The sequence below is a fragment of the Coprococcus sp. AM11-30B genome (genome assembly GCF_027674365.1).
In the GTDB taxonomy this organism is placed as follows: Bacteria; Bacillota; Clostridia; order Lachnospirales; family Lachnospiraceae; genus Allocoprococcus; species Allocoprococcus comes.
In genome coordinates this window covers 115,603-173,273 of record NZ_JAQDVB010000004.1, presented here as the reverse complement: position 1 = coordinate 173,273, position 57,671 = coordinate 115,603, and the positions used below count along the sequence as shown (strand labels likewise).

Genomic DNA, 57,671 nt, shown 5'->3' with positions numbered 1-57,671 from the left:
GCGCACAAGAAGAAAGAATATAACAGAAATGAAGAGAACGAAGACAGACTGCAGAAAGGCAAAAAGGGCAAAAACAATAACGCTCAGCCGAAAATGGTAAAACCACAGCCAAAGAAAGAGGTTGTGGAGGAGCAGATCAAGCAGATCACAATTCCGGAAGTACTTACAATCCAGGAACTTGCAGATGCAATGAAGATCCAGCCATCCGTAATCGTTAAGAAACTCTTCATGCAGGGCAAGATTGTAACAGTCAACCAGGAAATTGATTACGAGACAGCTGAAGAAATCGCTCTGGAATTCGATGTGCTCTGTGAAAAAGAAGAAGTAGTCGATGTGATCGAAGAACTTCTGAAAGAAGACGAAGAAGACGAAAAGAAAATGAAGAAACGTCCGCCGGTAGTCTGCGTTATGGGACACGTTGACCACGGTAAAACCTCTCTTCTTGACAAGATCCGTGATACTCATGTCATCGCAGGAGAAGCAGGTGGAATCACACAGCATATCGGTGCTTCAGTTGTGGAAATCAACGGTGAGAAAATCACCTTCCTCGATACACCGGGACATGAAGCATTTACCGCAATGCGTATGCGTGGTGCAAATTCTACCGATATTGCAATCCTGGTTGTTGCAGCAGATGACGGTGTCATGCCGCAGACTGTAGAAGCGATCAACCATGCAAAGGCAGCAGGGATCGAGATCGTAGTTGCGATCAACAAGATTGACAAGCCAAGTGCCAATATCGACCGTGTAAAACAGGAACTGACCGAATATGAACTGATTCCGGAAGACTGGGGCGGAAGCACCATCTGTGTACCGGTATCTGCTCATACAGGAGAAGGAATCAAAGAGCTTCTGGAAATGGTTCTTCTTACCGCAGAAGTGATGGAACTGAAAGCAAATCCGAACCGCCGCGCAAGAGGTCTTGTAATTGAGGCTGAGCTTGACAAAGGAAAAGGACCGGTTGCAACCGTTCTTGTACAGAAGGGTACACTCCGTGTCGGAGATCCGATCGCAGCAGGTTCTGCATATGGTAAAGTACGTGCCATGATGGATGACCAGGGACGCCGTGTAAAAGAAGCAGGTCCTTCTATGCCGGTTGAGATCCTCGGTCTTAATGATGTGCCGAATGCAGGTGAAGTATTTGTTGGCTGCAAGAATGATAAAGATGCAAGAAGCTTTGCAGAGACATTCATCAGTCAGAACAAGATCAAGAAACTGGAAGAAACCAAGTCCAAGATGTCTCTGGATGATTTGTTCAACCAGATCCAGGAAGGCAACTTAAAAGAACTTGGAATCGTTGTAAAAGCAGACGTACAGGGATCTGTAGAAGCGATCAAGCAGAGCCTTGTTAAACTTTCCAATGAAGAGGTCGTTGTCAAGATCATCCATGGTGGTGTTGGTGCGATCAATGAATCTGACGTTACGCTTGCAGCAGCATCCAATGCGATCATTATCGGATTCAATGTACGTCCGGACGCAACTGCAAAGGAAACGGCAGAACGTGAAGGCGTTGATGTGAGACTGTACCGTGTCATCTACAATGCGATCGAAGACGTTGAAGCAGCCATGAAGGGTATGCTTGAGCCTGTATTTGAAGAAAAGGTACTTGGCCATGCCGAAGTACGTCAGACATTCAAGGCTTCCGGAGTCGGAACAATTGCAGGATCTTATGTCCTTGACGGTACATTTGAACGTGACTGCCAGGCAAGAATCGTTCGTGACGGCGTTGTGATCTATGATGGAAAGCTTGCTTCATTAAAGCGTTTCAAAGATGATGTGAAGGAAGTTAAAGCCGGATATGAATGTGGTTTCGTATTTGAACGTTTCAACGATGTCAAAGAAGGAGACCAGGTAGAAGCATTCAAGATGGTGGAAGTTCCTAGATAAAGAAGGGTAGAAAATGAGAAAAAACAGCATTAAGAATACAAGAGTAAACGCAGAGGTACAGCGTGAACTGAGTACTATTCTGCGTGGAGGAATCAAGGATCCGCGTGTTGCACCGATGACTTCGGTTGTAGCGGTAGAGGTTGCTCCGGATCTTAAAACCTGCAAAGCATATATCAGTGTCCTGGGCGATGAAAAAGCCCAGGCTGATACCCTGAAGGGATTACAGAGCGCAGAAGGCTATATCCGCCGTGAACTTGCTCATACACTGAATATGCGTAACACACCGGAGATCAAGTTCGTACTGGATCAGTCCATTGAATATGGTGTCCGGATGTCAAAGAAAATTGATGATGTAACAAGAGATTTACGGGAAGAGGATGATTAGTATGTTATTAGATGCAATTTCTAAAGCCGGGACGATCGCACTTGGCGGACATGTCCGCCCGGATGGGGACTGTGCAGGTTCCTGCATGGGATTGTATAACTATGTCAGAGAGAATTTTCCTGAAAAAGAGATCGATGTTTATCTGGAAGAGCTTCCGAATACACTGAAGTTCATGAAAAATACAGATAAGATCCGGCATGAAGTGACGGAAGAAAAAACCTATGATCTGTTTATCGCACTGGATTGCGGGGATATGGGAAGACTTGGATTTTCGGCAGTCCTTTTCAAAAAAGCGGCAGTAAGATTCTGTGTAGATCATCATGTGAGCAACCAGAGTTTTGCAGATCAGAACTATATCATGCCAGATGCAAGCTCGACAAGTGAGCTGATCTACGATCTGCTGGATTATGGGAAGATGTCTGTGGAGACTGCCGAGTGCCTTTACACAGGAATGGTGCATGATACCGGTGTGTTCCGTTATTCCTGTACCCATCCGTCGACCATGCGCGCAGCAGCAGCACTGATGGAAAAAGGAATCGATTTTACAAAAATAATTACAGAGACTTTTGATGAAAAGACCTATGCACAGAACCAGGTTCTGGGGCGTGCATTGTTGGAAAGCTTTCTTTTTATGGACGGAAGATGTATTGTATCTTATGTTACAAAAGAAGAGATGGATTTCTACCAGGTAAAAGCGAAACATCTGGATGGAATCGTAAGCCAGCTGAAACTCACAAAAGGGATCGATGTTGCAATTTTTATGTATGAGCTTGAACATGGAACCTTTAAGGTAAGTCTGCGATCCAGTGAAAAGATAGATGTAAGTGTAGTTGCAAGCTATTTTGGCGGCGGCGGACACGCAAGGGCAGCCGGATTCTCCATGACTGCCACACCACATGATATCATCAACAATCTGGCAAGAAGACTGGAACTTCAGTTTAACAGTGGGAGCGAAGCGGAATGATACATGGCGTACTGAATGTATATAAAGAAAAAGGCTATACGTCCCATGATGTGGTCGCAAAGCTGCGCGGGATCGTAAAGCAGAAAAAGATCGGGCATACCGGAACCCTTGATCCGGATGCCGAAGGAGTACTTCCGGTCTGCTTTGGGAAAGCAACAAAGCTTTGTGACCTGCTGACAGATAAAGATAAAACCTATCAGGCGGTTCTTCTTCTCGGTCAGGTGACGGATACACAGGATACTTCCGGTCAGGTTCTGGAAAAACACAGCACAGAAGATCTGACCAATGAAAAAGTGGAAAATGTGATCCGCAGCTTTGAGGGAGAATACGATCAGATTCCGCCGATGTATTCGGCACTCAAAGTTAACGGGAAAAAGCTTTATGAGCTTGCCAGAGAGGGCAAAGAAGTAGAGCGGAAAGCACGAAGAATCACGATTCATGAGATCCGGATCCTGGAGATCAATCTTCCGGAGGTAAAATTGGAAGTGACCTGTTCAAAGGGAACGTATATCCGTACACTGTGTCATGATATCGGTCAGAAGCTTGGCTGTGGCGGATGCATGAAAGAGCTTTTGAGAACACGTGTAGAGCGGTTTGGACTTGAAGACAGTATCCGGCTCGGTGAAATTGCACAGCTTCAGAAAGAAGGAATTCTGGAGGAGAAGATCATCGCGATAGATGAAATGTTTCCAACGTATGCACAGGTCGTACTGCCACCGAAAACGGCCGCGGCAGTACGGAACGGGAATAGTTTCAGAAAAAGAGATATTTCACAGGAAACAGCATTAAAGGAGTATGAGAACGATGAGAGAGTCCGCGTGTACGATGAATCGCATCAGTTTATTGCGATTTACTGTTACTGCAGGAAAGACGATCTCTTCAAGATTGTAAAAATGTTTTTTGATGGAAATGAAAAAAAGTAATTAAAGAGGAAAGAACATGGACTATATCAGAGGGCTGGAAGCCTATCAGGATTCCAGAGAGGCAGCAATCACACTCGGCAAATTTGATGGAGTTCACAGAGGACATCAGAAGCTGATCAAAAAAGTATGTCAGCTGAAGGCGAAAAAAGGTGTTCGTTCTGTTGTGTTTGCATTTGATATGAATCCGCTTTATGAAAAGCTTGGAAAATCAAGAGAAGGGATCATGTCCAATGAGGAGCGCAGATGTCTTCTGGACGGGAAAGTAGATGTACTGCTGGAATGCCCGTTTTCCGAAGATGTCACAAGTATGTCGGCAGAGGATTTCATCCGGAAGATCCTGATTGAGAAAATTCATGCCCGGTATATTGTGATCGGAACGGATTTCCACTTTGGGCATGACAAGCGTGGTGATGCAAAAATGCTTGCAGAATATGCCGATGTGTATGGATATGAACTTTTTGTGATTGAAAAAGAGATGTACGGAAAACGGGAGATCAGTAGCAGCTATGTCAGGGAAGAGCTTCGGAAGGGAAATATGGAAGCTGTGAATGATATGCTGGGGTATGCATATACTGTACGGGGAAAAGTAGAGCATGGCAGGCAGCTGGGCAGAAAACTGGGATTTCCGACACTTAATGTACATCCGTCAAGGGATAAACTTCTTCCACCGAACGGAGTTTATCTGGATAGTGTGAGGATTGATGGAATCTGGTACAACGGAATCGGTAATGTCGGGTTTAAGCCAACGGTATCCGATGAGAAGAGGATGCTGATCGAGAGCAATCTGCTGGATTACAGTGGTGATGCCTACGGAAAAGAGGTAGAGATCCAGCTTTATCATTTTAAGAGACCGGAGCAGAAGTTTGAATCGATAGAAATGATGAAGGCTCAGATCGATCAGGATATTGCTTACGCAAAAGAATTTTTCCGTTATCATCATAAGAAATAACAGAGCCGGTGAAAAAGCTCCGGAAATGCGGTTATTTACAGGCAGCCTGTGAACAGGAATATGAAAACCTGCCAGATGCGGGAAAGATAAAATCCTTCTTGACAGGATTCGGGGCATATGGTACACTAGGCAAGTATGAAAAACCGATGTTCGGCAGATGGAATCTCCAACCACTGCTTAATATCAGGCAATTAACAGTATATTTAGGAGGTAGTGACAAATGATCACAAAAGAAATGAAAGAACAGATTATCAAAGAATACGGAAGAACAGAAGGAGATACAGGATCTCCGGAAGTACAGGTAGCTCTTCTTACAGCAAGAATCAATGATCTTACAGATCACTTCAAAGCTAATCCGAAGGATCACCACTCAAGAAGAGGACTTCTTAAGATGGTTGGACAGAGAAGAGGACTTCTTGCATACCTTAAGAAGAATGACATTGAAAGATATCGTTCACTGATCGAAAGATTAGGTTTAAGAAAGTAAGACGTATTTTACAGGGAGCGAAAGGCATCAGCTGGATGTCTTCGCTCCCTGTTTGTTTACGCAAACAATGAGCCGAACCGGTACAACATGCATCATCCATGCCAATCAGCATAGTGATTGACATGGGAGTGACCAATAACCGTGTTTTGCCACATTTTAAAGTTAGTTATATAGAATCTTGCAAGAGATGTAAGGATATGATATAATACAAAAGATTGTGGGTAGAGATTGCGTCCGAGACCACTGAAAAGTATATTTTGAGAAGTGTATTTTTCAGTAGTTTCGGAGATTTTACCCGTCAGATAAACAGATAAAAAAGGAGAACATTTATGTACAAAAAGTTTGAAATGGAACTTGCAGGCCGTACACTCCGCGTAGATGTTGGAAGAGTTGCCAAACAGGCGAACGGCGCAGTACTTATGCATTATGGTGATACAGTTGTGCTTTCAACAGCAACTGCATCCGACAAACCAAGAGAAGGAATTGACTTCTTCCCGCTCAGCGTTGAATACAATGAGAAGCTTTATGCAGTAGGAAAGATCCCGGGAGGATTTAACAAGAGAGAAGGAAAGGCATCAGAAAATGCTGTTCTTACCTGCCGTGTGATCGACCGTCCGATGAGACCGCTTTTCCCGAAGGATTACAGAAATGATGTAACTTTGGAGAACCTGGTTCTCTCTGTTGAACAGGACTGCTCACCAGAGCTTACCGCTATGCTTGGATCAGCGATTGCAACTGCTATTTCTGATATCCCGTTCGATGGTCCGACAGCTTCTACCCAGGTAGGACTTGTTGACGGAGAACTGGTATTCAATCCAACCGCAGAGCAGAAAGAAAAGTCCGACCTTGCACTGACTGTTGCATCTACAAGAGAAAAGGTAATCATGATTGAAGCCGGAGCAAATGAAGTACCGGAAGCTAAGATGCTCGAAGCCATCTTCGCGGCGCATGAAGTGAATCAGAAAGTCATCGCATTCATCGACCAGATCGTTGCAGAATGTGGAAAACCAAAACATGATTATGTAAGCTTTGCAGTACCGGAAGAACTCTTTGAAGCGATTCAGAAGATCGTAACACCGGAAGAGATGGAAGTTGCAGTATTCACAGATGACAAGCAGACAAGAGAAGAAAATATCCGTAAGATCACAGAAAAGCTGGAAGAAGCTTTTGCTGATAACGAAGAATGGCTTGCCAAACTTGGTGAAGCTGTATATCAGTACCAGAAGAAGGTTGTCCGCAAGATGATCCTCAAAGACCACAAGCGTCCGGACGGTCGTGCAATCGAAGAAATCCGTCCACTTGCCGCAGAAATTGACCTGATCCCGAGAGTACATGGTTCTGCTATGTTTACACGTGGACAGACACAGATCTGTACCATCACCACACTGGCTCCGCTTTCAGAAGCACAGAAGGTAGACGGACTGGATGAATCTGAGACATCCAAGAGATATATGCATCACTATAACTTCCCGTCATACTCTGTAGGTGAGACAAGACCTTCCAGAGGACCGGGACGTCGTGAGATCGGACATGGAGCCCTTGCTGAGAGAGCACTGGTACCGGTACTTCCGTCAGAGGAAGAATTCCCGTATGCGATCCGTACCGTATCTGAGACATTTGAATCTAACGGTTCTACTTCTCAGGCAAGTGTATGTGCATCTTCTATGTCACTTATGGCAGCAGGTGTACCAATCAAATCTGCAGTTGCAGGTATCTCATGTGGTCTGGTAACAGGTGCTACTGACGATGATTATCTGGTACTTACAGATATCCAGGGACTGGAAGATTTCTTCGGAGATATGGACTTCAAGGTAGCAGGTACACATAAAGGTATCACAGCGATCCAGATGGATATTAAGATCCACGGACTGACAAGACCGATCATCGAAGAAGCAATTGCACGTACAAGAAAAGCAAGAGTTTACATTCTGGATGAAGTTATGGCTAAGACAATCGCTGAGCCAAGAGCACAGGTTGGCAAGTATGCACCGAAGATCATTCAGATGAATATTGATCCGGCTAAGATCGGTGAAGTTGTAGGTCAGAGAGGAAAGACCATCAACGCAATCATCGAAAAGACAGGCGTTAAGATTGATATCACAGATGAAGGAAGTGTATCTATCTGTGGCGTAGATGCAGACAGCATGGAACAGGCAAGAAAGATGATCGCTACCATCGTAACAGACTTCGAGGCAGGAATGGTTCTTGAAGGTGATGTTGTAAGCATCAAAGAATTCGGCGCATTCATCGAATTTGCACCGGGCAAAGAAGGAATGGTACACATTTCCAAAATCGCTAAGCAGAGAATCGATCATGTAGAAGATGTTCTTTCTATCGGAGATCACGTCAAAGTGGTTTGCCTTGGAAAAGACAAGATGGGACGTTTGAGCTTCAGCATCAAAGATGTTGCAGAATAAAGTTTTATAAAATCAGAAGGACTTTACCAGTATCGGTAGAGTCCTTTTTTAGTTCTATTTTTCTCCTGCCTTCCATATACATTCTTTAAAGAGAGGTGGACAAGATGAGAAGAGAAAAGAAAGATCAAATTCTGGCGGTGCTTCCGGAGAAAATCCGAGGGATCCTGTTGAATCATGGACTGGATTTTGAGAAGATCCAGGAGATCCGGCTTCGGGAAGAGCAGCCGCTTGCAGTGAAAAAAGAGGGAAAGGAAGAACTTTTTACCCATCGGGTGACAAAAGAAGAACTGCGTGAAACGATGGAATATGTATCCAATTATTCCCTGTATGCTTATGAAAATGAACTGCGCCAGGGGTTTCTGACGATTGAAGGAGGGCATCGGGTCGGAATTTCCGGGAAAATTATTTCGGAAAAGGAACAGATCCGGAATTTTCAGTATATTACATCGATCAATATCCGAATCTGCCATGAGATTACAGGTTGTGCGAATAAGCTGTTTCCTGTGATCCTTGAAAAAGGAAGACTTTGCCATACCATGATCATTTCCCCACCAGGTGGAGGAAAGACTACACTTTTGCGGGATCTGGTGCGGCAGATTTCGGATGGGAACCGCTGGGTGGAAGGAAGAAATGTGGGTGTGGTGGATGAACGTTCAGAGATTGGAGGATGCTATCGTGGCGTGCCACAGAACCAGCTTGGGATGCGGACAGATATTCTGGACAACTGCCCGAAAGCAGAAGGAATGATGATGCTGGTGCGGTCCATGGCGCCGGAGGTGATCGCGGCAGATGAGATCGGGACAGCGAAGGATGTAGAGGCGATCGAGTACGCCATGCACTGTGGGGCAACCATGCTGACGACGGTGCATGGTTCCGGTATGGATGAGATCCGTGAAAAGCCACTGGTCAGCAATCTGGTAAAGGAAAGATGCTTTGCCAGATATGTTGTGATGAAATCTGGGAAACATGTAGGAGAAATTGAAGGGATTTATAACGAACGGGGAGAAAAACTGTGTATCTGAAAATGGTCGGATGCCTGGGAATTGTGGCGGCGACATCCGGCTATGGATACAGCAGGGGAATGGAATATCAGAGACAGATCACGGATACCGGAGAGCTGCAAAGAGTGATAAGGCAGCTTGCGGGAGAAATGGAGTATACTTATGCACCACTCGCCCAGGTATGCGCTTCTGTTTCCCGAAGATGCAGTCAGAACTACAGGATCTGGTTGGAACATCTGGCAAAAGAATTGGAGATGCCGTCAAGAAGTCTTGCAATAATCTGGGAGAGGTGCTGCGAAAGTGATCTTGAATGTCTGCTCCTTGGCAGGGAGGAAAGGGTACGTCTGCATGAGCTTGGGAGGCAGCTTGGCAGCCTGGATAAGAAGCAGGAAACGCAGATTTTCTTGCAGTATGCAGAATTTCTGGAAGAAAAAAGAGGCGGTCTTTTAAAAGAAATTCAGGAAAAACGGAGGCTTTGCAATCTGCTGGGTGTTACAGCAGGGCTTTTCCTGACAATTTTGATTCTGTAAATAGGAGCGAAACATGAGTGTAAATCTGATATTTAAAATTGCGGCAGTCGGGATTCTGGTTTCTGTCCTGGGACAGGTGCTGAAACACAGCGGAAGAGAAGAACAGGCATTTCTCACAAGCCTTGCAGGACTGCTCCTGGTTTTATTCTGGATCCTTCCTTATATTTCAGATCTGTTTGACGATATCAGACGGCTCTTTGCTCTGTAAAGGAGGGAAAAGATGAGTATCCTTAAGGCAGCCTGCATCGGGATTGCAGGAACTTTCCTGGCATTACAATTTCAAAATACCAGAAAAGAGTATGGGATCTATCTGGGGATTGCGGTCAGCATTTTCCTTTTTCTCGGAATGAGCCGGAATCTGTCGGTGATCCGGGAAACTTTGGAATTGGTTGGCAGCTTTGTAAAGATCGATGCGGTATATCTGACGGCAATGCTGAAAATCCTGGGTGTGACCTATCTGGCGGAATTTGCGGCAGCAATCTGCAAGGATGCCGGTTATCAGACGATCGCCGGGCAGATTGAGGTCTTTGCAAGGCTCAGTATACTTGCAATAGGAATGCCGATATTAAAAGCACTGCTTCTTGCAATCCGCGAACTTGGATAGTAAAAGGGAAGAAAAATGAAACATTATTTTCAAAAATATGGCATAGCATACATGATCGGACTTGTAATCTTCGTACTGATACTGCCGGTACAGGTATTTGCGGCAGGGGAAGATTCCTCTTCGGAAAACAGCCGGACAGAAGATAATATGACAGAAACGGATCTGGAAAAAACGCAGGAGGAAACAGAGCAGAAAATCTGGGAGCTGACAGAGGTAAAGGATCTGGATACGGCAATCCGGAAACTGTTCCCGGAAGAAAAACTGCATTTTCAGGATCTTGTTGAGTCTGTGATCCGGCAGGATGAAAACCTGTCTGCCGGACAGATCAGAAACTTTGTGACGGATCAGTTTTTCTATGTGCTGAAGGTCAATAAACCGGTGCTTGCATCTATCATTTTTCTGGTGCTGATCGCAGCGGTTTTTTCCAACTTTTCGGAAGTGTTTCAGAACTGTCAGATCTCACAGACCGCCTTTTTTCTGGTATACCTGTCTGTGATTACAGTCGGCATACGGAATTTTCAGGCAGCAGCCGTAGAGGTACAGCATGGACTCGAAAATCTGATCCTCTTTATGCGAGTACTCTGTCCTGTCTACTTTGTCTGTATGGCAGTCGCAGTGGGAAGTATTTCTGCGATCGCATTTTATAATCTGGCGCTTTTCCTGATTTTTCTTGTGGAACTTGTGATTTTGAAATGGATCGTTCCGTTGATCCAGATCGCACTTCTGATGGAAATCTTGAACAATCTGACGGAGGAGGAATTTCTTTCTAAGGCAGCGGAACTTTTGCGACTTGTAATCGGATGGAGTCTGAAAAGTCTGCTTGCCCTGGTGACGGGGATCGGGTTTATCGAGCGGATAATCAGTCCGGCGGCAGATCAGGTGAAAAGGAGTGTCTGGACAAAGGGCGTGGGAATGATTCCTGGAATCGGTGATGTAGTCAGCGGGACAAGCGAAGTCGTGCTTGGAAGTGCGGTCCTTTTAAAAAATGGAGTTGGAATTGCAGGGGCACTGCTTGTAACGGGAGTTGTGATGATCCCGGTCATCAATATGGGAATTCTGACGCTTCTTTACAAAGGAACGGCGGCACTTATCCAGCCGGTGTCTGATAAACGGATTGTGGAGGCCATCAGTTTTACCGGGGAAGGTTATCATATGCTGCTAAAGACGGTGCTTGCGACGGCGGTCCTGTTTCTGGTGACACTTGCAGTTGCGGCATCGGCAGCTTCGTAGGAGGGATAAAATGATACAGCTGGTTTACAGGTGGATGCAGAATCTCGCCGTTTATATGCTTCTTGTAACCGCATTTTTGCAGGCACTTCCAGAGAATAGCTACCGGAAATATGTCCGTTTTTTCTGCGGACTTCTTCTGACAGTTCTGCTTGCCCAGCCGGTTCTGGACCTTATGGGGGAAGCCGGACAGGTAACGGAGCTGTATCGGACGGCGGAGTATGAGCAGATGATAAAAGAGATGGAGTATGCGGCGGATTTGCTCGAAAAGGGCGGTGAATGAAGATGTTTGAAATCCGTAAAATAAAAAAAGATAAGTGGCTGATCATATTACTTGTCGGACTGCTTCTGGTTGTGATCGCGATGCCTGTTTCCGATATAAAATCAGACCAGACACAGGATGAACAGCAGAGGCAGAAGGCGGAAAATGCATCGGGGGATACTTATACAGATGCACTGGAAACACGGCTGGAAAATGCACTTGCAAAAGTAGAAGGAGTTGGAAATGTAAAGGTGATGATCACTTTGGCTTCTTCCTCGGAAAAGGTAGTGGAAAAGGACCAGGAGATGACAAGTGAGGTGCAGGAAGGGGAGAACGGAGGAAAAAATACCAGTTCTTCAGAGACGGCAGTTTATGCAAACGGAAATGGAGAAGAAACGCCATATGTGAAACAGGAATTAAGTCCCCGGATAGAAGGTGTTCTCGTAATTGCAGATGGCGGAGATAATGCCATCGTGATTGAAAATATCACAGAGGCTGTGCAGGCATTATTCGGAGTAGACACGCATAAGATAAAAGTAATGAAGCATAACTAAAAAAGAATCTTATAGGAGGAAGGCTAGTGAAAAAAGTATTTAAGAAAAATCAGATTGTAATTGCGGTTCTTGCGGTGATGATCGCTGCGGCAGGATATCTGAACTATTCCGGAAAAATTTTTGGCTCGAAAAACAAAACAGCAGAGACGGGAAGCGAGATGGCAAATAAGGAACTTCTGGATATTTCGGATCAGGACACAGGAAGTGACAGCTCCCTCCAGACAGCGGATAACGATCAGGTGGACGGAAATCCGGGAGAGGCGGTGCTGACAAATGGATCGGTCAGTGCGCTTGTAGCACAGGCAAAAGTGAACCGGGAGCAGGTGCGGGCAAAAAACAAAGAAACCTTGCAGGCGATCATTGATAATGCAGATATCGCAGAAGACCAGAAAGCAGATGCAGTTGCGCAGATGGTGGAGATGACACAGCGCGCCGAACAGGAGGTCGCAATTGAGACTCTGCTTGCCAGCAAAGGCTTTCAGGATGCGGTGGTAAGTCTTACCGAAGAATCCGCAGATGTGGTCGTTGATGTGGCGGATCTGTCGGATGCAAAACGGGCACAGATCGAGGATATTGTCACACGCAAAGCAGAGGTAAATGCTGCAAATGTGGTGATCACACCGATCCATGAAAGTACAAATACGAGTGAATCAGGGGATTGATATTATAGCAAAAATACCATATAATAAGAGTTTGAGTGACATTGAGAAAATAGTAGGAGTAGAATAACATGGCAGATTTTACGAATGAGATAAAGAAAAGAAGAACATTTGCGATCATTTCCCATCCGGATGCAGGTAAGACTACCCTGACAGAGAAGTTTCTGTTATATGGTGGGGCAATCAATCAGGCAGGTTCTGTAAAAGGAAAGGCAACAGCGAAACATGCGGTTTCAGACTGGATGGAGATTGAAAAAGAAAGAGGTATTTCGGTAACATCTTCTGTCCTGCAGTTCCAGTATGACGGTTATTGCATCAATATTCTGGATACACCGGGACATCAGGATTTCTCGGAAGATACTTATCGTACTCTTATGGCGGCCGATTCGGCGGTTATGGTGATCGATGGATCAAAAGGTGTGGAGGCACAGACAAGAAAGCTGTTCAAAGTCTGCGTCATGCGTCATATTCCGATTTTTACATTTATCAATAAAATGGACCGTGAAGCGATGGATACCTTTGAATTACTGGATGATATTGAAAAGGAACTGGGGATCGCTACCTGTCCGATCAACTGGCCGATCGGTTCCGGAAAAGAATTCCGCGGCGTATTTGACCGGAACAGCAGAGAGCTGGAGATTTTCTCAGATACCAAGAAAGGAACCTCGATCGGGGAAGTTGAGAAGGTTTCCATCGACAGTGAGGAAGCAAAGAGCATCGTAAGTGAAGCACAGTTCGCACAGCTGGAAGAAGAGATTGAGCTTCTGGACGGAGCAAGTGCGGAATTTGACCAGGAGATGGTCAGCAAAGGAGAACTCTCTCCGGTATTTTTCGGATCAGCTCTGACCAACTTCGGTGTGGAGACCTTTCTTCAGCATTTCCTTAAAATGACGACTTCGCCGCTTCCGAGAATGTCCGACAAAGGATTGATCGATCCGATGAAAGAAGAAGATTTCTCCGCATTTGTGTTTAAGATCCAGGCAAATATGAATAAGGCACACCGGGACAGAATCGCATTTATGCGTATCTGTTCCGGTGAGTTCAAGGCAGGCATGGATGTCTTCCATATCCAGGGAGGCAGGAAAGTCCGTCTGTCACAGCCACAGCAGATGATGGCGAGTGAACGCCACATGATCGATACCGCTTATGGTGGAGACATCATCGGTGTATTTGATCCTGGTATCTTCTCCATTGGAGATACACTGACCAATTCAGCGGAAAAATTTGCATACGAAGGAATTCCGACTTTCGCACCGGAACATTTTGCCAGAGTACGCCAGGTGGATACGATGAAGAGAAAGCAGTTCATCAAGGGAATCAACGAGATCGCACAGGAAGGCGCGATCCAGATTTTCCAGGAATTCAACACCGGTATGGAAGAGATCATCGTCGGTGTAGTCGGTGTCCTGCAATTTGATGTATTAAAATACCGTCTGGAAAATGAATATAACGTGGAGATCCGTCTGGAACCACTTCCATACGAACATATCCGTTGGATCGAGAATGAAGAAATCAATATGGACAAGCTGGTCGGCACATCCGATATGAAGAAGATCAAGGACCTGAAAGACAGACCGCTTCTTCTGTTTGTCAACAGCTGGAGCATCCGTATGGTGCTGGAACGAAACGAAGGACTGAAACTTTCCGAATTCGGACGTTCCTAAAAAACTTTCCAATAAGGATCTTTTATGTTACAATGAACGCATAGCGACGAGCGCAGGGAAGGGAAGAAAGTGATCGGCTGCTCGCAGACGAATCACTTTCAGCCCAGACCTATGTGAGTGCAACGAACATCGAGGAACCGAAAGGTTCCGAGATGAGCGCGAGGAGCGGAAGAACCGCAGACAGGAGGACTTATAATGAGTAAAGAAGAGAGAAATACCTATAAGATAGAATCAGATGAGAACCTCGGAGAAGTACAGATTGCTGATGAAGTAGTTGCAATTATCGCAGGACTTGCAGCAATGGAGGTAGAGGGGGTATCTTCCATGGCAGGAAATGCAACCAGAGAACTGATCGCAAAGCTTGGAATGAAGAGCCTTTCCAAAGGAGTAAAGGTAGACGTGCTGGAAGGTATCGTTACCGTATCCCTTGCCCTGAACCTCAAATATGGTAGCAGTATCAAAGATACTACTTTAAAGGTACAGGAAAAAGTAAAGGCAGCAATCGAGAATATGACAGGTCTTACCGTTGCAGACGTAAACATCCGTGTTGCAGGTGTGGACATGCCGGAAGAAGAATAATTGGAGAGAGAACATGCGAAGAAGTAAAGTCAGAGAACATATATTTAAAATGCTCTTCAGCATCGGATTTGATGCGGCTGATGCAGACGAACAGATCGAACTGTATCTGGAACAGGTAGAAGAAGCAAGTGAGGAAGAACGCGGATATATGCGCAAAAAGGTCAAAGATATCGCAGCACATGAAGAAGAAATCGATGCGATGATCAATGAACATACAACCGGTTGGAAAACCGGACGTATGAATAAAGTGGATCTTTCTGTTCTTCGTCTTGCCGTATATGAGATGAAGTGGGATGACGAAGTGCCGGTCAAAGTAGCGATCAATGAAGCAGTTGAGCTGGCAAAGAATTTTTCAGGAGATGAGGGACCGGCATTTGTCAACGGTGTACTCGGAAAGCTTGCATAAGAATCAGAAATCATGCGAAATGTATATACTGTAAAACAGGTCAATGCGTACATTAAGAATATGTTTACGCAAGACTTTATGTTGAATCGAATTTATATCAAAGGGGAAGTGTCAAACTGTAAGTACCATACTTCAGGACATCTGTACTTTTCACTGAAAGATGAGTCCGGAACGATTGCCTGTGTTATGTTTGCCGGGCAGCGCAGCGGGCTTTCTTTTCGTATGCAGGAAGGGCAGCAGGTAATCGTGCTTGGAAGCGTCAGCGTCTATGAAAGAGATGGCAGATATCAGGTTTATGCAAAGGAGATCGTACTGGATGGTGCGGGACTTCTCTATGAAAAATTTATAAAGCTCAAAAAAGAGCTGGAAGAAATGGGAATGTTTGCGCCGGAATATAAAAAGCCGATTCCAAAATATGTGCGGACAGTTGGTGTTGTAACGGCACCAACCGGAGCGGCAGTGCGCGATATTATCAACATTACCAGGCGGAGAAATCCATATGTGCAGATTCTTCTGTATCCGGCACTGGTACAGGGGGATGGCGCGTCTGAAAGTGTGGTACGGGGAATCCGTGCACTGGAGGAAGCAAAGGTTGATGTGATGATCGTTGGCAGAGGCGGGGGGTCTATTGAAGATCTGTGGGCATTTAACGAGGAAAATGTAGCGCGCGCAGTTTTTGAATGCAGTGTACCGGTTATTTCGGCAGTAGGACATGAGACGGACACGACGATCATAGATTATGTAGCGGATCTTCGTGCACCGACGCCTTCTGCTGCGGCAGAGCTTGCAATCTGTAATTACCGGGAACTTCTGGAAACGATCCGGACAGAACGGGAAAGGATGCACCGAAGTATGAGGAGAAAGCTGGAGGTTGCATCACTTCATACAGCGCGGTATGCAGAAAAATTCCGTTACTTAAGTCCGTCAGGGAAACTTAAGTCCATGCACCAGCAGCTTGCAGACTATGAGGAGCAGATTCCAAAAGCCATGCATCAGCGGTTGGAACAGGAACAGGAGAGGACCCGGAAAGTGCAGGAGATGCTGCCGCTTCTGATGGAGCGGAATCTGCGGGAAAGCCGTCAGCAGCTTGCAATCCGGATCGAACGGATGAAGGGACTTTCTCCGCTTGCCAAGCTGAACCAGGGCTTTTCCTATGTACAGGGATCGGAAGGGACCGTAAAGAAAGTAGCGGATGTAAAAAAAGGAGACTGGCTTCGGATTTATGTGACAGACGGGCAGATCGAGGCACAGGTAACAGATACCAAGAAGGAGTAGGAAAATGGCAGATAAGAAAAACGAGATTGCAGAAGAAATGCCGGAAGAATCTCTGGAAGAGCTTTTTGCAAAGCTGGATCAGGTGGCAAAAGAGCTGGAATCGGGAGATACTTCGCTGGAAGAGTCCTTCGGACTGTATCAGAAGGGCATGGAAATGCTGAAGTTTTGTAATGAGAAGATTGATACAGTAGAGAAAAAAGTGCAGGTGCTGGAAGAGAATGGAGAAATACATGACTTTTAAAGAAGAAATGAAAGAAAGAACAGAAGTGATTGAAAAGCTTCTTGTAAAATATCTGCCGAAAGCAGAAGGTTACCAGAGCCAGATCATGGAGGCGATGGAGTACAGTGTGATGGCAGGCGGAAAGAGACTCCGCCCAATGCTGATGCAGGAGACATACCGCCTTTTCGGAGGAGAAGGAAAAGAAATCGAGCCGTTTATGGCAGCAATGGAGATGATCCATACTTATTCCCTGGTGCACGATGATCTGCCGGCAATGGACAATGACGAGTACCGTAGAGGAAGAAAGACAACGCATATTGTATACGGGGAAGCAATGGGAATTCTTGCCGGGGATGCACTTCTGAACTATGCGTTTGAGACGGCGGTAAAGGCATTTGAAATCGCACCTGAAAAGAGTCTTCTGATTGGAAAAGCTTTAAAAATCCTTGCAGAAAAAGCCGGTATTTACGGGATGATAGGCGGTCAGGTCGTGGATGTGGCTTCCTGCGGTGTGGGACTTGATGAAGGCATGCTGAACTTTATCTATGAACTGAAAACAGGAGCGCTGATCGAAAGTTCGATGATGATCGGGGCACTTCTTGCAGGTGCAGAGGATGCAGAGCTTGAGAAAGTGCAGAAGATCGCATCGGATGTGGGGATTGCTTTCCAGATCCAGGATGACATCCTGGATGTGACAAGTACTACAGAAGAGCTTGGCAAACCGGTCCACAGCGATGAAAAAAATGAAAAAACAACCTATGTTACATTAAAAGGTCTGGAAAAAGCAACCAGAGATGTGGAAGTTATTTCACAGGAAGCACTGGAGCTGCTTTCCGGGTTGGACAGAGAAAATACGTATCTGACACAGCTGATACAGGAACTGATACACAGGAAAAAATAAGCGGGGTGGATGAAGTGTATCTGGAGCAGATTCACGAAGCGAATGATATCAAAAAATTAAATGAACAGGAACTGGCAGGGCTTGCAGAAGAAATCCGTACCTTTCTTGTTGAGAAGATCAGCAAGACAGGAGGGCATCTTGCGTCCAATCTGGGTGTGGTAGAGCTTACCATGGCAATGCATCTCAGTTTTCAGCTTCCGGAGGATAAGATGATCTGGGATGTAGGGCATCAGTCTTATACGCATAAAATTCTGACCGGAAGGAAAGAAGGATTTGATGATCTGAGAAAATATGGTGGGATGAGCGGTTTCCCGAAACGAAAAGAAAGTGACTGTGATGCCTTTGATACCGGTCATAGCTCCACTTCAATTTCGGCCGGACTTGGCTATGCCAGAGGAAGGGATATCCTGGGGCAGGATTATTCCGTGATCTCTGTTATCGGTGACGGATCCCTGACCGGAGGAATGGCATATGAAGCACTGAATAATGCTGCGGAGATGAAAACGAATTTCATCATCGTGCTTAACGATAACCATATGTCTATTTCCAAAAATGTCGGTGGAATGTCCAGTTATCTCGGAGAGCTGCGCACTGCCCGGGCCTATACCGACCTGAAGGATACCGTGGAAAATGTACTTGGCAGTATTCCGTTTGGCGGTGAAAAGATGGTGCGGCATATTAAGCGCACCAAGAGCAGCATCAAGCAGCTTTTGGTTCCGGGAATGTTCTTTGAAGATATGGGAATCAAGTATTTAGGACCGGTGGACGGGCATGACCTGAAGGCGCTGTGCCGTGCGTTTACCGAGGCAAAAAGGGTAAAAGGACCGGTGCTTGTCCATGTCCTGACGAAAAAGGGGAAAGGGTATCTCCCGGCAGAAGAAAACCCTTCCCGTTTCCATGGAACAGGTCCGTTTGATATCCAGACAGGAGAGCCGATTTCCAAAAGTGGAAAGGATTCCTGTACAGATGTGTTTTCCAAGGTTATGCTGGATCTGGCAAAAAAAGATGACAGACTGGTAGCGATCACGGCAGCAATGGAAGACGGAACCGGTCTGGCAGCATTTCACAGATACTATCCGGACCGCTTTTTTGATGTGGGGATCGCAGAGGGGCATGGCGTGACCTTTGCGGCAGGACTTGCCGCGGCAGGACTGCATCCGGTATTTGCTGTGTATTCTTCGTTTTTGCAGAGAGGGTTTGACCAGATGATCCATGATGTCTGTCTGCAGAAGCTTCCGGTCGTATTTGCCGTGGACAGGGCAGGACTTGTGGGAAGCGACGGGGAGACCCATCAGGGGATCTTTGATCTTTCTTATCTGTCGATGATCCCGAATATGACCGTCCTTTCTCCGAAAAATAAATGGGAGCTGGCGGATATGGTGCGGTTTGCGGTAAGACTTGGAGCACCGGCAGCAGTGCGCTATCCAAGAGGCAGCGCATTTGGCGGATTCCGTGAATACAGAGCGCCGATCGAGTATGGAAAGAGTGAGCCGGTCTATGAAGAAGAGGATATTGCGATCATCAGTGTCGGACATATGTTTGAGCAGGCAGTTCAGGTGCGGAAGCGTTTGAAAGAGATTGGATATAACTGTACCCTGATCAATGCCCGGTTTGTAAAGCCGGTGGATGAGGAGATGCTCCGGAAACTGACAGTGGAACACCGGCTGATCGTGACACTGGAAGAGAATATCCGTAGAGGCGGATTCGGAGAATCTGTGACTGCTTATCTGGCAGGTCTTGAGACAGACGCAGAGGTCCTGAATCTGGCACTGCCGGATGATTATATCGAACACGGAAGTGTAGACGTACTTCGCAGTGAGGTGATGCTGGATATTGAATCCTGCGTGGCCAGGATTATCACTGCATATATAGCAGAAGAAAGCAGGAGGGATTGATAGAGAATGAAAGAACGGTTGGATGTATTACTTGTAAAGAGAAATCTGGCATCCTCCAGAGAAAAGGCAAAAGCGATCATCATGTCCGGTAATGTATTCGTGGATGGACAGAGAGAGGACAAAGCGGGAACTTTCTTTCCGGAAGAGGTTCAGATCGAAGTCCGTGGACATGCACTTCCGTATGTCAGCCGCGGAGGACTCAAGCTGGAAAAGGCAATGAAAAATTTTGATGTATCCATGGAAGGAAAGGTATGTACCGATGTGGGATCTTCGACAGGAGGCTTTACAGACTGCATGCTGCAAAATGGAGCAGTCAAGGTGTTTGCCATCGATGTGGGACATGGTCAGCTGGACTGGAAATTACGTCAGGATGAAAGAGTGATCTGCATGGAAAAGACCAACATCCGTTATGTACAGCCGGAAGACCTGGGAGAACCAATTGATTTTTCATCGATCGATGTTTCTTTTATTTCGCTGACGAAGGTACTTCTCCCAATCCGCAATTACCTGAAAGAGAACGGCGAGATCGTTGCACTGATCAAGCCACAGTTTGAAGCCGGACGTGAGAAGGTTGGGAAAAAAGGTGTGGTAAGGGAAAAGAGTACCCATATCGAGGTCATTGAAAAAGTAACCGATTATGCAGTATCGATCGGCTTTGAAGTAGCAGCACTTGAATTTTCACCGATCAAAGGACCGGAAGGGAATATCGAGTATCTGGTACATCTGAAAAAATGCCCGGAGGAAGAGGCAAAGATTGTGGAGAGCGTAGACATTCGGGGGACTGTCGATGCTGCTTTTGACACACTTGCGAAAAAGGATCCGGCTGAGGAGAAGAAATAAAAAGACATGGAAAAGTTTTACATCATCACGAATGATATGAAGGATGCAAACCGGAAGATCACCGTGAAAATAAAAAAATGCATTGAATCCTACGGGAAGAAATGTTATCTGGAAGAGCGGCCGGAAGAAGGGAATTTTTCGAAGATCAAGATTCCAAAGGATATTGATTGTGTGTTGACGGTAGGCGGAGATGGAACCTTTATCCAGGCATCCAGACGTCTGTTCGGACGGGATCTTCCGATGCTTGGAATCAATATGGGCACCCTTGGCTATCTGACCGAGGTAGAGGTGCAGAATGTAGAAGAGGCTGTAAAACAGCTTGTAGAGGGCAATTATACGATTGAAGAGCGGATGATGCTGTATGGATCCGCTGCATATCGCAATGTAAGAGATGTGGCACTCAATGATATTGTCATGACGAGATCCGGCAGCATGAAGATCGTTCATTTTAATCTCTATGTTAACGGAGAGTTTTTGAACTCCTATGATGCGGACGGACTGATCGTGTCCACACCGACGGGTTCTACTGCGTACAATCTGTCTGCAGGAGGACCGATTGTGGAGCCGACAGCGTCATTGATCGTTGTGACACCGATCTGCTCGCATGCACTCAATTCCCGCAGTATTGTTTTCGCAGACAAAGATGAGATCGTGATCGAGATTGGTGCAAAACGGGAAAATCAGATCGAGGAAGCAGTGATTGCATATGATGGTGCGGATGAAGTCCCGCTTCATACCGGTGACCGGATTCGGATCAAAAAGGCGTGGGAGACAGCGAAAATCGTAAAACTCAGCAAAGTGAGCTTTCTGGAAACATTACGTGAAAAGATGAAAGGAAACTAGAAGATGAAAGTAAATCGACATGCCAAAATTGTAGAATTGATCAACAAATATCAGATTGAGACACAGGATGAGCTTGCCGAGTATCTGAATGAAGCGGGATTTAAAGTGACGCAGGCAACGGTATCCAGAGACATCCGCGACTTAAAGCTCACCAAGATTCCGGCAGAAAACGGCAGGCAGAAATATGCGGTACTCCAGAGTGCACAGAATGGAATGACTGAAAAATATGTGCGCATTTTGCGGGATGGATTCAGCTCTATGGATATGGCTCAGAATATTCTGGTACTGAAAACGGTATCCGGTATGGCGATGGCAGTGGCTGCGGCACTGGATGCGATGAACTGGAATGAGATCGTTGGCTGTATTGCCGGGGATGATACGATCATGTGCGCTGTGCGGACCGTAGATGATACGATTCTACTGATGGAAAAGATCAAGAAACTACTGGAACAATAGACAGGAGAAAGAATGTTACAAAATTTGCATGTAAAAAATCTGGCGCTAATCGATGAGGCGGAAGTGGATTTCTCTGGTGGACTCAATATCCTGACCGGGGAAACCGGTGCCGGAAAATCAATTATCCTGGGGAGTGTCAGTCTTGCCCTGGGCGGAAGATATTCAGCAGATATGCTTCGTAAGGGAGCCGATAAGGGACTTGTAGAACTGACCTTTTATGTGGAAAATCCGGAAACGGTACGGAAGCTGGAAGAGATGGATCTTTCGCCGGACGGAGGGCAGATCATTATCACCAGACGGTTTAACGGAAACCGAAGTGTGAGCCGGATCAATGGAGAGACTGTGACACTGGGGCGGCTAAAGGAAGCAGCCCAGGTTCTGATCGATATTCACGGGCAGCATGAGCATCAGTCACTGTTATATAAAAAAAATCATCTGGCAATTCTGGATGCATTTGCAAAAGAAGCCGGAGAATGGAAGAAAAAAGTGGCGGATTCATACAGGGAATACCGCCGGCTGGAAAAAGAACTTAAGGAAGCCGATAAAGACGAGGCTGAGAGAGCCAAAGAGATTTCTTTTCTTGAATTTGAGATTGATGAGATTGAAAATGCAGGAATCACTGCGGCAGAATGCCAGTCGGTAGAAGAAGATTACCGGCGGATGATGCAGGGGAAAAGAATCGCAGAGAATCTGGAAGAGGCGTATCTGTATACAGCAGGAGAAGGCGGTATAAGTGCGGCAGAAGCGATCGGACGGGCAGTACGTGCGGCAGCTGTGGCGGCAGAACATGATGACAAATCGGGAGAACTGTATGAACAGCTGGTCGAAGTGGAGAATCTGATCGGGGATTCCGGGCGCGAGCTTCGCTGTTATCTGGACAGTCTTTCCTTTGAACCGGAACAGTTCTATGAGACGGAGAGCCGGCTGAACCAGATCAATCATCTGAAGGTCAAATACGGAGATTCGGCAGAGGCAATCCTGCAGCATAAGGCGGATGACGAGGAGCGCCTCCTGATTTTAAAAAATTATGATGAATATTTAAATGAATTAAAGGGAAAACTGAAAAAATCAGAGGAACGTCTGCAAAAAGAATGCGAGGGTCTGTCGAAGATCCGTAAAAAAGAGGCAAAGCTTTTGCAGGCAAAGATCGCAGAAGGACTTCAGGATCTGAATTTCCTGGATGTCTGCTTTGAAATTCGGTTTTCAAAAACCTCCGGGTACACAGTAGAAGGAACGGATGAGGTGGAATTTATGATCTCCATGAATCCGGGTGAACCGACAAGACCGCTTGCAACTGTGGCATCCGGCGGTGAACTTTCCCGCATCATGCTTGCGATCAAGGCAGTCATGGCGGATAAAGATGAGATCGAGACACTGATCTTTGATGAGATCGATGTGGGGATCAGCGGTCGTACCGCACAGAAGGTTTCCGAGAAGATGTGCCTAATCGGCAGGAAACATCAGGTGATCTGCATTACGCATCTGGCACAGATCGCTGCAATGGCAGATACTCATTACCTGATTGAAAAACGGGTGGAAGATCAGATGACAAAGACCAAGATCCGGCAGCTTGACGGGGAAGAATCTGTGCAGGAGCTGGGAAGGATCCTTGGAGGCGCAAAGATTACGGATGCGGTGCTGGAAAACGCACGGGAGATGAAAATTCTGGCATCCGGTTTGAAAAAATAAGATTGAGCACATACTAGAGGCAGGAGAAAAAATCCTGCCTTATTTTTTGCGGAATTTTAGGGAGGAAAAAGGGGTGTGCAATGTCGGTTAGAAGTTATCGGAAAATGTTAAGTGTGTTATTAGCGGTAATCGTGGTTATAGGAGGCGGCTATTGCTACAGGGAATGGCGGGCTGAGAAAGCGGAGAGGGAGGCTTCGGTCAGTGAACTTTCGGGAAACCTTCTGATTCCGGGAGGGATGCCGGTTGGGATCTATATGGAGACGGATGGCGTGATGGTGCTGGGGACGCAGGAAATTAAGGGAAAAGATGGGATCGGTGTGAATCCGGCGAAGCATCTGGTGAAGGAGGGAGATTATATTGTCGGAGTTGATTCTGACAGTATTTATAATAAATCTGAGCTTATCGAACGGGTTAAAAAATTATCGAATAAGTCCGTTGTCTTACACATTCGTCGAAAAAAAGTGTATATTGATGTACAACTTCATCCGACAAAAGATGAAGGCGGGGCATATAAACTTGGAATCTGGGTGCGTGATAACGCGCAGGGACTCGGCACAATCACTTTTCTGAATGCAGATAGTGAATACGGTGCGTTGGGACATGGAATACATGATGTAGATACCGGCAAACTGATCGAAATGTCAACGGGAAGATTATATGATACCAGCATTCAGAATATTAAAAAAGGTGAGAACGGAAATCCCGGAGGGATGGAAGGGATCATTGTCTACAATCATTACAATATTTTAGGTTCGATTACTACAAACACAGAGACAGGGATTTATGGGAAATTAGACAGGATTGAGAGAATATTTGACAGCAAAGAAGCTTATCCGGCTGTGGCAAAGGAAGAAATTCAGGTCGGAAAGGCGTATATCCGCTGTGCGGTAAGCGGAAAGACAGAAGATTATACAGTCAGAATCACAAAAGTTGACCTGGATGCCAGGGAGGTGAATAAGGGGATTGAAATTCAGGTTACTGACAAACGGTTACTTAAACTGACCGGTGGGATTGTGCAGGGAATGAGTGGAAGCCCCATTATGCAGAATGGAAAGATTATAGGCGCAGTAACACATGTTTTCGTACAGGATGCGACAAAAGGATACGGAATATTTATCGAAAACATGCTGGAAAATCTGAAAAAAGATTGAAATATGCGAACCTTGTCAGATTTCTGCGACACCATTTGCTTGTATTCGCAGAATACAGAAGGTTATAATAGGTTCCATTCCAGTGCAAATTGTCACTTTAAGGAGGGGAAAGGCTTTATGGAAAAACTGAATGTAGCGATTGCTGACGATAACGAAAGAATGTTGAATTTACTAGGAGAAATTGTAGAAAGTGATAAAGATCTCAAACTGGTGGGAAAAGCCAGGAACGGAGAAGATATTTATCACATTATAAGAGATAAACAGCCTGACGTTGTACTTCTTGACCTAATTATGCCGAAAATGGATGGAATCAGTGTGATGGAAATGATAGGCGCAGATAAAACAGTAAAGAAACAGCCGAATTTTATTATTGTAACTGCGATTGGACAGGAGAGGATCACGGAAGATGCCTTCGAAAAAGGAGCAGCCTACTACATCCTGAAACCATTTCGCAATGAAACAATCCTTCAGCGGATCAAAAGCTCCGGACATGCGGAAAAGAGTGTAGCGCCTTACACAGATTATACCGTATATGCGGAACCTTCTGAGGAGGACCTGGAAACACAGGTGACAGAACTGCTCCATGAAATCGGAATCCCGGCACATATAAAAGGGTATCATTATTTGAGGGATTCCATTCTGATGGCGGTTGACGATATGGAAGTTTTAAATGCGATCACAAAGATCCTGTATCCGACAGTCGCGAAAAAGAACCAGACCACATCGAGCCGTGTTGAACGGGCGATCCGCCATGCGATCGAGGTTGCATGGAGCAGGGGAAAGCTGGATACCTTAGAAGCTCTTTTCGGTTACACAGTAAGTAACGGGAAAGGAAAACCGACCAATTCTGAATTTATTGCTCTGGTCGCAGACACGATCAGACTGAAATCAAAGCGCAGATAATTCTTTTCAAACGGATGAAATTGCGGTATAATTATAAATAAGCCGCGAGAGTAAGGAGGGTGTTAAATGAAAAAAGTATTATTTGTGTCATCTGAATCAGTTCCGTTTATCAAAACAGGAGGATTAGCCGATGTAGTGGGATCACTACCAAAATATTTTGATAAGAACAAATACGATGTACGTGTTATGCTTCCAAAGTATATGTGCATGAAAGACGAATGGAAAGATAAACTTTCTTACAGACTTCATTTCTATATGGATCTGAACTGGAGACAGCAGTATGTAGGGCTTCTTGAACTTCAGTACGAAGGAATCACTTTTTATTTCATAGACAATGAATATTATTTTAATGGTTCGCAGCCATATGGTGATATTGCATACGATATTGAGAAGTTTGCATTCTTTTCAAAAGCAGCCTTAAGTGCACTGCCACTTCTGGATTTCAGACCGGATATCATTCACTGTCATGACTGGCAGACCGGGCTTGTTCCGATTTATCTGGATAATTTCCGCTATAACAATGAGTTTTTCCGTGGAATCAAGACTGTGATCACCATACATAACCTCAAATTCCAGGGTATCTGGGATAAGAAGACGGTTATGGATATCACCGGACTTCCGGCATACTATTTCTCACCGGATAAGCTGGAAGCATATGACGATGCCAACTATCTGAAAGGCGGAATTGTCTACGCTGACCGTGTGACAACGGTAAGTAGCAGTTACGCGGAAGAGATCAAGACACCGTTTTACGGGGAGAAGCTGGAAGGACTGATGCAGGCAAGATCAAACTGCCTGTCAGGAATTGTCAATGGTATTGATTACGGTGATTTTAATCCGGCAACAGATACCAACATTGCAAGAACTTACTCTGTCGAAAACTTCCGCAAGGAGAAAGTGAAAAATAAAATGGCGCTGCAGGAAGAACTCGGACTGGAGAGAGATCCGCACCGTATGATGATCGGTATCGTATCCAGACTGACCGACCAGAAGGGGTTTGACCTGATCGACTGTGTGATGGATGAACTTTGCCAGGATGCGGTTCAGATCGTCGTACTCGGTACCGGAGATGAGAGATACGAGAACATGTTCCGTCATTTCGCATGGAAGTATCCGGATAAGGTATCTGCACAGATCTATTATTCAGAGCCGATGTCTCACAAGATCTATGCATCCTGTGATGCATTCTTGATGCCGTCATTATTTGAACCATGTGGACTGAGCCAGCTGATGAGTCTGAGATATGGTACGGTGCCGATCGTAAGAGAGACAGGCGGACTCAAAGATACTGTAGAAGCTTACAATGAGTACGAGAAGACCGGAACCGGATTCAGTTTCACCAATTACAATGCGCATGAGATGCTTGCAACTGTAAGATATGCAGAACAGATTTACTATGACAAGAAGCGTGACTGGAACAAGATTGTAGAGCGTGGTATGGAAAAAGACTTCTCATGGAAGAATTCAGCCAAGCTTTACGAAGAACTTTACGAAAATATGTAAAATGCATTCTGGTAATTTACCGGAAAATATGGTATCATGAAATGAAAATTTTACAGAGGAGAAACATTCATTATGAGGATTATAGACAAAATTAAAGCAGACGGAGTACATATTTCCTTTGAAGTGTTTCCACCGAAGACGGATGCGGGCTTTGAATCCGTGTTAAAAGCAACGGATGGGATCGCAGAACTTACCCCGTCATTTATCAGTGTTACCTATGGAGCCGGTGGTGGAACCAGTAAGAATACGGTTAAGATTGCAAGTCATATCAAGAATGACCTGAAGATTCCGGCACTTGCACATCTGACCTGTGTGTCCTCAACCAAGGAAGAGGTACATAAGGTTATCGGACAGCTTCAGAAAGAAGGGATTGAGAATATCCTTGCACTCAGAGGAGATATCCCGCAGGATGGACAGTTCCCGCTTCCGGGACAGTATTCTCATGCCTGTGAACTGATCGAAGACATCAAAAAAATGGGAGACTTCTGCATCGGAGCTGCATGCTATCCGGAAGGACATGTAGAGATGGAACACAAGAAAGATGATATCCGTTATCTCAAAGAAAAGGTAGATTGTGGAGTGGATTTTATTACCACACAGATGTTTTTCAATAATGATATTTTCTATAATTTTCTGTATCGTATCCGTGAACAGGGAATCATGATACCGGTGCTTCCGGGAATCATGCCGATCACAACGAAAAAGCAGCTCGCAAGAAGCTGTGCCCTTTCAGGAACTGCTGTTCCGCAGAGATTCCGTGCGATCGTAGACTATTTTGGAGATGATCCGGCAGCGATGAAGCAGGCGGGAATTGTATATGCGACCGACCAGATCATTGACCTGATCGCAAATGGAGTCCGCAATATCCACGTATATTCGATGAATAAACCGGAAGTAGCTGCTGCAATCATGCAGAACCTTTCAGAAATCGTAAAATAAAGGAACATAAGAAAGATGACAGATGCCAGAACGAAAGAAGCAATTCGTTATCTGGGATATGGAAGACATGCGGTAGATGAACAGACGCTTGCGCTGATCGATGTTTCCTTCGGGGAGCTCGATCAGACTACGCAGGCAAAATCCGTCTATCGCATTTTTGACTGTAAAGTTACAGGAGAAGACCAGGTGACGATCGGAAAAATGAATATTAAAAGCAGAAGTCTCGGAAAGAATCTCAGAGGTTGCAAAGAGGCAGTTGTATTTGGCGCAACACTCGGTACCAGTGTCGATATACTGATGAAACGTTATTCACTGACAGATATGGCGAAATCTGTCGTATTGCAGGCATGTGCAGCTGCATATCTGGAGGAGTACTGTGACGATCTGCAGCTTTCGATCGGAGAAGAGTTAAAAGCACAGAATAAATGGCTCAGACCGAGATTCAGTCCGGGATACGGTGATTTTGATATCCATCATCAGGACGATATCCTACGGATGCTGGATACGGCAAAGAAGATCGGACTTACCATGACAGACAGCTATATGCTCACACCGACAAAATCGGTGACTGCAATCATTGGGATCAGTGATACGCAGGAAAAATGTCACATCAAAGGCTGCGAAGTGTGTGAGAAGAAGGACTGCATTTACAGAAGAAATTAAGGAGCGTAGGGTATGAATATCAGAGAACGTTTGGGAAAAGAAATTTTATTTTTAGATGGAGGAATGGGAACTCTTCTGCAGGCAGAAGGACTTGCACCGGGAGAACTTCCGGAGACCTGGAACATCGAACATCCGGAAAAGGTGGAAGCGATTCACCGCAGATATTACGAAGCAGGAAGTGATGTGGTTCTTGCAAATACCTTTGGCGCTAATGTCTGCAAATTTCATGATGACAGATATACGGTTGAAGAAGTGATCCGTGCAGGGATTGCAAATGCAAAAAGAGCAGGAGAGCAGATTGGAAAAGAGACTTATGTGGCACTGGATATGGGACCGACCGGAAAGCTATTGAAACCAATGGGAGATCTGGATTTTGATGATGCTTATGAAGCATTTGCAGAAGCCGTCCGCTATGGAGAAAAGTACGGTGCAGACCTGATCCATATCGAGACCATGAGTGACACCTATGAAGTAAAGGCAGCCATTCTTGCAGCAAAAGAAAATTCTTCTCTTCCGGTATTTGTAACCATGATCTTTGATGAAAGAGGAAAGCTTCTGACAGGCGGGGATGTCCCTTCTGTTGTGGCAATGCTGGAAGGACTCCGCGTAGATGCACTGGGGCTGAACTGTGGACTTGGGCCGAAACAGATGCTTCCAATCCTAAACGATTTAAGAAGATATACCTCCCTTCCGATCATTGTGAAGCCAAATGCCGGACTTCCGAAGCAGAAGAACGGGGAAACGTATTACGATGTAGAGCCGGATGAGTTTGCCCGGATCATGCAGGAGGTTGTAAAAGAAGGAGCCTGTGTGATCGGCGGATGCTGCGGAACGACACCGGAGCATATTAAAAAGCTGGTGGAAGAATGCAAAGATCTTCCGCTGCGCGAGATCGAGAAAAAGCATGATACGATCGTATCTTCTTATGGACAGGCTGTGATCCTGGATGATATGCCGCGTATCATCGGGGAAAGAATCAACCCGACTGGAAAGAAAAAATTCAAAGAAGCACTGAAAAATGAAGATATGGACTACATTTTGAAAGAAGCGATCACGCAGCAGGATAAGGGCGCGCACATTCTGGATGTCAATGTAGGACTTCCGGATATTGACGAAGTTGCCATGATGGAAAAAGTTGTAAAAGAACTGCAGAGCGTGACCAGTCTTCCACTTCAGATTGACACAGTAGATGGAAAGGCTATGGAACGTGCAATGCGTATCTACAATGGAAAGCCGATGATCAACTCTGTAAACGGAAAGCAGGTTTCTATGGACGAAGTCTTTCCTCTGATCCGGAAATATGGCGGTGTGGTTGTCGGACTGACCATTGATGAAGAGGGGATTCCGAAGGATGCAGAAGGCCGTGTGCGTGTTGCAGGTAAGATCATCAACGAAGCAGCCAAATACGGAATCGACAAGAAAGATATCGTGATCGATGTGCTGACCATGACCATCAGTTCGGAAAAGGACGGGGCAAAGGTTACCTTGGAAGCATTGAAGAGAGTACGGGAAGAATTCGGGGTCAGAACCGTTCTTGGAGTATCGAATATTTCTTTTGGACTTCCAAGGCGCCCGATTGTCAACAGCTATTTCTATGCGATGGCAATGCAGAACGGACTGACGGCAGGAATCATCAATCCATCCTCAGAAGATATGATGAAAGCTTATCGTTCTTATAATGCACTGATGGGCTTTGATGAAAATTGTACGAATTATATCAGTACTTATGCGGGAACCACAGAGACGGTGACAGTCCAGGCATCGCAGGCAGCTGCAGCAGCCGGAAATGCACCAAAAGCTGCAGGCGTTGAGATGACACTCAAATATGCAATCGAGAGAGGGCTGAAAGAAGAGGCGCATCATATCACCCGTGACCTGATCGGTACGAGGGAACCGCTGGATATCATCCAGGAGGAACTGATCCCGGCACTCAATGTAGTCGGTGAAGGTTTTGAAAAGGGAACCGTCTTCCTTCCGCAGCTTCTGATGAGTGCGGATGCTGCGAAGATTGCCTTTGCAGTTATCAAGGATGTGCTTGCTTCATCCGGACAGGAAGAAGAAAAGAAGGAGAAGATCATCCTTGCTACCGTAAAAGGTGATATCCATGATATCGGAAAGAATATAGTGAAAGTTCTTCTTGAAAATTATGGTTTTGATGTGATCGATCTCGGAAAGGATGTGCCGCCGGAGGCAATCGTAGAAAAAGCAGTTGAGGAGAATGTCACTTTGGTAGGCTTAAGTGCGCTGATGACCACAACTGTAGTCAGCATGGAAGAGACGATCAAACTCTTAAGAGAGAAAAAACCGGACTGCAAAGTCATGGTAGGCGGGGCTGTTCTGAACCAGGATTACGCGGATATGATCGGGGCAGATTTCTATGGAAAAGATGCCATGCAGTCCGTACACTATGCGCAGAAATTTTTTGGCATGGTGGAGTAGGAACTGCAAGGCAGATACAAAAGGTCGAAATTGTATGTGAAAATGCTAAAAAAGTTTGGAAAATTTTTTTGTATATGCTATAATATGCATAAATCAAGGAGAAAAGAAAATGATAGCATGGGAGGCATGACAAGATGGCATTTTTTTCAACACTGATCTCTACGGTATTGAAGATGCTCTTTATCGGAGTGTTTGCAGTCGGAGGGGTTTTTGCAGGCAAGAAGCTTCGCGAAAGAAAAGACGCAAAGAATTCAGAGACTAAGTAGAATGGAAAAAAGAAGGAATCGCAGAAAATGCGGTTCCTTTTTAAATTTCATTATATTGACAAGCCATCAAAATCTCTTTATAATTAGAATTTAGCTGATAGAAGCGAGGAGGATAAAGATGAAAGCTTACGGAGTTAACGAACTTAGACGCATGTTTCTTGACTTTTTTGAGAGCAAAGGTCATTTAAAAATGAAAAGCTTTTCGCTGGTGCCGCACAATGATAACAGCCTTCTGCTGATCAATTCAGGAATGGCACCGCTGAAACCATATTTTACAGGACAGGAGATCCCACCGAGACGCCGTGTGACAACCTGTCAGAAATGTATCCGTACAGGAGATATCGAGAACGTAGGAAAGACTGCACGTCACGGTACATTCTTTGAAATGCTTGGTAACTTCTCATTCGGTGATTACTTTAAGACAGAAGCGATCCACTGGTCATGGGAATTCCTGACAGAAGTGGTTGGACTGGATCCGGATCGTCTGTACCCGTCCGTATATGAAGACGATGATGAGGCATGGAAGATCTGGAACGAAGAGATTGGTATTGCACCGGAGAGAATTTTCCGTTTCGGAAAAGAAGACAACTTCTGGGAGCATGGATCAGGTCCGTGCGGTCCGTGTTCAGAGATTTACTATGACCGTGGAGAAAAATACGGATGTGGTAAACCGGGATGTACAGTAGGCTGCGAATGTGACCGTTATATGGAGATCTGGAACAACGTATTTTCACAGTTCGACAATGATGGACATGGAAACTACAGCGAACTGAAGCAGAAGAATATTGATACCGGTATGGGACTTGAGAGACTTGCATGTATCGTACAGGATGTAGACTCTATGTTCGATATTGATACTTTAAAAGCACTGCGTGACCAGGTATGTGAGATCGCAGGAGTATCTTATGGAGATAATGAAAGCACAGACGTATCTCTGCGTGTAATCACAGACCATGTGCGTTCTGTATCTTTCATGATCTCTGATGGTATTATGCCGTCTAATGAAGGAAGAGGATATGTTCTTCGCCGTCTTCTCCGCCGTGCATGCCGTCACGGAAGACTTCTGAACGTTGCACCGGGATTCCTTACAGATCTTGCTGCAACTGTGATCGAAGGCTCTAAAGACGGATATCCGGAGCTGGAAGAAAAGAAAGACTTTATCATGAATGTCATCCGCAAGGAAGAAGAGCAGTTTGAGAAGACCATCGACCAGGGGCTTGTCATTCTGAATGAGATGAAAGAAAAGATGGCAGAAGAAGGAACAAAGACTCTGTCCGGAGAAGATGCGTTCAAATTATATGATACCTATGGATTCCCGATCGATCTTACCAAAGAGATTCTGGAAGAAGAAGGTATGGATATTGATGAAGAGGGATTTAAAGCCGCAATGGAAGTTCAGCGCCAGACTGCAAGAAAAGCACGTAAGGCAACGAACTACATGGGAGCAGATGCAACCGTATACGAATCCATTGATCCGTCTGTAACCTCTAAGTTTGTCGGATACGAGCATCTGGAATATGAATCGAAGATTACGGTACTTACCACAGAAGATGAGATCGTAGACGCTCTTTCTGACGGTGAGAGAGGAACCATCTTTGTAGATGAGACTCCGTTCTACGCAACAAGCGGTGGACAGGAAGCCGACCACGGTGTGATCAAATGCGGTGACGGTGAATTTGTTGTGGAAGATGTGAAGAAGATGCTTGGTGGCAAGATCGGTCATATCGGTTATATGGCAAAGGGTATGATGAAGGTTGGAGATCAGGTTACTCTGACCGTTGATTCGCAGAGACGTGTGCTTTGTGCAAGAAACCACAGTGCGACCCATCTGCTTCAGAAAGCACTCCGTACCGTACTTGGTACACATGTAGAACAGTCCGGATCTTATGTAGACGACAAGAGACTTCGTTTCGACTTCTCTCATTTCTCGGCAATGACACCGGAAGAACTGCAGAAAGTAGAAGATATGGTAAATGAAAGCATTTCCAGATCTCTGCCGGTTGTCATTAAGAACATGCCGATCGAAGAAGCAAGAAAGACCGGAGCACAGGCTCTGTTCGGTGAGAAATACGGCGACATCGTCCGTGTTGTAAATATGGGAGATTACTCTATTGAGTTCTGCGGTGGTACACATGTTGCCAATACAAGCGAGATCGGAGCATTCAAGATCCTGTCTGAAAGTGGTGTGGCAGCAGGGGTACGCCGTATCGAAGCACTTACATCCAAAGGACTGATGGATTATTATGGAGAACTGGAACAGTTGCTTCATGAAGCAGCTAGGCTCCTGAAAGCAACTCCGGATACTGTATCTGAGAAGATCGCACACCTTCAGGCTGAGAACAAAGAACTTCACAGTGAAGTAGAAAGCCTGAAGAGCAAGCTTGCGAAAGATGCCATGGGTGATGTGATGGATCAGGTAGAAGAAGTAGCCGGCGTAAAAGTGATTGCTGTCAGCGTAGAAGATATGGACATGAACGGACTGCGTGACCTTGGAGACCAGCTCAAGGAGAAGATCGGAGAAGGCGTGGTCGTGATCGCATCCAGCGCGAACGGCAAGGTAAGCCTGATGGCTACAGCAACAGATGAAGCAATGAAGAAGGGGGCTCACGCAGGCAACCTGATCAAGGCAATCGCTTCCTGTGTAGGTGGTGGCGGCGGTGGACGTCCGAACATGGCACAGGCTGGCGGAAAGAACCCGGCTGGAATCCCGGATGCCCTTGCAAAAGTCAAAGAGGTACTGGCAGAACAGATAAAATAATGCCGGAAAATGACAGATTTATGCATATTTTTCCTATTTTTCAAAAAATTCTTGACTGAGATGAAAAATATGATATAATCTAATGTAGTGCAATAAATATACCCGAACAGTCGTATGATGCACAATACCAGGCTGGAGGGGAGGTTAGGTGTGAGACTATGTCAAATGTAATCGTTAAAGAAAACGAAACGTTAGATAGTGCTTTACGCAGATTCAAAAGAAACTGTGCCAAAGCAGGAATTCAGCAGGAGATTCGCAAAAGAGAACATTACGAAAAACCAAGCGTTAGACGTAAAAAGAAATCTGAAGCTGCTAGAAAACGTAAATATAACTAATATGTGCAGAACAATAATGGAGGGTTTATGATTCATAAACCCTCCATTTTTACAGGAAAATTTTATGTGGTGGAATAGGATAATATTTGGAATAGATGGATATGAGGTTGTGATGTGGTTTCTGACTTACAGCATGATGGGATGGCTGGTGGAATCCATCTATATGTCATTTTGTAATCATAAGATTACGAACAGGGGATTTGCAAAAGGTCCGTTTTGCCCGATCTACGGGTTTGGTGCTCTTACGGTGTTTTTTATATTACGTCCGTATAGCGACAATAGTATACTGCTGTTTTTCCTGGGATCGTTTCTTGCAACGACGTTGGAATTTCTGACGGCACTTGTGATGAAGCGCATTTTCGGTGAGATCTGGTGGGATTACCATGAGAAGCCATTTAACTACAGGGGGATCATCTGTCTGGAGAGTTCGATCGCATGGGGATTCTATACGTTGTTCCTTTTTATGTTCCTGCAGAACATAGTTGCAGCGTTTGTTGCCATGATACCGGTTCGTGCAGGGCGTGCAATTGGCAATCTGATCCTGATTGGATACATTATGGATTTTTCCGCGACAATTTATCGCCAGAAGAAAGAAAATCTTCAGGAAAGCATGGATGAGGAACAAATACAGCAGATTGAACAAGCAAAAGACAAAATGAAAGATAATTTTTTGACATAATTGTTGTTGACAAAACCATAGACTGTGGTCTATACTGTGTCTTGTAAACGACAAGGACGTCATGTACAGTTAGTACATGGCGTTTTTTTGTTTAGCGGTAAATTCCGAAGGGATTTCCTGCTAAACAAAAGGCACATTCTTTTACACATTTTTATTCGAAGTCCGGAACGAATAGCATGAAGTAGTATATGATCAAAAGAAGGAAAGCGAGGAGATTCTTATGAAACTCAAAGACACAGGACTCACAGCAGAAGAATTAAAGGACATTGTAAAAAAATATATGGTAGAAACCTATGCAAGATATGATTTTATCGCAGAACGTGCAGAAGGTATGTATCTCTACGATGAAAAAGGGGTAGCTTACCTCGACTTTTATGGTGGAGTTGCCGTAAATACACCAGGTAACAGAAATCCGAAGGTTGTCGCAGCAGTAAAAGACCAGCTTGATGACATCATGCATACATTCAATTACCCATACACAATTCCACAGGCACTTCTCGCAAAGAAGATCTGTGACACGATCGGAATGGATAAGATTTTCTTCCAGAACTCAGGAACAGAAGCCAACGAATGTATGATCAAGATGGCAAGAAAATACGGCGTTGAAAAATATGGCCCGGAACATTACCATATCGTAACAGCAATCAATGGTTTCCACGGAAGAACATACGGAGCACTTTCCGCAACAGGACAGCCGGATAACGCATGCCAGCTTGGATTCAAACCGATGCTTCCGGGATTCTCTTACGCAGAATATAACAACCTTGAAGATTTCAAGTCAAAAGTAACAGATAACACGATCGCGATCATGATCGAGCCGGTACAGGGCGAAGGTGGTGTACATCCGGCAACACAGGAATTTATCGAAGGACTTCGTAAACTCTGTGATGAAAGAGGTATGCTTCTCCTTCTCGATGAAGTACAGACCGGATGGGGACGTACAGGATCTCCAATGGCATTCATGGGATATGGTGTAAAACCTGACTGTGTAACGATGGCAAAAGCTATGGGAGGCGGAATGCCGATCGGTGCATGCTGCGCAAGCGAAGAAGTAGCTGCAGTATTTACATCAGGAACACATGGCTCTACATACGGTGGACATCCACTTGCATGTGCCGCATCTCTTGCTTCCATTTCTGAAATCCTCGACAGAGATTTAAGTGGAAATGCAAAAGTAATGGGTGAATACATGAAAGAAAAACTTGCAGAGCTTCCACATGTAAAAGAAGCAAGAGGAAAAGGACTTCTGGTAGGATGCGAATACGATATTCCGATCGCTCTTGAAGTAAAATGGGCATGCTTCAGAAGAAGACTTCTGATCACAGCGATCGGCGACAGCGTAAACCGTATGATCCCGCCACTGATCCTTGCAAAAGAACATGTAGATCAGGCAATCGAGATCATGAGAGATGCAATCAACGAAGCTGCTGCAAAATATGAGGCAGATCAGAAGACTGCATAGTATAGACATTCCTCCGACTTATTGATATAATTGTATAAAAAATAGAGTACCGGCACAGAAATCCCCCAGTTTCTGTGCCGGTTTTTGAGGTGAAAAATATGTTAGAAAGAATGCAGCTTTTTCCGCTGAATTTTTATAAAAAAGCGAAATTTAACGGAAGTATGGGAAAAATGAACTATCGCCTGGCGAAAGAAGAAAAAAAGACCGATGAGGAAAATTCAGAAACGATTCTTGTCGGAAGTATCTGGGAAGGACCGTTTATTTATGATAAGATTCCACAGGAAAAGATCACAAAGAGAGAATTCCCATTTGCAGAAGAAGGAATCTGTCAGGCAATGGACTGGTTCAATGAGGAAGGCGAAAAAATGAACCGGGAAGTGTAAAGAAAGGTTCTATTTTCCTGTCAGAAGGCTTATTTATATAGTATCGATGGATGAAAAAAAGGAGTCTTATGATGCGCAAATTTCTGGCAGGTCTGCTTGGCATGGTTCTGTGCGTGCAGACCGTATATGGGATCCCGGTCCGGGCGGCGGATGTTTTCGAGCCGGGAGAAAGACCGAAAGCTATGCAGGATGTGATCCGGCAGGAGGATCCGGAGCAGACGAACAAAGACAATTCGGGCAATCTGACCGGTCTGGAACTATCTGCTGAGTCCGCAGTTATTATGGAAGCTTCCGGAGGTCAGGTTCTCTTAGAAAAAAATGCGGATGAGAAAAAGCCCCCGGCGAGTGTGACAAAGGTTATGACGCTGCTTCTGATCTTTGATGCACTGGCAGACGGAACGATCACGCCGGATACCGAAGTCACAACTTCTGAGTACGCTGCATCGATGGGCGGATCCCAGGTATTTCTGGAAGCTGGTGAGAAGCAGACTGTGGATACAATGATCAAGTGCATTGCTGTGGCAAGTGCCAATGATGCCTGCGTGGCGATGGCAGAAAAGATTGCCGGGAGTGAACCGGCTTTTGTGGAAAAGATGAATCAGAGATCGGCAGGGCTTGGAATGACGAATACCCATTTTGTCAACTGCAATGGACTGGACACGGAAGGGCATCTGACGACAGCGAGAGACATTGCACTGATGTCACGGGAGCTGATCACGAAGTATCCACAGATCGAGGATTACTCAACGATCTGGATGGAAAATATTACCCACACTACGGCAAAGGGCAGCAGTGAATTCGGACTGAGTAATACCAACAAACTGATCCGGCAGTATGAATACGCAACTGGACTGAAGACCGGATCCACAAGCGGTGCGAAGTTCTGCCTGTCTGCAACGGCAAGAAAAGACGGGGTCAATATGATTGCGGTTGTGATGGCAGAGCCGGATTCTAAGACACGGATAAAGGATGCCATTGCCATGTTAAACTATGGCTTTGGGAAATGCAGTATTTACCAGGATGAAAAGGCACTGGAAAAAATTGTGTACGCCGAAGTGAAACATGGAATGCAGGAGAAGGCAAAGGGAGAGACGCTGGAGGGCTTCCGGTATGTGGATACCAGTGGATCAGATCTGTCTGCCGTGGAAAAAGAGGTACAGATACAGAAACAGACTGCCCCGGTAAAGAAAGGCGACCAGATCGGAGAAGTCATTTACCGGCTGAATGAGAAAACCATCGGAAGCGTTCCGGTTTATGCGACAGAAGGTGTCGGGGAGTTGACATTTGGGGGCGCATTCCTTAAAATTCTGGAAGAAATGATGGTATAACGAAAGAGGGAAGAGATGAAGGCAACAGGGATTATCGTATTGATACTGGTGATTTTTGCAGCAGCAGTTCTTGCAGAAGTATGGCGGGAGCTGCACTGCTTCAAGATTACAAGATACCGGATCAGAACCGGTAAAATAAAGGGAGATGCCGGAAAAGTACGGATTGCTTTCTTAAGTGATCTGCATAATCATGTCTATGGAAAAGAGAATGAGGAGCTGCTTTTGGCGATCAGGGAAGCAAAGCCGGATCTGATCCTGGCAGGCGGCGATATGCTGGTCGGGAAAGCCGGAAGAGACTGGACACCGGCAGCGGATTTGATGAAAAAACTTCCACAGATCGCACCGGTCTGGTGCTGTAATGGCAATCATGAGCAGAGAATGCATGAGCAGCAGGAGATTTACGGCAAAGAATATGGATATTATGAGAATGAACTGAAAAAGGCAGGGATTCATGTCCTGGTGAATGGATCAGAAGAGATTCCGGTAAACGGGATGAAGCTGCGCTTATATGGGATGGAGCTTCCATTTGGATGCTATAAAAAAGGATGGAAGGTGTGTCCGCTTACGACTGGCGAGATGGAAGAACGGATTGGCAGTGCAGAGACGGACGCATACTGCATTTTAATGGCACATCATCCGCTTTACGCAGAAACCTACTGGAAGTGGGGAGCAGACCTGGTGCTGTCCGGACATTTACATGGCGGGATTGCCAGACTTCCACTGCTTGGCGGTGTGATCAGTCCGCAGTTCCGTCTGTTTCCACGCTACAGCGGGGACTGTTATGAAAAAGACGGGAAATATATTGTGGTCAGCAAAGGGCTCGGAACCCACACGATCAATTTCCGCTTCTGGAATCCGGCAGAGCTAGTCGTACTTGATATCATCCCGGCTTTCCTGTATAATAAATAAGGTTATCGACAATTTGACTGGAAAGGATATCTATGGGAAAAGGAATACCGGTAAAGCTGCAGGTTTTTGAGGGACCTCTGGATCTGCTCTTACATTTGATCGATAAAAATAAAATAGACATCTACGATATTCCGATCGTAGAGATCACCAACCAGTATATGGAATATATCCAGGCGATGGACAGAGCAGACCTGAATGTCATGAGTGAGTTTCTGGTCATGGCGGCGACACTTCTGGACATCAAATGCAAGATGCTTCTTCCAAAGGAAGTCAATGAAGAGGGCGAGGAAGAAGATCCGCGTCAGGAACTGGTAGAGCAGCTTTTGCAGTACAAGATGTACAAATACATGTCTTATGAACTGCGTGACCGCCAGGTGGACGGAGAAAAGCTGTTCTATAAGGGAGCGACCATTCCGGATGAAGTAAAGAAATACGAAGAACCGGTAGATCTGGATACGCTTCTTGACGGGCTGACCCTGACGAAGCTGAATGATATTTTTCAGGATATCCTGAAAAGACAGGCAGATAAGACGGATCCGATCCGAAGTAAGTTCGGCAAGATCGAGAAAGAAGAGGTTACGCTTCCGGAGAAACTGGAATATGTTTATGAGTATGCAAAGGTACATCACAGATTCAGTTTCCGGGATCTCCTAAAAAAGCAGGCATCCAAGGTACAGATCATTGTCACCTTCCTGGCGGTGCTGGAGCTGATGAAAACAGGAGAGATACAGGTATATCAGGAACATACGTTTGATGATATCATCATTACATCGGACGAGGGACTGCGGCAAGGAGTATAGAAGAAAATGAGAACAAAACAGTTGGAGAGTATCATAGAGGCAATCCTGTTCACTATGGGAGATTCGGTCGAGGTGAGTAAGATCGCATCCGCGATCGAGCAGGATGTGCCGACGACGGAGAAACTTATCCATAATATGATGGACAAGTATCAGAAAGAGGAGCGTGGCATCCGGATCATCGAACTGGATCATGCATATCAGCTCTGTAGCAAACCGGAGATGTATGAGTATCTGATCCGGATCGCAAAGCAGCCGAAAAAGTATGTCCTGACAGATGTCATGCTGGAGACACTTTCAATCATTGCTTACCGTCAGCCGATCACCAAGCTGGAGATTGAGAAGATTCGCGGAGTCAAATCGGATCATGCGGTAAACAAGCTGATCGAGTACAATCTGGTCTGCGAGCTTGGGCGCCTTGATGCACCGGGACGTCCGTTGCTTTTTGGAACAACCGAAGAATTTCTGCGCAGATTCAGTGTGCAGTCTTTAGATGATCTCCCGGGCATTGAACCGGAGAAGCTGGAGACATTCAAAGAAGAAGCGGAAGATGAGGCACAGATCCGGCTGAATATTTAAAATGGAATCCATAGTATAAACGCCCGTCCCTGTTCATAAAATGGAACAGAAAAGAGCAGGAGGGAGACCGGGGCGCATGAAAAAGAAAGAAAAGAAGAGGAATGGAATACCGGCACGGACCAGAAGAGGGATTCTGGCAGCGTGCATGGTATTCTTTTTTAGTTTGCAGATTTTTCAAGGAAAGATGCTATGGAGAGAATCCACAGGAGAAAGTCCGGGTAAGATCTTAGCTGGGAAAGTGCCTGCGGAAGAAAATGAACGGACACAGATAATGGAGACTACGCAGCAAAAGGAACCGGTCTCGGATGCGCAGACTGCACAGGAAAAAGAAACCCGTGAGCAGGAAAGGGAGCAGCTTCTTACCCGGCTCTATGCCCGTTCCGCTGCGCTGGTGGATGCGGACAGCGGCAGGGTTCTGCTCGGAAAAGAAGAGCATGTAATGCGCCCGATGGCAAGTACAACGAAGATCATGACCTGCATTCTTGCGCTGGAAAAGGGAAATCCGAAGGACCTGGTGACAGCCTCTGCAAATGCGGTCGCACAGCCGAAGGTTCATCTGGGAATGCACGAAGGGGAAGCGTTTTATCTGGGGGATCTTCTATATTCCCTGATGCTGGAATCCCATAATGATTCTGCAGTGGCGATCGCGGAACACCTTGCAGGATCCGTTCCGCAATTTGCCGGGTGGATGAATGAAAAGGCGGAAGAGATCGGATGCACTGAGGCACATTTTGTTACGCCAAACGGATTGGATGGAGAGGATGTGGGCGGTGTGCACAGCATTTCAGCTGCAGATCTGGCAAAAATCATGAGCTACTGTGTCCTGCGTTCTCCCAAAGCTGCAGAATTTCTTGCGATCACGCAAATGCCGGTATACAGCTTTTCTGATGCTGAGGGAAAGGGGAATTTTAGCTGCAGCAACCACAATGCATTTCTTCAGATGATGGATGGCGCGATTTCCGGGAAAACAGGGTTTACCGGGGATGCCGGATATTGCTATGTAGGGGCTTTACAGAGTGAGGATCGTACATTTGTAGTGGCACTGCTTGCCTGTGGCTGGCCAAACAACAAGAATTATAAATGGACAGATACCAGAAAACTGATGGAGTACGGAATGGCACATTATCGTTATGATGAGGTGTGGAAAATACCGGAGCTTTCGAAAATACCCGTGGAAAACGGTATTTCCCAAAATGGTTTGTTTGGAAAAGCAGCAGTGGAAGTGGAAATCAAAGGAAAAGAAAGTCCGGGTAAGATTCTGGTCGGAGATGATGATGTGGCAGAAGAAAAGACAGAAGTACCGGAAAAACTGGATGCGCCGGTGAAAAGCGGAACACCGGTCGGACAGATCACGTATCTCTTAAACGGGGAGAAATGGGGGAGCTGCCAGGCTGTTGTAAAAGAAACAGTCAGACGGAGAACATTTACCTGGATAGCCATGAAAATGTGTGAAATGTTTTACCAATTTAATTTTTAAAACACGAGAAAAATAAAATAGATCAAGAAAATTGCTTAAATTCATCAATGGACTTTCTCGATAAGATATGTTAGCATTAGCTAGACAACAAAATAAGACAAGAAAGTTGACGGATATTTGTGAAAAGTCAGGAATTAGGCAAATTGTGTGATTTTTATGAAAAATTTCTTGTTTTTTCATATGAACAGAAGAAAAAGCAGATGCCGCCCTTTCCAATTAAATAAAAGGAGAGAAACAAAATGGAAAACTGTAAAAAATACGAGAGACAATATTTTATGCCTCCGAAATTTGAATATGACTGGGTGAAAAAAGATTATGTAGACGCACCGCCAATCTGGTGCAGTGTTGACTTGCGTGATGGAAACCAGGCATTGATCGAGCCGATGAGTCTGGATGAAAAGCTGGAATTCTTCCAGTTATTAGTCGATGTGGGATTCAAAGAGATCGAAGTCGGATTTCCGGCAGCATCTGAGACAGAATACCAGTTTATGCGTACCCTGATCGAGAAAGACATGATCCCTGATGATGTGACTGTACAGGTACTGACACAGGCAAGAGAGCACATCATCAAACGTACCTTCGAAGCCGTACAGGGAGCACCCCATGCTGTGATCCACGTGTACAACTCAACCTCTGTTGCACAGAGAGAACAGGTTTTCAAAAAAGACAAAGAACAGGTAAAAAAGATCGCCATCGACGGAGCAAAATTGTTGAAACAGCTTGCTGATCAGACAGAAGGAAACTTTACTTTCGAGTACAGTCCGGAAAGCTTTTCCGGAACAGAAGTGGACTATGCAGTGGATGTCTGCAATGCAGTACTGGATGTATGGCAGCCGACAAAAGATAAAAAAGTCATCATCAACATTCCGACAACCGTAGAAAACGCAATGCCGCATGTATTTGCAGGACAGGTAGAATATGTAGACAAGAACCTGAAATACCGTGACGGGGTTGTACTCAGCCTTCACCCACACAATGACCGTGGATGTGGTGTGGCAACTGCTGAGATGGGTATTCTTGCAGGTGCAGACCGTATCGAAGGAACCTTATTTGGAAATGGCGAACGTACCGGTAACGTGGATATCGTGACACTGGCACTCAATATGTTCTCGCAGGGTGTAGATCCGGGACTGGATTTCACTGACATTCCAAAAATCCGTGAAATCTACGAACGCCTGACCAGAATGCATGTCTATGAAAGACAGCCATATGCAGGAGATCTGGTATTTACCGCATTTTCCGGTTCCCATCAGGATGCCATCGCAAAAGGTATGGCATGGCGTGAAGCGGAAGAAAGAGATCACTGGACCGTACCGTATCTGCCGATCGATCCGAAGGACATCGGAAGAACTTACGATAAAGATGTTATCCGTATCAACAGCCAGTCAGGAAAAGGCGGTGTAAGCTACATTCTGAAGCAGAACTTTGGCATCAGCGTTCCGAAAGAAATGCGTGAAGAAGTCGGTTACATGGTAAAAGATGTATCCGATAAAGCCCACAAGGAGCTGACTCCGGACTGGGTATACCACATTTTTGAAGATCATTATGTAAATTACAAAGGAATCTTCTCTATCGATGAATGCCACTTCAAACAGGAAGATGGTATTATAGCAGATGCAACCATTTCCCATGCAAATGGAAAACGTGTGGTAACAGCAGGCGGTAACGGACGTCTTGACGCAGTCAGCAATGCGATCAAACAGTACTTTGGTATCAGCTATGAACTGAGCTTCTACGAAGAACATTCCCTGACGCGTGGTTCTTCTTCCAAGGCATGTGCTTATGTAGGTGTCATCTGCAATGGAAAGACCTACTGGGGAGTCGGAATTGATGCCGATATCATCAAAGCTTCTATTGAAGCATTGACAGTTGCTGTCAACAAGATCGATGAACTGAAGAATGCGAATGAATGTAAAGATGAAAGAATGGTAGAGATCATGAACTATATCCAGGCAAATTATCTGGATGTATCTCTGGATGACCTTGCAGAGAAATTCTTCCTGTCCAAACCATACCTTTCCAAATATATCAAAGAAAAATCCGGAACGACTTTCGGGGATATTGTCAAAAAGGTCAGAATGAAAAAGGCACGTGCCCTGTTAAAAAGCAGCAGCATGACCGTTGAAAATATTGCACTGACCGTTGGATACCAGAATGTAGAGCACTTCAACAGGCTCTTCAAAAAGGCGTACAATATCACACCGGTACAGTTCCGCAACCAGAAATAAATAATACAGAAAAATGACGAAAAAAGGGCGCAAAAAACGGTTAAAAAGACGTTTTTTGCGTTCCTTTTTTGTCAATGTTTATGAATGTGAACAAAAATTCATATTTACAGGCAAAATTATTGACAAAGTAAACAAAAAAAAGTAAGATATTTGTATGTTCATAATAAAAAACAAAAGTTAAAAATTATGAAAAAGGAGGAGTGAAGACATCTGAGGATGGGGAAATAATTAACGATTGTTTTTTGCTGAATGAATAGAATACAAAAGGTTATCTTGGAGGAAAAAATAATGAACGAACATGATGAGGCGTTAAGAAAACAAACCGCCTTTTTAGGACAGCCAAAGGGTGTGGGAACCCTGAGCTTTATGCAGCTTTGTAACTCTTTCGCAAGCTATGCGATGAGTGCGGTACTGATTTACTACTTATACGCAAATGCACCGGAAGGACTTGGATTCAGCAAGGCAAATGCAGCACAGCTGATCTCTTTATATTCAACAGTTGTCGTACTGACAGGTATTGTCGGAAGCTTTGTCTGCGACCGTATCTTAGGATGCCGGAAGTCCTTATTTATATCAAGATCACTTTCATTTATTGGATATGTATGCCTTGCATTACCACTTGGCGTTCCTGGCTATGGAATCGCTATGGGATGTCTGGCAATCGGACCGATGTTCGGTGGCAGATGTCTGGATGCTCTTCTTGGAAAATTCTATGATGAATCCGATGGAAGACGTGACAGCGCTTACACGATTTCTTACGTAATTTCCAACATTGGTGCAGCAGCTCCGGTACTTTCCGGTATAATCGCAGCAGCACTCGGATATCATGTAGCATTCGCGGCATGTGCAGTCCTTGCATTCCTGGGTATCGTTGTATATGCAGTTACATACAAACCGTTCTTCGGTAATATCGGTATTGAACCGGATGATCCGCTTCCGGATGATAAGAAACGTTCTTTCATCACAAAGATGATCATTGTACTTGTTATCTGCGCAGTTGTTCTTGCAACGCTTTTTGCAACAGGAACATTAAGTATTTCTGTATTTTCAAATGTAATCAGTACTGTATCGATCATTATCCCGATCGTATACCTGGTAGTTATTTACAAAAGTAAAAAGACAGAGCCACATGAGAAGAAGAAAATCCTCTGCCTGGTTCCGCCGTTCATCTGTAACGCAGTTACCCTGCTGATCTGGACACAGACAATTTCAATCCTTGCAATCTTCTATGAAGAAAAGGTTAACCGTGTACTGTTCGGAATTGAAGTGCCTGCAGCATCTATGCAGACAATCCCAGCAGTATTTGCAGTTATCATCGGAAGTATCCTGACAGCAGTATGGACAAAACTCGGAAAGAAACAGCCATACGGAACCACAAAGATGGGTATCGGAACAATCTTCTGGGGACTTGGAGCTTTAATCATTGCACTCCTCTATGTAATCTATCCTGGAGATGCAAAAGTCAGCGCATGGTGGATCGTATTATTCTATGCAATCCTGATGCTTGGCGAAGGATTTACCTGCCCGATCGGTTACTCAATCACGGCTGTTGCAGCACCGAAGGCATTCATGACACAGATGATGACAATCTGGTCAATGTCACAGTCTACAGGAGCTGCTCTTAACACGCTGCTCACAAACTTCTACAAAGAAGGAAGCGAAATTCCGTTCTTCGTAGCAATCGGTTTGGGTGTATGTGCAGTCGGTGTGGTTGTAGCAATTTTCAGTAAAAAGCTTGCAGTCGGAATGGGACTGGACAAGAACGCAGAAGCATAAAAGATTAGAAAATAAGTTTATGTTTCAGGAGGATGAAAAATAAATGTCAGAGAATTGTAATTATGCACCGGTCGAAAAAGTCATTCTGATCGATGACAGAAGAATTGAGATTTATTGGGGCGAACAGATGCGCCGTGCTGATAATGAAAACGATTATCTGGTAAAATACAAAGGGGAAGTACAGGAACTGGTACACTGGACCAGTGATATGACATGGGATTATGGTACGGTATACCAGAAAGAATCCATGCGTACCACACTTTCCCTGGTTCATCCGGTTGATCCGGAATGTGCAGGAGAGGTTACCGTACAGGTTGTCGGAAAGCTGACTGATGTAAAAGACAGACCGGTAGACAATGAAAAGGTCTACCAGACCGTGTATCAGCCATATTATGTAGTCCGCAAAAAAGGAACCTCCGGCATTGTAGTAAAAGCCGGAGAAAAAACAACACCGGCTGTAGTGGATAAAGCACTTGCAATTATTGATATGATGCTTGAAAAGATCCCGGAAGTAGCAGAAGAGCTCGTCCGCAGAGGCGCAGAGATATCTGTTTTCGGACTGCTTGAGAATGCATACGATGTCCCGGAACACAGAATGGGATATCTGCTTGCAACCCGCCACGTGGCAGGTTACGGCGGTGAGATGACGAATCCGGCATCCTCTATTTCAGAGGCAAATGTAATCCGTCTCAGAACCGGAAGATATGCAACCAGTTATCCAAATGAGATGATCCTTGTGCATGAATTTGGACATGCGATCCATCTGGTTGGAATGAATGGTCTGAAAGACCAGACGCTTGCAGACATGATCCGGAAAGCATATCAGCATGCCAGCGACAATGGTTTGTGGCCGGACACTTATGCGATCAGCAATTACGAAGAGTATTTTGCAACCTTAAGTACTGTCTGGTTCAATGTCATGCAGGAAGGTGTTGACGGACGATGGGATGGTATCCGCGGACCGGTCAACACAAGAGAGGAACTGAAGGTCTATGATCCGGAAGGATATGAGCTGATGAAGCACATTTATCCGGAGAAGACACTTCCGGAACCTTGGCATTATAATGTAAACATCTATGATATTGATGGAAAACCATACAAATCATATGATGAAAATATGAAATTCAACTGGGATTTCATTCAGTAGGAGATGGAACAATGAATACACGCATACAGAAAATTGTAGATGCTGTAAAGAAAAATAGTCATGACGGAATTGTGATCAGCAAAGGCAGCGACATTAAGTATCTGACCGGCTTTACCGGAGAATATGGAGTTGCGGTCCTGCTTTTGACAGAAAAGAAAAACTATTTTGTAACCGACGGACGGTTTGAATTCCAGGCCGCACAGGAAACAGAAGGATTTGAAGTTGTCGTCTACGGTGAAGGACTGAATTACTTCAGCCAGACCGGTAAATTGGCGGCAGAAGCAGGGGTAAAACAGTGTGCAATCTGTGGAGCCGATCTTACGTTTGATGATTATCAGGATCTGGTAAGTCAGGCGCCTGATACCAAATTCGTTTCCGAAGGGTCTTATGTAGAACCTTTACGTGCGATCAAGACACCGGAAGAAATCGAGACGATTGAACAGGCATGCCGGATTTCAGAGAGATCTTTCTATGCACTGCTTGATGTGATCAAACCGGGCGTTACAGAGATCGATATTGCAAATGAACTGGAATATCAGTTCAGAAGCCGTGGCGGCTCCGGATTCTGCTTCGAGACGATCGTAGCATCTGGTCCGGATAACGGAGCAAACTGTCATGCGACAGCATCCGATAGAAAAATCCAGCTTGGTGATTTTGTGACGATTGATTTCGGAACTTATTATCACGGATACTGCTCGGATATTACCCGTACTGTTGCAGTAGGGAAAGCCAAAAATCCGGAGCTTTACAAGATGTTTGACGTAGTCAGAAAAGCAAAGGATGCTGGTCAGAACAGCCTGAAACCGGGAATGGTTATGGGCGAGCTCAGAGATATCATCGTGAAGGTAGTAGAAGATGCAGGCTATCATATTCCACATGGTCCGGGACACAACTTCGGACTGGATATTCATGAACAGCCGTATATCTGTACCGGCAGTAAAGTGACCCTTCAGCCGGGAATGGTTCATACGATCGAACCTGGAATTTACATTCCGGGAATCGGCGGCGTCCGTCAGGAAGATGATTTCCTGATCACAGAAGATGGATACCGCAGAATTACAAATATTACAGATGCTCTGATCACACTGTAATAAGAATGTTGTCATCCTAAAAAAGTATAAAGAATTGAGGAAATCCTTATCTGGTGGTTTGCCGGGTAAGGGTTTTCTTTTTTCGCAGACCTGGGAATCACAAAATTTTAATATTGATTGTTAAACGATGTTGTGAGTAAAATGAAAAGCGCAAGCGTATCCGTATAAAGTTTTGGACGTAAAACGGATTAAAAAATGCAAAATATTTAACAGATTCTGTGGAAAACGGTTGCGTCGGTTTGAAAAAACAAGTATAATACACTTCAAGATGGTTGCGCTTTAAAAAGTTAAAGAATGGATGCGACGGGAGAGAGGCAGCATGAAAGGGCTGCGTGTATTTGAAAAATATAGGGATAAAAGAGGGACCAAGGGATGATTATCAGTACGAAATATCTGATTACAGGAGATGGAAAGACCGTTCTTACGGATAAGGCAGTCTATATTGGAGAGGACGGCAAGATCGGAAAAATCGCACAAAAAGAAGAGCTGCTGAAAGAATTTCCGCAGGAGGAAGTTAAGGAGTATGGTGATGCGACACTTCTTCCTGGACTTATGGATATGCATGCGCATCTTGCATACGGCTATTCCCAGCCGGACAGCTTTAATTATGGATCACAGCTGATCATGTTATATGCGTTGCAGCATGCGCAGTCTGCATTTGAAAGAGGGATCACCACGGTGCGGGATATGTCTTCTGCACATGGTGTATGCAAGAATCTGAAACTGGCAGAAAAGAAGGGATTTGTCGTGATCCCGAGAATCGTGCATACGGATACCGGAATCTGTATGACAGGCGGGCATGCCTGGGAAGAGGTAGAGGAAATGGACGGTCCGTGGGCAATCCGTAAAGAGATCCGTAAGCAGGTGCGTGACGGTGCGGAATGGGTGAAGATCCTGACCACCAACCGGGAACCATATCCGGAGTTTACCCAGGAAGAACTGGATGCGGCGGTGGATGAGTGCCACAGAAGAGGAATCAAGTGTGGCGTGCATGCCGGAACCAATCCGGGGATCCAGATGTGCATTGATGCCGGATTTGACACGATCGAACATGGAACCTTTATGACGCTGGATCATGCAAAGCAGATGGCAGAAAAAGGTATTGCCTGGACACCGACTATCATGGCATATACTTATCTCTATAAACTGTGCAAGGAAAATATTGAGAAGAATGGCGATGCACCGGTCAGCGATCCGGTCATGCAAAAAGAGATGGCAAATTATGAATTCTTTGAACCGGCATATAAAGCGTACCGGGATCATTTTAAAGAATTTTATGATACGGGTGTGACGGTTCTTGCCGGCACCGATATGGTGATGTATCATTCTCCGCTCTTGCCGCTTCCGAGAGAACTGCAATATATGGTGGAATACGGAATTACGCCGGTGCAGGCAATACAAGTGGCAACATCCAACCCGGCAAAGGTACTGGGTGTGGAAAAAGAACGCGGACTTGTTGCGGAAGGACTGGATGCAGATCTTCTGGTAGTTGGCGGTGACTTAAGCCGGGATATCACCAGATTAAAAGATGTAAAATTTGTTACACTTGGCGGAAAGAGAGTCTTTGAAGACGGAATCCGTTATGTTGGAACAGGGAATATGTTTATGTAAGAAAAGGCTTCTGCGTTGCAGAGGCTTTTTTTGCACGTGAAAATTACTTGTCGAAAATTTAACAAAATAAGAGAAAACTTATCAAAAACAGTTGCGTATTGCATAAAAAGCAAGTATAATATACACGGCAGAAAATTTGATTTAATTATTAAATTTATAAAAATGGAGGGCTAGATTTATGAGCAACACAACATCATCAAACCCGGCGAGCTTAAGAATTGCCAATTTGCTCGATGAGGGAAGCTTTGTTGAAATCGGTGGACAGGTAACTGCAAGAGCAACAGATTTCAACATGCAGGAGAAAAAAGCTCCGACAGATGGCGTCATCACAGGTTACGGTGTGATCGATGGAAACCTGGTATATGTATACAGCCAGGACGCATCTGTACTGAACGGAACCATCGGCGAGATGCACGCAAAGAAGATTGCGAACATTTATGATATGGCAATGAAGATGGGCGCACCGGTGATCGGTCTGATCGACTGCGCAGGACTTCGTCTTCAGGAAGCAACTGACGCACTGAACGCATTCGGAAGCTTCTATTACAAACAGGCTATGGCTTCTGGCGTAATTCCACAAATCACAGCAGTATTCGGCAATTGCGGTGGTGGACTGGCAGCGGCAGCAGCACTTTCTGATTTTACATTTATGGCAGAGAACGGAAAATTATTCGTAAACTCTCCGAACACCATTCCGGGCAACACTGCGGACAAATGCGATACAGCAAGCGCAAAATTCCAGAGTGAAGAATCCGGAATCGTTGACGGCGTAGGAAGCGAAGAAGAAATTCTTGACGAGATCCGCTCACTCGTAGCAATTCTTCCGGCTAACAACGAAGACAACGATGCATATGATGAATGCACAGATGATCTGAACAGAGTATGTGCAGATCTTGAGAATGCAGCAGAAGATGCAGCACTTGCTCTTTCTATGATCTCTGACAATGGTGTATTCATTGAGACAAAGAAAGCTTATGCAAAAGATATGGTAACAGGATTCATCCGCCTGAACGGAATGACAGTAGGTGCTGTTGCCAACCGCTCAAAAGTATACGATGAAGAAGGCAACACAGCAGAAGAATTCGACGGCACACTCTCAGCAATGGGATGCAAGAAAGCAGCAGCTTTCGTTAAATTCTGTGATGCATTCGGAATTCCGGTACTCACACTTACAAACGTAAAGGGACTCAAGGCAACTGCATGCTCAGAAAAGAACCTTGCAAGAGAGATGGCAGCTCTCACTTATGCATTTGCAGATGCAACTGTACCAAAAGTCAATGTGATCACAGGTAAAGCATTCGGAAGCGCATATGTGACAATGAACAGCAAAGCAATCGGAGCAGACATGGTATACGCATGGCCGGAAGCTGAGATCGGAATGATGGCAGCAGACATGGCTGCGAAGATCATGTACACAGATGCAGATGCAGATACATTAAAAGCAAAGACAGAAGAATACAAAGCACTTCAGTCAAGCCCGCTTTCCGCAGCTGGAAGAGGATATGTAGATACCATCATCGAACCGGCAGATACCAGAAAATATGTGATCGGTGCATTTGAGATGTTATTTACAAAAAGGGAAGAAAGACCATCCAAAAAACACGGAACAATTTAGCGAGGTGAAGCAAAGTGAAGAAAAAGATTAGTTTAGTAGTCGCAGTTCTGGTACTTGTGCTCGGCCTTGCAGGCTGCGGAAATGCCAAGACCGTCAGCTATGACAAAGATACACTGATCCAGTCTTGTGATGCTGTTTTTGATATCATTGAGAGCGGATCCATCACAAGCGACCAGATCACAGAGATGTCAGACTGGAATCAGGGATATCTGATGGCACAGTTTGAAAGCCAGACCGGTGTGCAGATGGAAGCAGACACTTTCGCAACTGCACTGGAAGGATGGAAAGCATCCCTGGAAGAATGCGGCGATTATGAAAGCCATAAAGACTATGAATTCGAGGCGTCTTCTACAGGTGTTACGGTAACTGCACCGGCAACATTTTCTGACAGAAGTGCAGACCTGGAATTCGTATTCGATGAGAATATGACTCTGGAATCATTTACAGTCAATGCTCATTACGGCATGAGCGAAATCCTTGAAAAAGCGGGACTTAACACATTACTTGGTATGGGAACTGTATTCGTAATGCTTATTTTCATGAGCTTTATCATTTCCCTGATCAAATACGTTCCTGCATTACTTAACGGTACATCCAAGAAGAAAAAAGAAGAAGCTCCGAAGGCAGCACCGGCACCGGCAGTGGCAGCAGCTGTAGAAGAAGCAGAAGAAATGGATGATACCGAACTTGTTGCAGTTATCGCAGCAGCGATCGCAGCAGCAGAAGGAACTACTACAGACGGATTTGTAGTACGTTCTATCAAGAGAAGAAAATCAAACAAATGGAATGCATAGTGCGAATAGAATCAGGAGGATTTAAAGATGAAAAACTATACAATCACAGTTAACGGCAACGTATATGATGTTACAGTAGAAGAAAACGGAAACGGAGCAGCTGCAGCACCAGTAGCAGCACCAAAGGCAGCTCCGAAAGCAGCACCGAAGGCAGCTCCAAAAGCAGCAGCCGGAGCTGGAAGCATCAAGGTAGAAGCAGGTGCAGCCGGAAAAGTATTTAAGATCGAAGCAAGCGTAGGACAGAAAGTATCCCGCGGTGATGCAGTTCTTATCGTAGAAGCAATGAAGATGGAAATTCCTGTTGTAGCTCCGGAAGACGGAACAGTTGCAAGTATCGATGTAGCAGTAGGTGATGCAGTAGAAGCAGGACAGACACTGGCTACATTGAACTAAGGAGCAACATCCTTTTGAAAAACAGGAGGTTATAACATGGAATATATCACTAACACACTGGGAAACCTCGTGCAGCAGACTGCGTTCCTCAACCTGACTTGGGGTAACTACATTATGATCGCAGTTGCATGTTTTTTCCTTTATCTTGCAATCAAGCATGGGTTTGAACCGCTTCTGCTTGTACCGATTGCATTTGGTATGCTCCTGGTAAATATTTACCCGGATATCATGCTTCATGCAGAAGATTCGGCTAACGGAACGGGCGGACTTTTGTATTACTTCTTCCAGCTGGATGAGTGGTCTATTCTCCCGTCACTTATTTTCATGGGTGTCGGTGCGATGACTGACTTTGGACCGCTCATTGCCAACCCGGCGAGCTTCCTCCTCGGTGCGGCAGCACAGTTTGGTATTTTCGCCGCTTATCTTGGTGCAATGGCTCTCGGATTCTCTGATAAGGCAGCAGCTGCCATCTCCATCATCGGTGGAGCAGATGGACCGACTTCCATCTTCCTTGCAGGTAAGCTCCAGCAGACAGCACTTATGGGACCGATCGCCGTGGCAGCCTACTCTTACATGTCACTGGTTCCGATCATCCAGCCGCCGATCATGAAACTTCTCACAACAGAGAAGGAAAGAAAGATTAAAATGGGACAGCTTCGTCCGGTTACACAGCTTGAGAAAATTCTGTTCCCGATCATCGTAACCATCGTTGTATGTATGATTCTTCCGACAACAGCTCCTCTGGTAGGTATGCTGATGCTTGGTAACCTGTTCAAAGAATCCGGTGTTGTAAGACAGCTGACAGAGACCGCATCCAACGCAATGATGTACATCGTAGTTATCCTGCTTGGTACATCTGTAGGTGCTACTACAAGTGCAGAGGCATTCTTAAATGTCAGCACATTGAAGATCGTACTACTTGGTCTGATTGCATTCGCATTCGGTACCGCAGCAGGTGTCCTGTTTGGAAAACTGATGTGCGTAGCCACACATGGCAAGGTAAATCCGCTGATTGGTTCAGCCGGAGTATCTGCCGTACCTATGGCAGCCCGTGTATCTCAGAAAGTAGGAGCGGAAGCAGATCCGACCAACTTCCTTCTGATGCATGCAATGGGACCGAACGTAGCCGGAGTTATCGGAACAGCCGTAGCAGCCGGAACATTTATGGCTATTTTCGGAGTAATGTAGCAACAGGAAGCGCGTATCTGACAGTGAGATAACAATCCTGGAGCGCAATAAACCTTATAATAATTGGAGGAAGATATAATGGCAGCAATTGAAAAGAAACCGATTAAGATTACGGAAACAGTTCTGCGTGATGCGCATCAGTCCCTGATCGCAACAAGACTTACCACAGAACAGATGCTTCCGATCGTAGATAAAATGGACAAAGTCGGATATCATTCCGTAGAGTGCTGGGGCGGAGCTACATTTGATGCATCCCTTCGTTTCCTGCATGAAGACCCATGGTCAAGACTTCGTAAATTCCGTGACGGATTCAAGAACACCAAACTTCAGATGCTCTTCCGTGGACAGAACATCCTTGGATACCGTCCATACGCAGATGATGTAGTAGAATACTTCGTTAAAAAATCTGTTGCAAACGGAATCGATATCATTCGTATTTTTGACTGTCTGAATGACCTTAGAAACCTTCAGACAGCAGTAAAAGCAGCTAACGCTGAGAAAGCAGAAGCACAGATCGCGCTTTCTTACACACTTGGAGATGCTTACACCTTGGATTACTGGGTAGACATCGCAAAGAGAATCGAAGATATGGGTGCAAACTCTATCTGTATCAAAGATATGGCAGGACTTCTTCTTCCGTACAAGGCAACAGAACTTGTCGGAGCATTAAAAGAAGCTGTTGATATCCCGATCCAGCTGCATACACATTACACATCAGGTGTTGCTTCAATGACATACTTAAAAGCAGTTGAAGCCGGTGTAGACGTGATCGATACCGCTATTTCACCGTTCGCACTTGGAACTTCTCAGCCGGCAACAGAAGTTATGGTTGAGACATTCAAGGGAACACCTTATGATACAGGATTTGACCAGAATCTTCTGGCTGAGATCGCTGATTACTTCCGTCCGATCCGTGACGAAGCACTTGACAGTGGACTTCTCAATCCGAAGAACCTTGGTGTTAACATCAAGACACTTCTGTACCAGGTACCGGGCGGAATGCTTTCCAACCTTACTTCCCAGCTCAAAGAGCAAGGGGCAGAAGACAAGTTCTACGACGTACTTGAGGAAGTACCGAGAGTTCGTAAAGACCTTGGTGAACCACCGCTGGTTACTCCGTCATCACAGATCGTTGGTACACAGGCAGTATTCAATGTCCTGATGGGCGAACGCTACAAGATGGCAACAAAAGAGACGAAAGACATCCTGAGCGGAAAATACGGTGCAACTGTTAAACCGTTCAACCCGGATGTTGTTAAGAAAGTACTCGGAGACAATCCGGAAGTTATCACATGCCGTCCGGCAGATCTGATCCCGGATGAACTCGGAACTCTTGAAAAAGAGATGGAACAGTACAAAGAGCAGGATGAAGACGTACTCAGCTACGCACTTTTCCCGCAGGTAGCTACAGACTTCTTCAAATACCGCGAGGCACAGGAGAAGAAAGTAGATGCTACAATTGCAAAAGACGGAAGTTATCCGGTATAATAGCATATTAGTAAGAACAGCTTTTTGGCAACAAAAAGCTGTTCTTTTCATATAAAAAAAGGACAGGCATATAATTTATAATAAGAAATCAATAAAAAAGGAAATGGTTAAATGCTGTCTTGCTTTGAAGTAGAAAATTATGGAAATTTTATAGAAAAATTATCAATAGAATGGAATCAGGGGATTTCGTGCGTATTTGGAAAATGTGGAGCTGGAAAAACTACATTGTGTATGGCATTAAAAGATATTATTACTGAACAAGATTTGAAAAATCAATATATAGAAAATAATGGAAAGTTCAAATATATATTTTTAATAGAAGATATAGAAATTGAAATAGTATACGAGCGGAAAAAGAATGGGAGGATCTATTGTGGATGCATTAAAATAGAAAAAATGCTTTTTGAATTTATTTTAAAGAATGAAGTAAACGTGCCTATAGATATGATAAAAAAATCAGTTAAATATGCAAAAGTAAAAAATTTGAAAAGAGAAACAGAGATTTTAGAAAAATGTATGAATATGTTTCAACAAAAGGAATATGTTGTTGAAGTTACGAAAAATGACAAGTCTGTGGAATGGAACAAGGTGAGAAATGATTTAAAGAAAGAATATTTGAAAAGAAATAGTAAGAGAACGAAAATAAAAATTATTGATGATGTGGATGATAGCGAAATAGATAGAATAAAAAAAGAAGGTATAGATTCAGAGGTTCAGATTATAGTGTTTGCGAGAAGAAGCTGTTGGATAGATGAATGTATTGCACCATTGGATAATTACTATTACATAAACGGAGGAAAGATGATAAAAATGATAAATGGGATAGAAAAAGAAATAAAAACAGTGTACCAGCTAAAAAAACTTTTTTTAAAGGGAATTTATGATATATAACTGTAGTTTTTTTACGGATGAATATTGTAAATGCCTTTTTTTTGGTGTAATATGAAAAGACAGGAGGAAAGAAGGCAATGTTAAAAAAGTTTTGGCTGAAAAATTTTAAAAATTTTAAAGAGGACTTATTGCTTGATTTATCTAAAATAAATAATTATGGATTTAGTGATAAAGCAGTTCATAATAGGACGATAAAAACCGCACTCGTATATGGGGAAAATGCGAGCGGAAAAAGTAATCTGGGATATGCTTTATTCGATATTATTTTACACTTAACAGATAAAGAAAGAAATTTTGAATTCTATCGGTTATATGGGAATCTGGAAAAAGATGAGCCGACTGAGTTTTATTACGAATTTGAATTTGAAGAAGGAAATTTGAAATATTGGTATAAAAAAGAAAGTGCACAAAAGTTACTGGAAGAAAAGGTCTGGATCAATGGAGATATTTATCTGAGATATAATTATGAAACGCATGAAGGAGAGGTACTGCTGGCAGGGGCAGAGACATTGAATACAAATCTGACAGAGAAGAACATTTCGTTTGTAAAATATGTTTCTAATAATACAGTTTTGAAGAACACAGAAGAATGTATAGTATTTACTAAATTCATGAGATTTGTCGATCGGATGCTCTGGTTCAGTTCTTTGGAAAAAAATGATTATCAAGGATATTATAACGGCACTGAAAAAATTGCACAGGGAATTATCAAACGTAATAAGGTAAAAGATTTTCAGGAGTTCTTACACGAATTAGGTATAGAATATGAATTAGTAGCTAAAGAAATAGAAGGTGAACAACAATTGTTCTGTAAATTTGGTAAGCGAGAAGTGAATTTTTATAGTGTGGCTTCGCGAGGAACATGTTCATTGACATTGTTTTATTATTGGCTGATGCATTTGGAAAATGTATCACTTGTGTTTATTGATGAATTTGATGCATTTTATCATAATAATCTTGCAACAGCAGTTGTAAAAGAACTTTTGAAACTTCCTAAGACACAAAGTATACTGACAACACATAATACAGATATCATGAGTAATGATCTGCTTCGACCAGATTGTTATTTGCGTATCCAGAACGGAAAGATTAAATCATTCAGTGAAGCAACCAATAAGGAATTGAGAAAAGCACATAATTTGCAAAAGCTTTATAATGCGGGGGCATTTGATGATTAAAAAATACATAGCGATTATTTATGAGGGTGAACGGACAGAAAAGCAGCTTGTATGGAACTTGAATCAAATCTTTTTCTCGGAAC

56 protein-coding genes (2 of these 56 only partly in view) are annotated in these 57,671 nt (G+C 44.7%); all 56 read left to right on the top strand.

Annotation, left to right across the window (positions count from 1 at the left end; genetic code table 11):
• A protein-coding gene (gene infB, locus PGU50_RS03745; RefSeq protein ID WP_270246138.1) for a translation initiation factor IF-2 crosses the window boundary here: on the top strand, positions 1-1,887 show its 3' portion. 741 nt of this gene lie to the left of the window's left edge; 1,887 of the gene's 2,628 nt are visible here — the last part of the coding sequence; its start codon lies beyond the left edge, outside the window; its stop codon occupies positions 1,885-1,887.
• 13 nt (positions 1,888-1,900) lie between these two features.
• Complete coding sequence (gene rbfA, locus PGU50_RS03740; protein WP_008369305.1) at positions 1,901-2,272, top strand: 30S ribosome-binding factor RbfA; 372 nt, start codon at positions 1,901-1,903, stop codon at positions 2,270-2,272.
• A 1-nt stretch (position 2,273) separates the two neighbouring features.
• A complete protein-coding gene (locus tag PGU50_RS03735) occupies positions 2,274-3,236 on the top strand; it encodes a DHH family phosphoesterase (RefSeq protein ID WP_117556505.1) in 963 nt (320 codons plus the stop codon).
• On the top strand, positions 3,233-4,159 hold the full coding sequence (gene truB, locus PGU50_RS03730) for a tRNA pseudouridine(55) synthase TruB (RefSeq protein WP_055155876.1): 927 nt from the start codon (positions 3,233-3,235) through the stop codon (positions 4,157-4,159). The genes PGU50_RS03735 and truB overlap by 4 nt, the downstream gene beginning before the upstream one ends.
• Positions 4,160-4,175: 16 nt before the next feature.
• Positions 4,176-5,108 (top strand): bifunctional riboflavin kinase/FAD synthetase, encoded by a 933-nt coding sequence (locus tag PGU50_RS03725; protein WP_173686267.1) that lies wholly within the window; start codon positions 4,176-4,178, stop codon positions 5,106-5,108.
• A gap of 220 nt (positions 5,109-5,328) precedes the next feature.
• Positions 5,329-5,595, top strand: coding sequence for a 30S ribosomal protein S15 (gene rpsO / locus PGU50_RS03720; protein WP_008369295.1), 267 nt, complete (start codon positions 5,329-5,331; stop codon positions 5,593-5,595).
• A 329-nt stretch (positions 5,596-5,924) separates the two neighbouring features.
• Positions 5,925-8,012, top strand: coding sequence for a polyribonucleotide nucleotidyltransferase (locus PGU50_RS03715; protein ID WP_008369294.1), 2,088 nt, complete (start codon positions 5,925-5,927; stop codon positions 8,010-8,012).
• Between the two features lie 104 nt (positions 8,013-8,116).
• Complete coding sequence (gene spoIIIAA, locus PGU50_RS03710) at positions 8,117-9,034, top strand: stage III sporulation protein AA (protein ID WP_008369292.1); 918 nt, start codon at positions 8,117-8,119, stop codon at positions 9,032-9,034.
• Positions 9,025-9,543 (top strand): stage III sporulation protein AB, encoded by a 519-nt coding sequence (locus PGU50_RS03705; protein ID WP_117823786.1) that lies wholly within the window; start codon positions 9,025-9,027, stop codon positions 9,541-9,543. Before spoIIIAA ends, PGU50_RS03705 begins: the two co-directional genes overlap by 10 nt.
• Positions 9,544-9,556: 13 nt before the next feature.
• Complete coding sequence (gene spoIIIAC / locus PGU50_RS03700; RefSeq protein WP_008369289.1) at positions 9,557-9,751, top strand: stage III sporulation protein AC; 195 nt, start codon at positions 9,557-9,559, stop codon at positions 9,749-9,751.
• A gap of 12 nt (positions 9,752-9,763) precedes the next feature.
• Positions 9,764-10,147, top strand: coding sequence for a SpoIIIAC/SpoIIIAD family protein (locus tag PGU50_RS03695; RefSeq protein WP_117556513.1), 384 nt, complete (start codon positions 9,764-9,766; stop codon positions 10,145-10,147).
• Positions 10,148-10,162: 15 nt separating this feature from the next.
• Complete coding sequence (locus PGU50_RS03690) at positions 10,163-11,377, top strand: stage III sporulation protein AE (protein WP_270246137.1); 1,215 nt, start codon at positions 10,163-10,165, stop codon at positions 11,375-11,377.
• A 10-nt stretch (positions 11,378-11,387) separates the two neighbouring features.
• Entirely contained in the window at positions 11,388-11,657 is a 270-nt protein-coding gene (locus PGU50_RS03685; protein ID WP_055155880.1) for a stage III sporulation protein AF, read from the top strand.
• Positions 11,654-12,190, top strand: a complete 537-nt coding sequence (locus PGU50_RS03680; protein ID WP_118217731.1) for a stage III sporulation protein AG — start codon at positions 11,654-11,656, stop codon at positions 12,188-12,190. Before PGU50_RS03685 ends, PGU50_RS03680 begins: the two co-directional genes overlap by 4 nt.
• Positions 12,191-12,216: 26 nt before the next feature.
• A complete protein-coding gene (locus PGU50_RS03675; protein WP_117823789.1) occupies positions 12,217-12,852 on the top strand; it encodes a SpoIIIAH-like family protein in 636 nt (211 codons plus the stop codon).
• Positions 12,853-12,920: 68 nt separating this feature from the next.
• On the top strand, positions 12,921-14,513 hold the full coding sequence (locus PGU50_RS03670) for a peptide chain release factor 3 (protein WP_008369278.1): 1,593 nt from the start codon (positions 12,921-12,923) through the stop codon (positions 14,511-14,513).
• A 195-nt stretch (positions 14,514-14,708) separates the two neighbouring features.
• Positions 14,709-15,092, top strand: coding sequence for an Asp23/Gls24 family envelope stress response protein (locus tag PGU50_RS03665; protein ID WP_008369274.1), 384 nt, complete (start codon positions 14,709-14,711; stop codon positions 15,090-15,092).
• Positions 15,093-15,105: 13 nt separating this feature from the next.
• Positions 15,106-15,498 (top strand): transcription antitermination factor NusB, encoded by a 393-nt coding sequence (gene nusB, locus PGU50_RS03660; protein WP_008369272.1) that lies wholly within the window; start codon positions 15,106-15,108, stop codon positions 15,496-15,498.
• A 12-nt stretch (positions 15,499-15,510) separates the two neighbouring features.
• Positions 15,511-16,773, top strand: a complete 1,263-nt coding sequence (xseA, locus tag PGU50_RS03655) for an exodeoxyribonuclease VII large subunit (RefSeq protein WP_182450917.1) — start codon at positions 15,511-15,513, stop codon at positions 16,771-16,773.
• A gap of 4 nt (positions 16,774-16,777) precedes the next feature.
• Positions 16,778-17,014, top strand: a complete 237-nt coding sequence (gene xseB, locus PGU50_RS03650; protein ID WP_118217733.1) for an exodeoxyribonuclease VII small subunit — start codon at positions 16,778-16,780, stop codon at positions 17,012-17,014.
• Entirely contained in the window at positions 17,004-17,894 is an 891-nt protein-coding gene (locus PGU50_RS03645) for a polyprenyl synthetase family protein (protein WP_117556523.1), read from the top strand. The genes xseB and PGU50_RS03645 overlap by 11 nt, the downstream gene beginning before the upstream one ends.
• A 14-nt stretch (positions 17,895-17,908) precedes the next feature.
• On the top strand, positions 17,909-19,789 hold the full coding sequence (gene dxs, locus PGU50_RS03640) for a 1-deoxy-D-xylulose-5-phosphate synthase (protein ID WP_270246145.1): 1,881 nt from the start codon (positions 17,909-17,911) through the stop codon (positions 19,787-19,789).
• 6 nt (positions 19,790-19,795) lie between these two features.
• Entirely contained in the window at positions 19,796-20,629 is an 834-nt protein-coding gene (locus PGU50_RS03635) for a TlyA family RNA methyltransferase (protein ID WP_270246136.1), read from the top strand.
• Between the two features lie 6 nt (positions 20,630-20,635).
• Positions 20,636-21,472: an NAD(+)/NADH kinase gene (locus PGU50_RS03630; RefSeq protein ID WP_270246135.1), complete on the top strand. Its 837-nt coding sequence runs from the start codon at positions 20,636-20,638 to the stop codon at positions 21,470-21,472.
• 3 nt (positions 21,473-21,475) lie between these two features.
• Positions 21,476-21,928 (top strand): arginine repressor, encoded by a 453-nt coding sequence (argR, locus tag PGU50_RS03625; RefSeq protein ID WP_270246134.1) that lies wholly within the window; start codon positions 21,476-21,478, stop codon positions 21,926-21,928.
• A gap of 12 nt (positions 21,929-21,940) precedes the next feature.
• Positions 21,941-23,617 carry a DNA repair protein RecN gene (gene recN, locus PGU50_RS03620; protein ID WP_173686272.1) on the top strand — a complete coding sequence of 559 codons (1,677 nt, stop codon included), beginning with the start codon at positions 21,941-21,943 and terminating at the stop codon, positions 23,615-23,617.
• Between the two features lie 80 nt (positions 23,618-23,697).
• On the top strand, positions 23,698-24,768 hold the full coding sequence (spoIVB, locus tag PGU50_RS03615; RefSeq protein WP_117556529.1) for a SpoIVB peptidase: 1,071 nt from the start codon (positions 23,698-23,700) through the stop codon (positions 24,766-24,768).
• A gap of 117 nt (positions 24,769-24,885) precedes the next feature.
• Positions 24,886-25,671, top strand: a complete 786-nt coding sequence (gene spo0A, locus PGU50_RS03610; RefSeq protein WP_022220247.1) for a sporulation transcription factor Spo0A — start codon at positions 24,886-24,888, stop codon at positions 25,669-25,671.
• A 66-nt stretch (positions 25,672-25,737) separates the two neighbouring features.
• Positions 25,738-27,174, top strand: coding sequence for a glycogen synthase GlgA (gene glgA, locus PGU50_RS03605; RefSeq protein WP_117556531.1), 1,437 nt, complete (start codon positions 25,738-25,740; stop codon positions 27,172-27,174).
• 72 nt (positions 27,175-27,246) lie between these two features.
• Positions 27,247-28,113, top strand: coding sequence for a methylenetetrahydrofolate reductase [NAD(P)H] (gene metF / locus PGU50_RS03600; protein WP_117556533.1), 867 nt, complete (start codon positions 27,247-27,249; stop codon positions 28,111-28,113).
• 15 nt (positions 28,114-28,128) lie between these two features.
• A complete protein-coding gene (locus PGU50_RS03595) occupies positions 28,129-28,776 on the top strand; it encodes a vitamin B12 dependent-methionine synthase activation domain-containing protein (protein ID WP_055155914.1) in 648 nt (215 codons plus the stop codon).
• 12 nt (positions 28,777-28,788) lie between these two features.
• The gene (locus PGU50_RS03590) at positions 28,789-31,215 is read left to right on the top strand and encodes a homocysteine S-methyltransferase family protein (protein ID WP_270246133.1); all 2,427 of its coding nucleotides are present in this window, start codon (positions 28,789-28,791) and stop codon (positions 31,213-31,215) included.
• Between the two features lie 134 nt (positions 31,216-31,349).
• Positions 31,350-31,481: a vanadium nitrogenase gene (locus PGU50_RS03585; protein ID WP_195249974.1), complete on the top strand. Its 132-nt coding sequence runs from the start codon at positions 31,350-31,352 to the stop codon at positions 31,479-31,481.
• A 118-nt stretch (positions 31,482-31,599) separates the two neighbouring features.
• On the top strand, positions 31,600-34,239 hold the full coding sequence (gene alaS, locus PGU50_RS03580) for an alanine--tRNA ligase (RefSeq protein ID WP_270246132.1): 2,640 nt from the start codon (positions 31,600-31,602) through the stop codon (positions 34,237-34,239).
• A gap of 158 nt (positions 34,240-34,397) precedes the next feature.
• On the top strand, positions 34,398-34,574 hold the full coding sequence (gene rpsU / locus PGU50_RS03575; protein ID WP_004054229.1) for a 30S ribosomal protein S21: 177 nt from the start codon (positions 34,398-34,400) through the stop codon (positions 34,572-34,574).
• 64 nt (positions 34,575-34,638) lie between these two features.
• A complete protein-coding gene (locus PGU50_RS03570) occupies positions 34,639-35,253 on the top strand; it encodes a putative ABC transporter permease (protein ID WP_117556539.1) in 615 nt (204 codons plus the stop codon).
• A gap of 220 nt (positions 35,254-35,473) precedes the next feature.
• The gene (locus tag PGU50_RS03565; protein ID WP_195368686.1) at positions 35,474-36,715 is read left to right on the top strand and encodes an aspartate aminotransferase family protein; all 1,242 of its coding nucleotides are present in this window, start codon (positions 35,474-35,476) and stop codon (positions 36,713-36,715) included.
• Positions 36,716-36,813: 98 nt separating this feature from the next.
• Positions 36,814-37,098 carry a hypothetical protein gene (locus PGU50_RS03560; RefSeq protein WP_022219906.1) on the top strand — a complete coding sequence of 95 codons (285 nt, stop codon included), beginning with the start codon at positions 36,814-36,816 and terminating at the stop codon, positions 37,096-37,098.
• Positions 37,099-37,169: 71 nt separating this feature from the next.
• Positions 37,170-38,426, top strand: a complete 1,257-nt coding sequence (locus PGU50_RS03555; RefSeq protein WP_118199711.1) for a D-alanyl-D-alanine carboxypeptidase family protein — start codon at positions 37,170-37,172, stop codon at positions 38,424-38,426.
• Between the two features lie 15 nt (positions 38,427-38,441).
• A complete protein-coding gene (locus PGU50_RS03550) occupies positions 38,442-39,335 on the top strand; it encodes a metallophosphoesterase (protein ID WP_270246131.1) in 894 nt (297 codons plus the stop codon).
• 32 nt (positions 39,336-39,367) lie between these two features.
• Entirely contained in the window at positions 39,368-40,135 is a 768-nt protein-coding gene (locus PGU50_RS03545) for a segregation and condensation protein A (RefSeq protein ID WP_173685147.1), read from the top strand.
• A gap of 6 nt (positions 40,136-40,141) precedes the next feature.
• Entirely contained in the window at positions 40,142-40,711 is a 570-nt protein-coding gene (scpB, locus tag PGU50_RS03540; protein WP_055155895.1) for an SMC-Scp complex subunit ScpB, read from the top strand.
• Between the two features lie 76 nt (positions 40,712-40,787).
• Positions 40,788-42,188 (top strand): D-alanyl-D-alanine carboxypeptidase family protein, encoded by a 1,401-nt coding sequence (locus PGU50_RS03535; protein WP_270246130.1) that lies wholly within the window; start codon positions 40,788-40,790, stop codon positions 42,186-42,188.
• Positions 42,189-42,427: 239 nt separating this feature from the next.
• Entirely contained in the window at positions 42,428-44,416 is a 1,989-nt protein-coding gene (locus tag PGU50_RS03530) for a 2-isopropylmalate synthase (protein ID WP_118217739.1), read from the top strand.
• Positions 44,417-44,704: 288 nt separating this feature from the next.
• A complete protein-coding gene (locus PGU50_RS03525; RefSeq protein ID WP_117823802.1) occupies positions 44,705-46,192 on the top strand; it encodes a peptide MFS transporter in 1,488 nt (495 codons plus the stop codon).
• A 43-nt stretch (positions 46,193-46,235) separates the two neighbouring features.
• Entirely contained in the window at positions 46,236-47,339 is a 1,104-nt protein-coding gene (locus PGU50_RS03520; RefSeq protein WP_117834494.1) for a hypothetical protein, read from the top strand.
• 11 nt (positions 47,340-47,350) lie between these two features.
• Positions 47,351-48,430 (top strand): M24 family metallopeptidase, encoded by a 1,080-nt coding sequence (locus tag PGU50_RS03515; RefSeq protein WP_117556557.1) that lies wholly within the window; start codon positions 47,351-47,353, stop codon positions 48,428-48,430.
• Positions 48,431-48,802: 372 nt separating this feature from the next.
• Positions 48,803-50,041, top strand: coding sequence for a metal-dependent hydrolase family protein (locus tag PGU50_RS03510; RefSeq protein ID WP_118217740.1), 1,239 nt, complete (start codon positions 48,803-48,805; stop codon positions 50,039-50,041).
• A gap of 178 nt (positions 50,042-50,219) precedes the next feature.
• Positions 50,220-51,656 (top strand): acyl-CoA carboxylase subunit beta, encoded by a 1,437-nt coding sequence (locus PGU50_RS03505; RefSeq protein ID WP_117556561.1) that lies wholly within the window; start codon positions 50,220-50,222, stop codon positions 51,654-51,656.
• A 14-nt stretch (positions 51,657-51,670) separates the two neighbouring features.
• Positions 51,671-52,450 (top strand): OadG family transporter subunit, encoded by a 780-nt coding sequence (locus PGU50_RS03500; RefSeq protein ID WP_008369211.1) that lies wholly within the window; start codon positions 51,671-51,673, stop codon positions 52,448-52,450.
• Between the two features lie 27 nt (positions 52,451-52,477).
• Complete coding sequence (locus PGU50_RS03495) at positions 52,478-52,843, top strand: biotin/lipoyl-containing protein (RefSeq protein ID WP_008369209.1); 366 nt, start codon at positions 52,478-52,480, stop codon at positions 52,841-52,843.
• A gap of 36 nt (positions 52,844-52,879) precedes the next feature.
• Positions 52,880-54,031 (top strand): sodium ion-translocating decarboxylase subunit beta, encoded by a 1,152-nt coding sequence (locus tag PGU50_RS03490; protein ID WP_008369207.1) that lies wholly within the window; start codon positions 52,880-52,882, stop codon positions 54,029-54,031.
• 78 nt (positions 54,032-54,109) lie between these two features.
• Positions 54,110-55,519 (top strand): oxaloacetate decarboxylase subunit alpha, encoded by a 1,410-nt coding sequence (locus tag PGU50_RS03485; protein ID WP_055155903.1) that lies wholly within the window; start codon positions 54,110-54,112, stop codon positions 55,517-55,519.
• A gap of 111 nt (positions 55,520-55,630) precedes the next feature.
• Positions 55,631-56,410: a hypothetical protein gene (locus PGU50_RS03480; protein WP_270203477.1), complete on the top strand. Its 780-nt coding sequence runs from the start codon at positions 55,631-55,633 to the stop codon at positions 56,408-56,410.
• A gap of 77 nt (positions 56,411-56,487) precedes the next feature.
• A complete protein-coding gene (locus PGU50_RS03475) occupies positions 56,488-57,588 on the top strand; it encodes an AAA family ATPase (protein WP_118217742.1) in 1,101 nt (366 codons plus the stop codon).
• Positions 57,581-57,671, top strand: the 5' end (the start) of a protein-coding gene (locus tag PGU50_RS03470; protein ID WP_118217743.1) for a hypothetical protein. It continues 671 nt past the right edge of the window; 91 of the gene's 762 nt are visible here — the first part of the coding sequence; the start codon lies at positions 57,581-57,583; the stop codon falls past the right edge of the window. The genes PGU50_RS03475 and PGU50_RS03470 overlap by 8 nt, the downstream gene beginning before the upstream one ends.

Excerpts from the sequence above, each read along its gene's own strand:
- glgA (WP_117556531.1), top strand. The coding sequence starts at position 25,738 with ATGAAAAAAGTATTATTTGTGTCATCTGAATCAGTTCCGTTTATCAAA.
- PGU50_RS03550 (WP_270246131.1), top strand. The coding sequence starts at position 38,442 with ATGAAGGCAACAGGGATTATCGTATTGATACTGGTGATTTTTGCAGCA.
- PGU50_RS03505 (WP_117556561.1), top strand. The coding sequence starts at position 50,220 with ATGAGCAACACAACATCATCAAACCCGGCGAGCTTAAGAATTGCCAAT.
- rpsO (WP_008369295.1), top strand. The coding sequence starts at position 5,329 with ATGATCACAAAAGAAATGAAAGAACAGATTATCAAAGAATACGGAAGA.
- PGU50_RS03635 (WP_270246136.1), top strand. The coding sequence starts at position 19,796 with ATGAAAGAACGGTTGGATGTATTACTTGTAAAGAGAAATCTGGCATCC.
- PGU50_RS03715 (WP_008369294.1), top strand. The coding sequence starts at position 5,925 with ATGTACAAAAAGTTTGAAATGGAACTTGCAGGCCGTACACTCCGCGTA.
- nusB (WP_008369272.1), top strand. The coding sequence starts at position 15,106 with ATGCGAAGAAGTAAAGTCAGAGAACATATATTTAAAATGCTCTTCAGC.
- truB (WP_055155876.1), top strand. The coding sequence starts at position 3,233 with ATGATACATGGCGTACTGAATGTATATAAAGAAAAAGGCTATACGTCC.
- PGU50_RS03510 (WP_118217740.1), top strand. The coding sequence starts at position 48,803 with ATGATTATCAGTACGAAATATCTGATTACAGGAGATGGAAAGACCGTT.
- PGU50_RS03535 (WP_270246130.1), top strand. The coding sequence starts at position 40,788 with ATGAAAAAGAAAGAAAAGAAGAGGAATGGAATACCGGCACGGACCAGA.
- PGU50_RS03515 (WP_117556557.1), top strand. The coding sequence starts at position 47,351 with ATGAATACACGCATACAGAAAATTGTAGATGCTGTAAAGAAAAATAGT.
- recN (WP_173686272.1), top strand. The coding sequence starts at position 21,941 with ATGTTACAAAATTTGCATGTAAAAAATCTGGCGCTAATCGATGAGGCG.
- PGU50_RS03595 (WP_055155914.1), top strand. The coding sequence starts at position 28,129 with ATGACAGATGCCAGAACGAAAGAAGCAATTCGTTATCTGGGATATGGA.
- metF (WP_117556533.1), top strand. The coding sequence starts at position 27,247 with ATGAGGATTATAGACAAAATTAAAGCAGACGGAGTACATATTTCCTTT.
- PGU50_RS03495 (WP_008369209.1), top strand. The coding sequence starts at position 52,478 with ATGAAAAACTATACAATCACAGTTAACGGCAACGTATATGATGTTACA.
- PGU50_RS03555 (WP_118199711.1), top strand. The coding sequence starts at position 37,170 with ATGCGCAAATTTCTGGCAGGTCTGCTTGGCATGGTTCTGTGCGTGCAG.
- PGU50_RS03630 (WP_270246135.1), top strand. The coding sequence starts at position 20,636 with ATGGAAAAGTTTTACATCATCACGAATGATATGAAGGATGCAAACCGG.
- PGU50_RS03570 (WP_117556539.1), top strand. The coding sequence starts at position 34,639 with ATGTGGTGGAATAGGATAATATTTGGAATAGATGGATATGAGGTTGTG.
- PGU50_RS03545 (WP_173685147.1), top strand. The coding sequence starts at position 39,368 with ATGGGAAAAGGAATACCGGTAAAGCTGCAGGTTTTTGAGGGACCTCTG.
- PGU50_RS03695 (WP_117556513.1), top strand. The coding sequence starts at position 9,764 with ATGAGTATCCTTAAGGCAGCCTGCATCGGGATTGCAGGAACTTTCCTG.
- PGU50_RS03665 (WP_008369274.1), top strand. The coding sequence starts at position 14,709 with ATGAGTAAAGAAGAGAGAAATACCTATAAGATAGAATCAGATGAGAAC.
- PGU50_RS03525 (WP_117823802.1), top strand. The coding sequence starts at position 44,705 with ATGAACGAACATGATGAGGCGTTAAGAAAACAAACCGCCTTTTTAGGA.
- PGU50_RS03530 (WP_118217739.1), top strand. The coding sequence starts at position 42,428 with ATGGAAAACTGTAAAAAATACGAGAGACAATATTTTATGCCTCCGAAA.
- xseA (WP_182450917.1), top strand. The coding sequence starts at position 15,511 with ATGCGAAATGTATATACTGTAAAACAGGTCAATGCGTACATTAAGAAT.
- PGU50_RS03725 (WP_173686267.1), top strand. The coding sequence starts at position 4,176 with ATGGACTATATCAGAGGGCTGGAAGCCTATCAGGATTCCAGAGAGGCA.
- xseB (WP_118217733.1), top strand. The coding sequence starts at position 16,778 with ATGGCAGATAAGAAAAACGAGATTGCAGAAGAAATGCCGGAAGAATCT.
- PGU50_RS03475 (WP_118217742.1), top strand. The coding sequence starts at position 56,488 with ATGTTAAAAAAGTTTTGGCTGAAAAATTTTAAAAATTTTAAAGAGGAC.
- scpB (WP_055155895.1), top strand. The coding sequence starts at position 40,142 with ATGAGAACAAAACAGTTGGAGAGTATCATAGAGGCAATCCTGTTCACT.
- rpsU (WP_004054229.1), top strand. The coding sequence starts at position 34,398 with ATGTCAAATGTAATCGTTAAAGAAAACGAAACGTTAGATAGTGCTTTA.
- PGU50_RS03680 (WP_118217731.1), top strand. The coding sequence starts at position 11,654 with ATGAAGATGTTTGAAATCCGTAAAATAAAAAAAGATAAGTGGCTGATC.
- PGU50_RS03480 (WP_270203477.1), top strand. The coding sequence starts at position 55,631 with ATGCTGTCTTGCTTTGAAGTAGAAAATTATGGAAATTTTATAGAAAAA.
- PGU50_RS03670 (WP_008369278.1), top strand. The coding sequence starts at position 12,921 with ATGGCAGATTTTACGAATGAGATAAAGAAAAGAAGAACATTTGCGATC.
- PGU50_RS03590 (WP_270246133.1), top strand. The coding sequence starts at position 28,789 with ATGAATATCAGAGAACGTTTGGGAAAAGAAATTTTATTTTTAGATGGA.
- spoIIIAC (WP_008369289.1), top strand. The coding sequence starts at position 9,557 with ATGAGTGTAAATCTGATATTTAAAATTGCGGCAGTCGGGATTCTGGTT.
- alaS (WP_270246132.1), top strand. The coding sequence starts at position 31,600 with ATGAAAGCTTACGGAGTTAACGAACTTAGACGCATGTTTCTTGACTTT.
- PGU50_RS03485 (WP_055155903.1), top strand. The coding sequence starts at position 54,110 with ATGGCAGCAATTGAAAAGAAACCGATTAAGATTACGGAAACAGTTCTG.
- PGU50_RS03690 (WP_270246137.1), top strand. The coding sequence starts at position 10,163 with ATGAAACATTATTTTCAAAAATATGGCATAGCATACATGATCGGACTT.
- spoIIIAA (WP_008369292.1), top strand. The coding sequence starts at position 8,117 with ATGAGAAGAGAAAAGAAAGATCAAATTCTGGCGGTGCTTCCGGAGAAA.
- rbfA (WP_008369305.1), top strand. The coding sequence starts at position 1,901 with ATGAGAAAAAACAGCATTAAGAATACAAGAGTAAACGCAGAGGTACAG.
- PGU50_RS03560 (WP_022219906.1), top strand. The coding sequence starts at position 36,814 with ATGTTAGAAAGAATGCAGCTTTTTCCGCTGAATTTTTATAAAAAAGCG.
- spo0A (WP_022220247.1), top strand. The coding sequence starts at position 24,886 with ATGGAAAAACTGAATGTAGCGATTGCTGACGATAACGAAAGAATGTTG.
- PGU50_RS03685 (WP_055155880.1), top strand. The coding sequence starts at position 11,388 with ATGATACAGCTGGTTTACAGGTGGATGCAGAATCTCGCCGTTTATATG.
- spoIVB (WP_117556529.1), top strand. The coding sequence starts at position 23,698 with ATGTCGGTTAGAAGTTATCGGAAAATGTTAAGTGTGTTATTAGCGGTA.
- PGU50_RS03520 (WP_117834494.1), top strand. The coding sequence starts at position 46,236 with ATGTCAGAGAATTGTAATTATGCACCGGTCGAAAAAGTCATTCTGATC.
- PGU50_RS03645 (WP_117556523.1), top strand. The coding sequence starts at position 17,004 with ATGACTTTTAAAGAAGAAATGAAAGAAAGAACAGAAGTGATTGAAAAG.
- PGU50_RS03735 (WP_117556505.1), top strand. The coding sequence starts at position 2,274 with ATGTTATTAGATGCAATTTCTAAAGCCGGGACGATCGCACTTGGCGGA.
- PGU50_RS03490 (WP_008369207.1), top strand. The coding sequence starts at position 52,880 with ATGGAATATATCACTAACACACTGGGAAACCTCGTGCAGCAGACTGCG.
- PGU50_RS03585 (WP_195249974.1), top strand. The coding sequence starts at position 31,350 with ATGGCATTTTTTTCAACACTGATCTCTACGGTATTGAAGATGCTCTTT.
- PGU50_RS03565 (WP_195368686.1), top strand. The coding sequence starts at position 35,474 with ATGAAACTCAAAGACACAGGACTCACAGCAGAAGAATTAAAGGACATT.
- argR (WP_270246134.1), top strand. The coding sequence starts at position 21,476 with ATGAAAGTAAATCGACATGCCAAAATTGTAGAATTGATCAACAAATAT.